The 55,274-nt window shown below is 66.8% G+C and carries 60 protein-coding genes and 1 pseudogene (2 of these 61 only partly in view); 35 read left to right on the forward strand and 26 right to left on the reverse strand.

Going from position 1 to position 55,274, the window contains the following annotated elements:
* Both CQ045_RS02415 and CQ045_RS02420 read left to right on the forward strand, forming a co-directional pair.
* Positions 1-449: the 3' portion of an NAD(P)H-dependent glycerol-3-phosphate dehydrogenase gene (locus CQ045_RS02415; RefSeq protein ID WP_374955004.1), read on the forward strand. Its footprint begins 709 nt before the window's first position; 449 of the gene's 1,158 nt are visible here — the last part of the coding sequence; its start codon lies beyond the left edge, outside the window; it ends in the stop codon at positions 447-449.
* Positions 355-1,437 (forward strand): D-alanine--D-alanine ligase family protein, encoded by a 1,083-nt coding sequence (locus CQ045_RS02420; RefSeq protein ID WP_105721082.1) that lies wholly within the window; start codon positions 355-357, stop codon positions 1,435-1,437. Before CQ045_RS02415 ends, CQ045_RS02420 begins: the two co-directional genes overlap by 95 nt.
* A gap of 20 nt (positions 1,438-1,457) precedes the next feature.
* Here the strand turns inward: CQ045_RS02420 and CQ045_RS02425 are convergent, their stop codons facing one another.
* The gene (locus CQ045_RS02425) at positions 1,458-1,940 is read right to left on the reverse strand and encodes a DUF3515 domain-containing protein (protein WP_105721083.1); all 483 of its coding nucleotides are present in this window, start codon (positions 1,938-1,940) and stop codon (positions 1,458-1,460) included.
* A gap of 23 nt (positions 1,941-1,963) precedes the next feature.
* On the opposite strand from CQ045_RS02425, the gene thiL reads away from it, so the two are divergent.
* Positions 1,964-2,959 (forward strand): thiamine-phosphate kinase, encoded by a 996-nt coding sequence (gene thiL, locus CQ045_RS02430; protein WP_105721084.1) that lies wholly within the window; start codon positions 1,964-1,966, stop codon positions 2,957-2,959.
* On the opposite strand, the gene rsmD is transcribed toward thiL, so the two are convergent.
* On the reverse strand, positions 2,929-3,546 hold the full coding sequence (gene rsmD, locus CQ045_RS02435) for a 16S rRNA (guanine(966)-N(2))-methyltransferase RsmD (protein WP_105721085.1): 618 nt from the start codon (positions 3,544-3,546) through the stop codon (positions 2,929-2,931). The genes thiL and rsmD overlap by 31 nt on opposite strands.
* Before the next feature lie 61 nt (positions 3,547-3,607).
* Between rsmD and CQ045_RS02440 the strand changes: the two genes are divergently transcribed.
* The 6 genes from CQ045_RS02440 (at position 3,608) to mutM (ending at position 8,704) form a co-directional block, all read left to right on the forward strand.
* Positions 3,608-5,782 (forward strand): ATP-dependent DNA helicase RecG, encoded by a 2,175-nt coding sequence (locus tag CQ045_RS02440; RefSeq protein ID WP_105721086.1) that lies wholly within the window; start codon positions 3,608-3,610, stop codon positions 5,780-5,782.
* Positions 5,783-5,812: 30 nt separating this feature from the next.
* Complete coding sequence (gene coaD, locus CQ045_RS02445) at positions 5,813-6,310, forward strand: pantetheine-phosphate adenylyltransferase (protein WP_105721087.1); 498 nt, start codon at positions 5,813-5,815, stop codon at positions 6,308-6,310.
* Positions 6,311-6,381: 71 nt separating this feature from the next.
* On the forward strand, positions 6,382-6,930 hold the full coding sequence (locus tag CQ045_RS02450; RefSeq protein ID WP_105721088.1) for a DUF177 domain-containing protein: 549 nt from the start codon (positions 6,382-6,384) through the stop codon (positions 6,928-6,930).
* A gap of 2 nt (positions 6,931-6,932) precedes the next feature.
* A complete protein-coding gene (gene rpmF / locus CQ045_RS02455; RefSeq protein WP_017830754.1) occupies positions 6,933-7,142 on the forward strand; it encodes a 50S ribosomal protein L32 in 210 nt (69 codons plus the stop codon).
* A 10-nt stretch (positions 7,143-7,152) separates the two neighbouring features.
* Positions 7,153-7,845, forward strand: a complete 693-nt coding sequence (rnc, locus tag CQ045_RS02460; protein WP_105721089.1) for a ribonuclease III — start codon at positions 7,153-7,155, stop codon at positions 7,843-7,845.
* Entirely contained in the window at positions 7,838-8,704 is an 867-nt protein-coding gene (gene mutM, locus CQ045_RS02465; protein WP_105721090.1) for a bifunctional DNA-formamidopyrimidine glycosylase/DNA-(apurinic or apyrimidinic site) lyase, read from the forward strand. Before rnc ends, mutM begins: the two co-directional genes overlap by 8 nt.
* A gap of 5 nt (positions 8,705-8,709) precedes the next feature.
* Here the strand turns inward: mutM and CQ045_RS02470 are convergent, their stop codons facing one another.
* From CQ045_RS02470 to CQ045_RS02495, 6 genes are all read right to left on the reverse strand, one after another.
* Positions 8,710-9,573 (reverse strand): M23 family metallopeptidase, encoded by an 864-nt coding sequence (locus CQ045_RS02470; protein WP_105721091.1) that lies wholly within the window; start codon positions 9,571-9,573, stop codon positions 8,710-8,712.
* Positions 9,570-10,094, reverse strand: a complete 525-nt coding sequence (locus CQ045_RS02475; protein WP_105721092.1) for a helix-turn-helix transcriptional regulator — start codon at positions 10,092-10,094, stop codon at positions 9,570-9,572. Before CQ045_RS02475 ends, CQ045_RS02470 begins: the two co-directional genes overlap by 4 nt.
* A 44-nt stretch (positions 10,095-10,138) precedes the next feature.
* Complete coding sequence (locus CQ045_RS02480) at positions 10,139-11,461, reverse strand: FtsX-like permease family protein (protein ID WP_105721093.1); 1,323 nt, start codon at positions 11,459-11,461, stop codon at positions 10,139-10,141.
* Complete coding sequence (locus CQ045_RS02485) at positions 11,458-12,153, reverse strand: ABC transporter ATP-binding protein (protein ID WP_105721094.1); 696 nt, start codon at positions 12,151-12,153, stop codon at positions 11,458-11,460. Before CQ045_RS02485 ends, CQ045_RS02480 begins: the two co-directional genes overlap by 4 nt.
* Positions 12,154-12,253: 100 nt before the next feature.
* Entirely contained in the window at positions 12,254-13,333 is a 1,080-nt protein-coding gene (locus CQ045_RS02490; RefSeq protein ID WP_105721095.1) for a GNAT family N-acetyltransferase, read from the reverse strand.
* A gap of 169 nt (positions 13,334-13,502) precedes the next feature.
* Positions 13,503-13,787 (reverse strand): hypothetical protein, encoded by a 285-nt coding sequence (locus CQ045_RS02495; RefSeq protein WP_105721096.1) that lies wholly within the window; start codon positions 13,785-13,787, stop codon positions 13,503-13,505.
* Positions 13,788-14,317: 530 nt separating this feature from the next.
* Here CQ045_RS02495 and smc point away from each other — a divergent pair.
* From smc to CQ045_RS02510, 3 genes are all read left to right on the forward strand, one after another.
* On the forward strand, positions 14,318-17,863 hold the full coding sequence (gene smc / locus CQ045_RS02500; protein WP_105721097.1) for a chromosome segregation protein SMC: 3,546 nt from the start codon (positions 14,318-14,320) through the stop codon (positions 17,861-17,863).
* Positions 17,864-18,140: 277 nt separating this feature from the next.
* On the forward strand, positions 18,141-19,013 hold the full coding sequence (ftsY, locus tag CQ045_RS02505) for a signal recognition particle-docking protein FtsY (protein WP_105668328.1): 873 nt from the start codon (positions 18,141-18,143) through the stop codon (positions 19,011-19,013).
* A 44-nt stretch (positions 19,014-19,057) separates the two neighbouring features.
* Positions 19,058-19,558 (forward strand): DUF2004 domain-containing protein, encoded by a 501-nt coding sequence (locus CQ045_RS02510; RefSeq protein WP_105721098.1) that lies wholly within the window; start codon positions 19,058-19,060, stop codon positions 19,556-19,558.
* A gap of 52 nt (positions 19,559-19,610) precedes the next feature.
* On the opposite strand, the gene lipA is transcribed toward CQ045_RS02510, so the two are convergent.
* Both lipA and lipB read right to left on the reverse strand, forming a co-directional pair.
* Positions 19,611-20,600: a lipoyl synthase gene (gene lipA / locus CQ045_RS02515; RefSeq protein ID WP_105721099.1), complete on the reverse strand. Its 990-nt coding sequence runs from the start codon at positions 20,598-20,600 to the stop codon at positions 19,611-19,613.
* Positions 20,597-21,250 (reverse strand): lipoyl(octanoyl) transferase LipB, encoded by a 654-nt coding sequence (gene lipB, locus CQ045_RS02520; protein WP_105721100.1) that lies wholly within the window; start codon positions 21,248-21,250, stop codon positions 20,597-20,599. Before lipB ends, lipA begins: the two co-directional genes overlap by 4 nt.
* A 99-nt stretch (positions 21,251-21,349) precedes the next feature.
* Between lipB and CQ045_RS02525 the strand changes: the two genes are divergently transcribed.
* From CQ045_RS02525 to ffh, 4 genes are all read left to right on the forward strand, one after another.
* A complete protein-coding gene (locus tag CQ045_RS02525; RefSeq protein ID WP_105721101.1) occupies positions 21,350-21,934 on the forward strand; it encodes a TetR/AcrR family transcriptional regulator in 585 nt (194 codons plus the stop codon).
* 90 nt (positions 21,935-22,024) lie between these two features.
* Complete coding sequence (locus CQ045_RS02530) at positions 22,025-22,720, forward strand: hypothetical protein (RefSeq protein ID WP_105721102.1); 696 nt, start codon at positions 22,025-22,027, stop codon at positions 22,718-22,720.
* On the forward strand, positions 22,717-23,217 hold the full coding sequence (locus CQ045_RS02535) for an RNA polymerase sigma factor (protein ID WP_105721350.1): 501 nt from the start codon (positions 22,717-22,719) through the stop codon (positions 23,215-23,217). The genes CQ045_RS02530 and CQ045_RS02535 overlap by 4 nt, the downstream gene beginning before the upstream one ends.
* A 13-nt stretch (positions 23,218-23,230) precedes the next feature.
* Positions 23,231-24,790, forward strand: a complete 1,560-nt coding sequence (gene ffh, locus CQ045_RS02540) for a signal recognition particle protein (RefSeq protein ID WP_105721103.1) — start codon at positions 23,231-23,233, stop codon at positions 24,788-24,790.
* An 8-nt stretch (positions 24,791-24,798) separates the two neighbouring features.
* On the opposite strand, the gene CQ045_RS02545 is transcribed toward ffh, so the two are convergent.
* The gene (locus CQ045_RS02545) at positions 24,799-25,716 is read right to left on the reverse strand and encodes an EamA family transporter (protein WP_105721104.1); all 918 of its coding nucleotides are present in this window, start codon (positions 25,714-25,716) and stop codon (positions 24,799-24,801) included.
* A 78-nt stretch (positions 25,717-25,794) separates the two neighbouring features.
* Between CQ045_RS02545 and CQ045_RS02550 the strand changes: the two genes are divergently transcribed.
* Positions 25,795-26,721, forward strand: coding sequence for a LysR family transcriptional regulator (locus CQ045_RS02550; protein ID WP_105721105.1), 927 nt, complete (start codon positions 25,795-25,797; stop codon positions 26,719-26,721).
* A 7-nt stretch (positions 26,722-26,728) separates the two neighbouring features.
* Here the strand turns inward: CQ045_RS02550 and glpK are convergent, their stop codons facing one another.
* From glpK to CQ045_RS02565, 3 genes are all read right to left on the reverse strand, one after another.
* Entirely contained in the window at positions 26,729-28,243 is a 1,515-nt protein-coding gene (gene glpK, locus CQ045_RS02555) for a glycerol kinase GlpK (protein WP_105721106.1), read from the reverse strand.
* A gap of 40 nt (positions 28,244-28,283) precedes the next feature.
* Positions 28,284-29,039 (reverse strand): MIP/aquaporin family protein, encoded by a 756-nt coding sequence (locus CQ045_RS02560; RefSeq protein WP_105721107.1) that lies wholly within the window; start codon positions 29,037-29,039, stop codon positions 28,284-28,286.
* A gap of 90 nt (positions 29,040-29,129) precedes the next feature.
* A complete protein-coding gene (locus CQ045_RS02565) occupies positions 29,130-30,839 on the reverse strand; it encodes a glycerol-3-phosphate dehydrogenase/oxidase (protein ID WP_105721108.1) in 1,710 nt (569 codons plus the stop codon).
* A 103-nt stretch (positions 30,840-30,942) separates the two neighbouring features.
* Here CQ045_RS02565 and CQ045_RS02570 point away from each other — a divergent pair, with 103 nt between their 5' ends.
* Positions 30,943-31,914: a sugar-binding transcriptional regulator gene (locus CQ045_RS02570; RefSeq protein WP_105721109.1), complete on the forward strand. Its 972-nt coding sequence runs from the start codon at positions 30,943-30,945 to the stop codon at positions 31,912-31,914.
* A gap of 20 nt (positions 31,915-31,934) precedes the next feature.
* Here CQ045_RS02570 and CQ045_RS02575 read toward each other — a convergent pair whose 3' ends face one another.
* Positions 31,935-33,086 (reverse strand): glutamate--cysteine ligase, encoded by a 1,152-nt coding sequence (locus tag CQ045_RS02575; RefSeq protein ID WP_105721351.1) that lies wholly within the window; start codon positions 33,084-33,086, stop codon positions 31,935-31,937.
* Positions 33,087-33,296: 210 nt separating this feature from the next.
* Between CQ045_RS02575 and rpsP the strand changes: the two genes are divergently transcribed.
* The 4 genes from rpsP to trmD are packed head-to-tail and all read left to right on the forward strand — an operon-like array spanning position 33,297 to position 35,308.
* Entirely contained in the window at positions 33,297-33,731 is a 435-nt protein-coding gene (gene rpsP / locus CQ045_RS02580) for a 30S ribosomal protein S16 (RefSeq protein ID WP_105721110.1), read from the forward strand.
* A 6-nt stretch (positions 33,732-33,737) separates the two neighbouring features.
* Positions 33,738-33,968 carry an RNA-binding protein gene (locus CQ045_RS02585; protein WP_017830729.1) on the forward strand — a complete coding sequence of 77 codons (231 nt, stop codon included), beginning with the start codon at positions 33,738-33,740 and terminating at the stop codon, positions 33,966-33,968.
* The gene (rimM, locus tag CQ045_RS02590; RefSeq protein ID WP_105721111.1) at positions 33,952-34,569 is read left to right on the forward strand and encodes a ribosome maturation factor RimM; all 618 of its coding nucleotides are present in this window, start codon (positions 33,952-33,954) and stop codon (positions 34,567-34,569) included. The genes CQ045_RS02585 and rimM overlap by 17 nt, the downstream gene beginning before the upstream one ends.
* 19 nt (positions 34,570-34,588) lie before the next feature.
* Positions 34,589-35,308, forward strand: a complete 720-nt coding sequence (trmD, locus tag CQ045_RS02595) for a tRNA (guanosine(37)-N1)-methyltransferase TrmD (RefSeq protein ID WP_105721112.1) — start codon at positions 34,589-34,591, stop codon at positions 35,306-35,308.
* A gap of 33 nt (positions 35,309-35,341) precedes the next feature.
* Here the strand turns inward: trmD and CQ045_RS02600 are convergent, their stop codons facing one another.
* Positions 35,342-35,935 (reverse strand): histidine phosphatase family protein, encoded by a 594-nt coding sequence (locus tag CQ045_RS02600; protein WP_258130929.1) that lies wholly within the window; start codon positions 35,933-35,935, stop codon positions 35,342-35,344.
* A 69-nt stretch (positions 35,936-36,004) separates the two neighbouring features.
* The gene (gene map / locus CQ045_RS02605) at positions 36,005-36,787 is read right to left on the reverse strand and encodes a type I methionyl aminopeptidase (protein ID WP_105721113.1); all 783 of its coding nucleotides are present in this window, start codon (positions 36,785-36,787) and stop codon (positions 36,005-36,007) included.
* Positions 36,788-36,897: 110 nt separating this feature from the next.
* Here map and CQ045_RS02610 point away from each other — a divergent pair, with 110 nt between their 5' ends.
* The 7 genes and pseudogenes from CQ045_RS02610 to CQ045_RS02640 all read left to right on the forward strand — a co-directional run.
* Positions 36,898-37,386, forward strand: a complete 489-nt coding sequence (locus tag CQ045_RS02610; protein WP_105721114.1) for an MFS transporter permease — start codon at positions 36,898-36,900, stop codon at positions 37,384-37,386.
* A gap of 169 nt (positions 37,387-37,555) precedes the next feature.
* The gene (rplS, locus tag CQ045_RS02615) at positions 37,556-37,903 is read left to right on the forward strand and encodes a 50S ribosomal protein L19 (protein WP_017830722.1); all 348 of its coding nucleotides are present in this window, start codon (positions 37,556-37,558) and stop codon (positions 37,901-37,903) included.
* Positions 37,904-38,020: 117 nt separating this feature from the next.
* Positions 38,021-38,746 carry a signal peptidase I gene (gene lepB / locus CQ045_RS02620; RefSeq protein WP_105721115.1) on the forward strand — a complete coding sequence of 242 codons (726 nt, stop codon included), beginning with the start codon at positions 38,021-38,023 and terminating at the stop codon, positions 38,744-38,746.
* Positions 38,743-39,402, forward strand: coding sequence for a ribonuclease HII (locus tag CQ045_RS02625; RefSeq protein WP_105721116.1), 660 nt, complete (start codon positions 38,743-38,745; stop codon positions 39,400-39,402). The genes lepB and CQ045_RS02625 overlap by 4 nt, the downstream gene beginning before the upstream one ends.
* Positions 39,403-39,474: 72 nt before the next feature.
* Positions 39,475-39,801 (forward strand): DUF2469 family protein, encoded by a 327-nt coding sequence (locus CQ045_RS02630; protein WP_017204525.1) that lies wholly within the window; start codon positions 39,475-39,477, stop codon positions 39,799-39,801.
* Positions 39,802-39,930: 129 nt separating this feature from the next.
* Positions 39,931-40,293, forward strand: coding sequence for a YraN family protein (locus CQ045_RS02635; RefSeq protein WP_105721117.1), 363 nt, complete (start codon positions 39,931-39,933; stop codon positions 40,291-40,293).
* Positions 40,290-41,330, forward strand: a pseudogene (locus CQ045_RS02640) (YifB family Mg chelatase-like AAA ATPase); the annotation flags it as partial. The gene CQ045_RS02635 and the pseudogene CQ045_RS02640, both read left to right, overlap by 4 nt.
* 207 nt (positions 41,331-41,537) lie before the next feature.
* Here CQ045_RS02640 and CQ045_RS02645 read toward each other — a convergent pair.
* The 5 genes from CQ045_RS02645 to CQ045_RS02665 all read right to left on the reverse strand — a co-directional run bounded on the left by CQ045_RS02645 (position 41,538) and on the right by CQ045_RS02665 (position 46,830).
* Positions 41,538-41,849: a hypothetical protein gene (locus CQ045_RS02645; protein WP_105721118.1), complete on the reverse strand. Its 312-nt coding sequence runs from the start codon at positions 41,847-41,849 to the stop codon at positions 41,538-41,540.
* Positions 41,850-41,909: 60 nt separating this feature from the next.
* The gene (locus tag CQ045_RS02650; RefSeq protein WP_105721353.1) at positions 41,910-42,254 is read right to left on the reverse strand and encodes a helix-turn-helix transcriptional regulator; all 345 of its coding nucleotides are present in this window, start codon (positions 42,252-42,254) and stop codon (positions 41,910-41,912) included.
* A 95-nt stretch (positions 42,255-42,349) separates the two neighbouring features.
* Positions 42,350-44,002, reverse strand: a complete 1,653-nt coding sequence (locus CQ045_RS02655; protein WP_105721119.1) for a SulP family inorganic anion transporter — start codon at positions 44,000-44,002, stop codon at positions 42,350-42,352.
* Positions 44,003-44,135: 133 nt separating this feature from the next.
* Positions 44,136-44,552 (reverse strand): cytochrome c oxidase subunit 4, encoded by a 417-nt coding sequence (locus CQ045_RS02660; RefSeq protein WP_105721354.1) that lies wholly within the window; start codon positions 44,550-44,552, stop codon positions 44,136-44,138.
* Between the two features lie 130 nt (positions 44,553-44,682).
* The gene (locus CQ045_RS02665) at positions 44,683-46,830 is read right to left on the reverse strand and encodes an NADP-dependent isocitrate dehydrogenase (protein ID WP_105721120.1); all 2,148 of its coding nucleotides are present in this window, start codon (positions 46,828-46,830) and stop codon (positions 44,683-44,685) included.
* Between the two features lie 145 nt (positions 46,831-46,975).
* On the opposite strand from CQ045_RS02665, the gene CQ045_RS18730 reads away from it, so the two are divergent.
* From CQ045_RS18730 to CQ045_RS02675, 4 genes are all read left to right on the forward strand, one after another.
* Positions 46,976-47,152: a hypothetical protein gene (locus CQ045_RS18730; protein WP_181156411.1), complete on the forward strand. Its 177-nt coding sequence runs from the start codon at positions 46,976-46,978 to the stop codon at positions 47,150-47,152.
* 11 nt (positions 47,153-47,163) lie between these two features.
* Positions 47,164-47,706 carry a hypothetical protein gene (locus CQ045_RS02670; protein ID WP_146115170.1) on the forward strand — a complete coding sequence of 181 codons (543 nt, stop codon included), beginning with the start codon at positions 47,164-47,166 and terminating at the stop codon, positions 47,704-47,706.
* A gap of 79 nt (positions 47,707-47,785) precedes the next feature.
* Positions 47,786-48,172: an SH3 domain-containing protein gene (locus CQ045_RS19130; RefSeq protein ID WP_374955005.1), complete on the forward strand. Its 387-nt coding sequence runs from the start codon at positions 47,786-47,788 to the stop codon at positions 48,170-48,172.
* Between the two features lie 107 nt (positions 48,173-48,279).
* Positions 48,280-50,121, forward strand: coding sequence for a phosphoenolpyruvate carboxykinase (GTP) (locus CQ045_RS02675; RefSeq protein WP_105721122.1), 1,842 nt, complete (start codon positions 48,280-48,282; stop codon positions 50,119-50,121).
* A 4-nt stretch (positions 50,122-50,125) separates the two neighbouring features.
* On the opposite strand, the gene CQ045_RS02680 is transcribed toward CQ045_RS02675, so the two are convergent.
* From CQ045_RS02680 to CQ045_RS02695, 4 genes are all read right to left on the reverse strand, one after another.
* On the reverse strand, positions 50,126-50,596 hold the full coding sequence (locus CQ045_RS02680) for a GNAT family N-acetyltransferase (protein ID WP_105721123.1): 471 nt from the start codon (positions 50,594-50,596) through the stop codon (positions 50,126-50,128).
* 11 nt (positions 50,597-50,607) lie between these two features.
* Positions 50,608-51,810 (reverse strand): beta-ketoacyl synthase, encoded by a 1,203-nt coding sequence (locus CQ045_RS02685; RefSeq protein WP_105721124.1) that lies wholly within the window; start codon positions 51,808-51,810, stop codon positions 50,608-50,610.
* 169 nt (positions 51,811-51,979) lie between these two features.
* Entirely contained in the window at positions 51,980-52,972 is a 993-nt protein-coding gene (locus CQ045_RS02690) for a beta-ketoacyl-ACP synthase III (RefSeq protein WP_181156412.1), read from the reverse strand.
* A gap of 62 nt (positions 52,973-53,034) precedes the next feature.
* On the reverse strand, positions 53,035-53,391 hold the full coding sequence (locus CQ045_RS02695) for a zinc ribbon domain-containing protein YjdM (protein WP_105721125.1): 357 nt from the start codon (positions 53,389-53,391) through the stop codon (positions 53,035-53,037).
* 389 nt (positions 53,392-53,780) lie between these two features.
* Here CQ045_RS02695 and CQ045_RS02700 point away from each other — a divergent pair, with 389 nt between their 5' ends.
* Entirely contained in the window at positions 53,781-54,659 is an 879-nt protein-coding gene (locus tag CQ045_RS02700) for a YitT family protein (protein ID WP_181156413.1), read from the forward strand.
* 350 nt (positions 54,660-55,009) lie between these two features.
* On the forward strand, positions 55,010-55,274 hold the 5' end (the start) of the coding sequence (locus CQ045_RS02705) for a hypothetical protein (RefSeq protein ID WP_105721127.1). The gene runs 887 nt beyond the window's last position; only the first 265 of its 1,152 coding nucleotides appear in the window; its start codon is at positions 55,010-55,012; its stop codon lies off the right edge, out of view.

A 55,274-nucleotide genomic window follows, 5' to 3' on the forward strand; every position in this document is an offset into this window, starting at 1 on the left:
TCGTCGAGATGACGGACTTCGCAGTGGCGAACGGCGCGCATCCGGAGACGCTCCAGGGGCTCGCAGGGCTCGGGGACCTCATCGCCACCTGTCAGTCGCCGCTGAGCCGCAACAACACGGCAGGGCGCCTTCTCGGCCAGGGGTACAGCTTCCAGGACGTCGTGAAGCAGATGCAGCAGACGGCGGAGGGCCTCGCCTCCGTCGCTCCGATCCTGCAGCTCGCGCGCGAGGCCGAGGTGGACATGCCCATCGTCGAGCAGGTGAAGATGGTGCTCGACGGCAAGATGGATCCGCGTGACATCGCACCCCACCTGACGACGGACGACGACACCCCGCAGGGTGAGAGGACCAACCATGGACAAGCAGACGGTGGTGGTGCTCTTCGGCGGGCGCTCCAGCGAGCATTCGATCAGTTCCGCAACGGCGGGGGGCGTCCTGGGAGCGATTGATCGCGACCGCTACGCCGTGATCCCTGTGGGGATCACCCGGGAGGGTGCTTTCGTGCTGGAGGACGACGACCCCGCGAAGTTCCCCCTGGACGCCGCGCACCTCCCCGAGGTGACCGACAACGGAACCCGCATCCTGTGGCCGGAGCCCGGAGGCGATCGCACGCTGCGGGTCGTGCAGGTCGACGGCACCATCGAGGGTCTCGGCGAGATCGACGTCGTGCTGCCGATCCTGCACGGCCCGCACGGCGAGGACGGCACGATCCAGGGCTACTTCGACACCCTCGAAGTACCCTATGCCGGCGGCGGAGTCCTCGACTCGGCCCTCTGCATGGACAAGCACTTCATGAAGATCGCGCTTCAGGCGGCGGGCATCTCGGTCGCACCGTGGGCGACCGTGCGTCGCAGGGACTGGGATCAGGATGCGGCGCAGGTGCGCGCCCGCGCTGCGGCGCTGGGGCTGCCGCTGTTCGTGAAGCCGGCGCGCGCCGGATCGAGCGTCGGCGTCTCCAAGGTGGAAGCGCTGGACGAGCTCGATGCCGCGCTGGAGGTCGCCTTCGCCGAGGACGACAAGGTGCTGATCGAGACCGGAGTGAGCGGTCGCGAGATCGAGGTGGCCGTGCTCGAGAGCGCGGACGGAATCCGTGCCTCGCTCCCCGGCGAGATCGTGCTCACATCCCGCGGCTTCTACGACTTCGAGGGCAAGTACCTCGGGGGCGACGGTGTGGACGTCGTCTGCCCTGCCGAGGTGAGCGACGCGGAATTGGCGGCGATCCAGGAAGCGGGCGTCCGCGCGTTCGAGGCGGTCGATGGTCGCGGCCTCGCACGCGTTGACATGTTCCTGACACCGTCCGGAGACCTCGTGGTGAACGAGCTGAACACGATGCCCGGATTCACACCGATCTCGATGTTCCCGAAGTGCTGGGTGGCGTCCGGCCTGAGCTACGGCGACCTGATCACCGAGCTCGTCGAAGCCGGTCTCCGTCGCTGACGGCGGTTTCCCCGCGGGTGTCAGCTCGCGGGGAACTCGACGCGATCGGTGCACTTCGCGGTCGCCGGGGCGAGACCGGACTGGATGCTCGACGAGATCGTGTCGACGATCGACTGGAAATCGATCTGCTCTCCGCGGCGGATGTTCACCTCGACGGCGGGGTCGCGCCCGTAGGTGACCAGTCGCTGTCTCTCCTCCTCCTGCTCGAGGACCAGCCAGTCCACGCCGCCCAGGGTGGTGCACACCAGGGCCGACGGAGCCGGGGGCTCGACGCCGCAGCGCAGGACGACGGTGGGGTCACCCCACGCGCCGGTCGCCTGAGCATCCGTCCACACCCGGTCGAAGCCGCCGACCGTCTCCGGCAGCAGCACCGACACGTCGGCGCACGCAGGATTGTTCGCATCGTCGGCCGGTTCGAGGTGCACGGTCGTCGAGCAGCCGGCGAGGAGTGCGGTGAGTGCCACCGCGCCCGCGAGGGCAGCGAGGCGACGGGAACGGGGCATGCTTCCAGGCTACCTTTGACAGCATGCCCTCCCGACCCGAAGCCGACGATCCGCGCCTGGGCGATGTCTCCGAAGGACGCATCCTCCAGGCGATCCTGACCCGTACTGCTCCGGCGGCGCACGCGCTCATCGGTCCTGGCGATGACGCGGCTGTCATCGCCACCCCGTCGGGATCCGTCGTGGCGACCACCGACACCCTCGTGCACGGCCCGGACTTCCGGCTCGCCTGGTCCAGTGGATACGACCTCGGGTGGAAGGCCGCGGCGGTCAATCTCGCGGACATCGCGGCGATGGGAGCTCGTCCGACCGCGCTGCTGGTCGCGCTGGCCGTGCCGCGCGACCTGAGACTCTCCTTCGTGGAGCGACTCGCCGACGGCTTCCGCGACGCGTGTGCGGCTCTCGCGCCCGGGTGCGCCGTCGTCGGCGGTGATCTCACGGTCTCCGACGTCCTCACGGTCGCCGTGACCGCCCTCGGCGATCTGGAGGGACGTGACGCGGTGACGCGAAGCGGCGCCCGTCCGGGAGACGTCATCGCGGTGGCGGGGGAGCTGGGACTCGCCGCGCACGGACTCGCTGTGCTGTTCGGCCGCTTCCGCGACGGCGATGTGCCCGTCCCGGTCGACCCGTCGAAGCTCGCGGCGGGGGAGAGCGCGGCACTCGCCGCGCAGCTGCGTCCCTCGCCGCCCATCGGTCTCGGCGCGGTGGCGGCGACGGGCGGAGCCACCGCGATGATGGACATCTCGGATGGCCTCGCGCTGGACGCACGCCGAATGGCGGCCGCGTCCGGCGTCACCATCGCCCTGCGACGTTCGGCGCTGGGAAGCGTTCCGGAGCGTGCGCTCGGCGGCGGAGAAGACCACGCTCTGCTGGCAGCGTTCCCCGAGGGCGTCCTGCCTCCGGGCTTCCGGGTGATCGGCGACGTGCGTGCGCTCGGCGGGGAGGAACTGCTCTGCGACGACCTCCCGGTCGACATCACCGGATGGGACCCCTATCGGGACTGGGACTCCGTCTCGGGCTGATCGTCCGGTACGGGGTTCGCCTCCTCCGCGGCGGGTTCGGCCCACCACAGGGTGGTGTCGCCGTAAGACTTCTCGCGGAACAGCTCCAGGCCCGCGGCGTCGAAGTCCGGCGGAGTCGATCGGCGCGCGCGCTCGACGATGACGAGGGCATCCGGGGTCAGGAGCGGAGCGAGCGCGACCAGATCGGCGGTCATCGCGGCGTCATCCAGGTCGTACGGCGGATCGGTGAAGACGAGGTCGAACGGGCCTATCGCACGCTGCAGAAACGTGTGGACGGCGCCCTCGTGCACCCGGCCGGCGGGCACACCGCCTGCCTTGGCGACGACGGCGGCGTTGCGCCGGACGATCGCCGCGGCCTGGCGTCCGCGCTCGACGAACTCGGCACTCTCCGCGCCCCGGCTGAGGGATTCGAGGCCGAGCGCTCCCGACCCGGCGTACAGGTCGAGGACTCTGGCGCCGGAGATGGCGCTGAGGGACTCGAGCGCTGCGAAGAGGGATTCCCGCACCCGGTCGCTGGTCGGTCGTGTTCCCGCACCCGGCACCTCGAGTCGGGCGCCCCTGGCGCTGCCTGCGATGATCCTCGTCACCCGTTCACGATACGACAGCGCGGGTGCCTGTCGTGTCGGTCGTGTTCCCTAGACTCGGAGCATGTCGCTCACGCTCGATTCCTCGCTGGAGGATGCGCTCGGTGCGGCGTCTGCCAAGACGCTCGGACGAGCGTTCGGCATGCTCAGCGTGGGCGATCTGCTGGCCCACTATCCGCGGCGGTACGCCGATCCGGGGGAACTCACCCCGATTCGCGACCTTCCCCTCGGAGAGACGGTGACGATCGTCGCCGAGGTCCTCTCCTCCAGCTTCCGCCGCATGCGCAATCGTCCTGGCGCCATGGTCGACGTGGTGATCGGGGACGGCGTCGGTCGGATGTCGCTGACCTTCTTCGCCAAGAACGTCGGTGCTGCCGAGTGGCGATCGAAAGACCTCGCGGTGGGGAGACGGGGTGTCTTCTCGGGCAAGGTCGGCGAGTTCAACGGCATGACCCAGTTCGCCCACCCGGAGTACGAGCTGTTCGACGACGAAGATGCCGCCCGGCGGAGCGCTGACGCCCGAGCGGCCGTTCCGATCCCGATCTATCCCGCGACCTCTGCCATCCAGACATGGCAGATAGCCAGGCTGGTCGGTCGGGTGCTGGACGACCTCTCCGAGGCGCCCGACCCGCTGACGCCGGAGATCCGCGAGAGCGAAGAACTGCTCACGGCGCGGGAGGCGCTGGAGCTCATCCACCGCCCACGCACCCGCAACGACATCGACCCCGCTGTGCGGACTCTGCGGATGCATGAGGCGCTGACGCTGCAGACGGCCCTGCTCCAGCAGCGGGATGCCGTCCGCTCCCTCTCGGCCACTTCTCGACCCGCTCGCGCCGGAGGACTGCTCGAGCGTTTCGACGCCTCGCTTCCGTATACGCTGACGCCCGATCAGGAGACGGTCGGGCAGGAGATCGCGACCGACCTGGTAGGAGCGTGGCCGATGAACCGGCTCGTGCAGGGCGAGGTGGGTTCCGGTAAGACCCTGGTCGCTCTCCGCGCGATGCTGCAGGTCGCCGAGAGCGGCGGACAGGCGGCCTTGATCGCACCGACCGAAGTCCTCGCGGGTCAGCATCTGCGGTCGATCGCGAAGATGCTCGGTCCCGATCTCGCGCCCTTGCTGATGCCGACCCTCCTCACCGGTCAGCTCCCGGCCGCGGAGCGCCGTAAGGCCGCACTGCGGGTCGCGTCAGGGCAGGCGCTCATCGTGGTCGGAACGCATGCGCTGTTGGGCGAGAAGACGACCTTCGCCGACCTCGGTCTCGTCGTCGTGGACGAGCAGCACCGATTCGGTGTGGAGCAGCGCGAGGCCCTGCGCGCGAAGGGATCGAGTCCGCACGCGCTGGTGCTGACGGCCACTCCGATCCCGCGGACGGTGGCGATGACGGTGTTCGGCGACCTCGACACATCCGTGATCCGCACGATGCCCGCCGGTCGGGCAGGGATCGAGTCGTTCGTGGCGCCCCTCTCCGAGCATCCGGGGTGGTTCAACCGTGTCTGGGAGCGCGCCGCCGAGGAGATCGCGCAGGGCCGTCAGGTCTTCGCCGTGTGCGCAGCCATCGACACGGCGAAGAAGACGGCAGAAGCGGGGGAGCCGTCGTCGCCGGCGCCGGAGGGCGGGAACGGGCCCCGCTGGGGCGTCGTGCAGCTCGACGAGGCACTCGCCTCCCATCCCACACTCGGCGGATTGCGGCGTGCCGTGCTGCACGGGCGGATGCCCTCGGAGGAGAAAGACGCGGTGATGCAGTCGTTCGCCCGCGGCGACATCGATCTCCTTCTCGCGACCACGGTGATCGAGGTCGGTGTCGACGTGCCCAATGCCTCGACGATGATCGTGCTCGACGCCGACCGCTTCGGGGTCTCGCAGCTTCACCAGCTTCGCGGTCGTGTCGGGCGAGGGGGTGTTCCCGGGCTGTGCCTGCTGGTCACCGAAGCAGAGGCGGGCTCGCTCGCGCGCGATCGCGTCGATGCGGTCGCTGCGACTCTCGACGGCTTCGCCCTCGCGGAGGTCGACCTGGAGCTGCGCGGAGAGGGCGACGTGCTCGGTGCCGCACAGGCCGGAGTCCGGTCCTCGCTCAAGCTCCTGCGTGTGGTCAAGGATGCGGGGCTCATCACGCGGGCCCGAGAAGTGGCCGAAGGCATCCTCGCCACCGACCCCGACCTGGCCGGACACCCCGGGTTGCGTGAGGCGATCGGCAGACGGGTGAGCGATGAGGATCGGGCGGCGCTCGCGAAGAACTGACGCTGCTCCGGTGTGCCCTAGGCTGGAGCCATGAGCAGCCGGATCGCCGTCGTCCCGGGTTCCTTCGATCCGCCTACCCTGGGTCACCTCGATGTGATCCGTCGTGCGGCAGCCCTGTACGACGAGTTGCACGTGCTGATCGTGCACAACCCGGGCAAGGAAGCGATGCTGCCGATCGCTCAGCGGCTGTCCCTCCTGGAGCGTTCGATCGCGGAAGACGGCATGCCGGGCAACATCGTGATCGGCTCGTGGAGCATGGGCCTTCTCGTCGACTATGCGCGCGACGTGAACGCCGGCGTGCTCGTCAAGGGCATCCGGTCGCAGATCGACGTCGCCTACGAGTCGCCGATGGCGATCGTCAACCGGCACCTGGCTGACATCGAGACCGTCTTCCTTCTTCCGGACCCCTCGCATGCGATGGTCTCGAGCTCTCTTGTGCGCCAGGTCGCTTCGCTCGGAGGCGATGTCTCGCCCTTCGTGCCCCCGGCGGTGGCGGACTTCCTCGACACCGGCTCCCGGGGTATCTGAGCCCTCGGCCGGCAGGCGCGGTCAGCGCGACCTCAGGCTGCGCCCGGTAACATGGCAGTGTGCGCTCTCGAATGAACGGTCCTTTCGTGCTCCCCGTCCGTGACATCGTCCGGCGTCCGGGGGAGATGCGGGAACACGAGTTCAACGTCGCCCTTGCGGAGGCGTGGGGTGAGGGGATCGTGTCGTACGAGGCCGGCTCCGAGATCGACCTCGATGTGCGGCTGGAGTCGGTCCACGAGGGCATTCTGGTGTCGGGAACGGCAGACGCGGAGTACGTCGGAGTGTGCGGCAGATGCCTGATCGACATCGCTCGGCCCGTCGAAGTCGAGTTCCAGGAGCTTTTCGCGTATCCTGGTGAGGAAGAAACTGACTTCGAGGTTCAAGACGACCACGTGGATCTTGAAACTCTCGTCAGGGATGCGGCCGTATTGGCGCTTCCTTTTCAGCCGGTGTGTCAGCCGGATTGCCCGGGTCTCGACCCGCAAACGGGTGAACGGCTGACCGTGAGCACCGGAACGGAGCAGGCCGCTCCCATCGATCCTCGATGGAGCGCGCTCCAGAACATCACAGACCAAGACGGCACGGAAGAATCTCGTGCCGCCGAGAAAGAAGAGAGCTAGTCATGGCTGGTAACCCCCCGAAGCGCAAGGTATCCCGTTCGAACACCCGCTCGCGCCGCGCGCAGTGGAAGGCGGCGCCCGTCGCGCTCGTCAAGACGATCGAGAACGGCCAGGTCGTCTACAGCCGCCCTCACCAGGCGAAGGTCGTCACCGACTCGCAGGGCACCGAGCTCTTCCTCGAGTACAAGGGCCGCAAGGTCGCCGACGTCTGAGTCGCGTACCGTGACGGAGGTCCCCGGGGGGACGAGACCTCTCCCAGATAAGCTCCGCGTCGATATCGACGCGGAGCTTCTGGAGTTGGCGCTCACCCACCGCTCCTACGCCTACGAGCACGGTGGTATTCCGCACAACGAGCGGCTCGAGTTCCTCGGGGACTCGGTTCTCGGACAGGCCGTCACGGTGATGCTCTTCACCACTCATCCCGACCTCGACGAGGGCGAGCTGGCGAAGCGGCGTGCGAGCGTCGTCTCCACCGTCGCGCTTGCAGAGGTGGCGAGGGGTATCGATCTCGGAAGTCACCTGCTGCTCGGTCGTGGTGAAGAGCAGACCGGCGGTCGCGATAAAGACTCGATCCTGGCCGACACGATGGAAGCCGTCATCGGTGCCACGTACCTCTCGGTCGGCCCTGAGGCCGCCACGGAGCTCGTCCTTCGTCTGACGAAGCCGTTGCTGGCGGACCCGGAGCGCTACGGCGCGGCGATGGATCCCAAGACGAGCCTTCAGGAGCTCGCTGCTCGTGTCGGTGCCACCCCTCCGCAGTATTCGGTGGAGGCGAGCGGGCCTGACCATGACCGGCGTTTCCTCGCCACCGTCACGGTGGGCGACGTGAGTATGACCGGTGCGGGCAGCAGCAAGAAGACCGCGGAGATGGCGGCGGCCCTCAGCGCCTGGCGCACCCTCAGCGAGCGTGCCTGAGCTTCCTGAGGTCGAGGTCGTTCGCGCGGGCCTCGCACCGGCCGCGGTCGGATCGCTCATCACGTCGGTGAGCGTCTTCGACGAGCGCGCGCTCACCCGGCATGTCGCCGGGGCCGCGGACTTCGTCGGCCGGCTCGAGGGCCGAACCTTCACCGCCGCTTCCCGCCGCGGCAAGTTCCTCTGGCTCCCGCTCGATGATGAGGATTCCGCGTTGATCGCGCACCTCGGTATGAGCGGTCAGATGCTGTTGCGTACTCCTAATGCCGACGCGGAACGCCACGAGCGGATCCGCATCGGCATCGAGCATCCTGTGCACGGGGAACTCGCGATCGTGTTCGCGGATCAGCGCACGTTCGGCTCGCTCGCCGTCGATGCGCTGCTCGACGACGACGGATCGCGGATACCCACCCAGGTCGCGCATATCGCCCGCGATCCCCTCGATCCCTCCTTCGATGACCGCGCCTTCCGTGTCGCGCTCGCGCGGCGGAGAAGCGCGGTCAAGCGTGTTCTCCTCGATCAGGGCGTCGTGAGCGGGATCGGCAACATCTACGCCGACGAGTCCCTCTGGGCTGCGCGCATCCACCCGGAGACCCCCTCCGATCGTCTGTCGACGCAGGCTGTACGCCGACTGCTCGCCGAGGTGCGGCTCGTGCTCGCGAAGGCCCTCGCAGAAGGGGGGACCAGCTTCGACGCGCAGTACGTCAACGTCAACGGTCAGGCCGGATACTTCGCGCACTCTCTCCATGCCTACGGCCAGCAGGGCACGCCCTGTGCCCGGTGCGGAACTCCGATCGTGCGCGAGCAGTTCATGAACCGCGGCTCGCACTTCTGCCCGCGTTGCCAGCGGCCGCGGAGATAGCGCGGCTACTCGCGGGAGACCGAGGCGGTCATGTGCTGGCCGGTCCGAGGGAGGGCCGTGACGTGGGCCGGGCCGTCATCGAGGGTGATGCCGGTGAAGGTCATCGGCAGGCCCTGGGCAGTCCATGGTGAGACGCGGTCCATGAGTTGAGCGTGGACGTGAGGTTCGCTGCTGTTGCCGGAGTTCCCGCAACGAGCGATCTGCTCACCGGCGCGCACGGTCGCACCGACCGTCACTGCGAGCGAGCCTCGCTGCAGATGCGCCACCGTCGCGTACTCACCGTTCGCGCCGCGAATGGTGACGTGGTTTCCCAGGATGAACCCCGGGCCGCCGAGCTCGCGCACCGCTCCTTCGATCACCATGTAGACGAGAGCGAGCCCGCCCGATCGGGCCCGGTGGTCTCGCCTCCAGTCCGTCGCGCGCACGACCGTGCCATCGATCATCGCGCGCACCGGCTGCCCGAAAGCGGGGTAGTCGCGCGCCCGGCGCATCACCGGGCCGTCGCCGAACGCCGGACGTCGGGTGTCGACCGGCTCATGCACGAGGTCGATGGCGAACGCCTGACCATAGAGGCGGATCCCGTGGCTGGGCACCTTCGTGGCCGGGCTGTTCATGCCGAGCCACCGGCCGGACACCGGGGAGGCCAGCGTCGCGGGGTGCCGGGTGGGGATCAGGCGGGGACCGACGAAGACCAGCAGCACACTCACGGCGAGCACCCCGAGCGCGATGACGGCGATCACGCCGCGCCCTTGACGGGCGCCGTCCCCGAGCGGGATTCCGCTGGTGACGGCCACGGCGATCAACGCGAGCGCTGCGACGGCGTATGCAGGGCCACGCACGCGATAGGCGGAGAGGAGAGCGCGCTTCATCGTTCGGCTCCGAGCATGCACACCAGCAGCGGCACGATACGTGCGGCCGGCACCTCGTAGCTTCCCCGTCCGCTCTGGCGTACCCACCCTGCCGATACGAGCTGGCGCAGGTGGTGATGCAGCTGACCGGTCGTTCCGAGTCCTTCGATGGCAGCCAGCTCCGACGTGGCGCTGGTCCCCGCAACGATGTGACGCAGCAGCTCGAGGCGGACGGGGTGTCCGAGTGCGGCGAAGACGGCCGTGCGGTCCGCCCAGGTCGTCTCGAGCTGTCCCGCGGTCCCGACGGTCTGCTGCCACGACACCGGCGCCCCCGTCGGAAGCGTCAGCGAGCCGACCAGCATGACCGCGCCCTCGACGGTGGATTCGTCGTCGGGGCGTCGGGTCACCAACCCGTTCAAGGCCCAGAAGCCTCCTTCGTCGAGGGCAGCGCTGCGGGATCCGCGGCGTGTCTCTTCCAGCGCTGCCACCCTCTCCGTCAGGGCGAGCAGCTCTTCACGGAGGTGTGAGATCTCATCGGTCATGGTCGAATAATACGGTAGTACGTATTATCGGACCACGCGACGGATCACGCTGTCTGGAAGGAGCGTTGCAGCAGCGGGCGGGTGGCCCATGTGGTGGCCCACACCACGCCGATCCCGATCGAGACGACGGATGCGATGGTCAGCAAAGACACCGGTGCCGTGATCAGGGCGATGCCGACCAGCGGGAACACCAGAATCGCCGCCACCAGCGCTGACCCGATCGCCGTCACCAAGAGCGGAGACATGATCGCACGGCGTCGGGCGCGGTCCACGGTCTCGAGGGGCACTCCCAGGTGATGCAGACTGCGGTGCAGCTCGCTCTGATCGAGCACCTCTGATGCCTGGTTGACCCCGACGGACGCCGCCACCATGAGGAATGAGCCGATGAGGGTGATGATGAGGCCGGTTCGGATGTCGTCCGCCAGTGCGATGTCCGATGCTGCGGCGTCGGGCGTGCTCATCACGTTCAGCAGCGCGACCCCGGTGCCGGCGAAGACGGCCATGAAGCTCGCCATCGCGATGCCACCCACCTGCCGCCAGGCCGCCTTGGGGGAGTCCAGAACGATGCGGGCGGCGAGCAGGCGTTCCGGTCGCTCGGCCCTGCGGAGCTGGCGCGATGCCGAGACCTTGAGCACCCAGGGTCCGACCATGTTCAACACGGCCAGCGCCGCACCGAACAGTCCGGCGAGGACGACGATCGTCAGCACGACTCCGCCGACCGAAGGGAACACCTTGATCAGCACGAAGGCGATCGCGATGGCACCTGCGGCGAGCACGGCTCGAATCCAGTGCACCTTCGGAACATCGGCGCGAGTGCGCACGCCGAGGGGGGACACCACGACGCGACGAAGACCGATGACGGCGCTGGTGGCCGCGAGCGCGAGCACAGCGGTGAAGACGACCGCAGTCTGCAGGGGAGGAAGAACGACGGCCGCGAAGCCGAGTGCTTCACCTCGGAACGGGATCAGGCCGATCAGCGGGCTGATGGCGACGTGGCCGATGACGCCGGCGATCGCGCCGACAGCGGCGACGAGGGCCGACTCCGCGACGGTGGCAGCCGTGACACCTGCCGGTGACACGCCGAGTAGACGGAGGGTGGAGAGTCGCTCATCACGTCGGCGCGCGGAGAGCCGCGCCGCCGCGCCGCCGAGGGACATCAGCGGCACGACCAGCAGCACGAGGGCGACGGCTGCGAGCGCCTGGTAGAGAGGCGCATACTCGTCGGTCCAGCCCCAGAAGGACTGCGCGCCACCGACGACCGTGAGGACCAGCGTCGTCACGACGCCGAAGGCGACGACGGGCAGCGCGAGAACGCTGTTCTGTCCGGGGGCCGGTCGCAGAAGGAGGGCCAGGACGCTGCGGTTCATGCGGCCACCGCCGAGGAGATGATGCGTCCGTCGCGCACGGCGATCGTGCGCGTGCAGCGTGCCGCGACGTCGGGGTCGTGTGTGACCACCACGAGCGTGCGTCCCTGTCCGGTCGTCGACCAGAGGAGGGCGTCCATGACCTCGGAGGAGGTGGTCGAGTCGAGGGCACCCGTCGGCTCGTCGGCGAACACCAGTTCCGCGCCGGTCGCCTGAGCGCGGGCGATCGCGACGCGCTGGGCCTGCCCACCGGAGAGTTCGCCGATCCGACGGTCTTCCATCCCGGCGAGTCCGAGCGCGGCAAGCCACGATGCCGCGTGCTGCACGGCGTCCTGGCGCCGGATGCCGTTGATCATCGAGGCGAGGGCCACGTTCTCCACGGCTGTGAGCTCGGGGATCAGCAGTCCCTGCTGGAAGACGAAGCCGAATCGCTCCCGACGCAGGCGGGAACGGGCGGATTCGCCGAGGCCGGTGATCTCGATCGGGGCGCCTTCGGCAGGGCGGAAGACGACGGTCCCGGCATCGGGCGCGGTGATTCCGGCCAGGACGTGCAGGAGGGTCGTCTTTCCTGAGCCGGATGCTCCCATGATCGCGACAGACTCCCCGCGATGGATGGCGAGGTCGACGCCGGCGAGTGCGCGCGTCGACCCGAAGTTCTTGGTGAGGGCATGGGCTTCGATCACGGGGATGTTCATGATTCCAGCCTCGTCATCCGGCCGCCCGGTGTCGTCGGCCAGGCGGATGACGGGTGCGGACCCGAGGTCATCCCCGAGAATGAGATCGGGTCCGCCTTCGTCAGATCTTCTTCTGCCACGCCCCCGCATACGACACGGGGCGGAAGCCGATCGCCTCGTTGATGTCGAGCATGGGCCGGTTCTCCTCGGCGTTGAAGGTGGAGACGACGGTCGAGCGGGGCATCAGCTCGCGCCACCGCAGGAGGTTCGCGCACTTGACGATCGTGCCGAGCCGGTGCCCGCGGTGGTGCTTCGACACGAGGGTTCCGAACTGGTGGGTGACGCCGGTGCGATCCGCCGCGATCAGCAGCTCGTTGTAGGCCACCAGCACTCCGGTCGGCACGTGCTCCACGGCGACCACCGAGACGGCCTGACCGGCGCCGAGAAGCCTCGCCTCGCGGCGCACGACGCGCTCGGCATCCCAGCTCTCCTCCGGGAAGTCCATGTCGCCGCTGGGAGCATCCGTCGAAAGGCGCGCGAGCACGGCTGCAAAGCCTTCTCGGCGTTCGGGCGGCGTGGGCATGTTCCATGCGATGATCCGATAGTCGGGGCCGGCGAACACGGTCGCCTCCTCGAGAGCGGTGCGAAGCGGGGTGGGGTCAGCACGCAGGTCGTACTCGCTGTTGCGCTCGACCTGCTCGAGGACGAAACCGTTCGCCGCGGCCAGATCGGACAGCGGGGTCGCGGGGATACGACCCCAGCCGGTGCGCGGAACGAGCATCCGGTCGCTCTCCACCGGCCGGTGCAAGCTCCAGATCTGCAGGATGCTCCGTCCGCGTGCGCGCGCCTCCACCTCGGCGCGGGCCAGAAGAGCGTCTTCGATACCGCGACCCCAGTGCGCCTCCGGCACCAGCAGGTCGATCTCGGCGGCGCGCGCATCGGTCTCCTGGGCGAGGGAGACGGTGACCATCCCCACGATGTCGTCGCCGGCACGAGCGACGAATCCGAGGTCGAGTGAGTCGGTCTGATCCTGCCAGTCCGGCAGCATCTGCACGGCATCCGGCGCGAGGTCGGGGAGCCCGACCTGCTCGTCGCAGACGCGCCGGTTGAGTTCTCCGTATGCGCGGAAGTCCGCGGCGTCGTCGTCGTCCAGGGAGACCGGCACGATAAGCGGGGTGATCGTCGGTTCGGTGGTCGTCATGTCATTTCCTTCGTGCGGGCGTGCATGTTGCGCGACTCCTTCTGCGGAGTCGCCGGGGAACGGAGGGAGAAAGATCCCGGTGTGGACAGGGTTGCCACCCCGGACCCGTCCGCGGGCGAGGCGTGCGGGTCCGGAGGGGCTGGCGGTGCCACGCATGATCGGCGGAATGTCAGCGCATCCCGCGCTGCATGTCGTACGTCAGCAGTGCGTACGACTCCGCAGCGGAGCGGTGACGCTGTTCGCCGAGCAGAAGCAGGTCTGCCGGATCGATGTACAGGCCGCGGCGGTGCCGCTGCGGACGCTGCGCCCTCTGGAACAGCCAGAGACCGAACCGGAGGGAGAGACGGTCTGCGAGCGCGAGGCGGCGCAGTTCGTCGGGGCGGGGGATCTGGAGGACCTCGCGGTCCTCGATATCGGGCGGGTGGGTGGTGCTGCGAGACAGCGTGTCGTTCACGACGGTTCCTTCGAAAGGGTGGTGGGTGTGGATCCGGACGCACCTCGCGTCGACTGCGGGAGCAGTGGAGGAGGGTGCGGAAGGATGCGGCGCATCGGCTCCGCGGAGTGCGGCGCCGAGGGCGGCGGGATATCCATGAAACTGCGAGCGCAGATCAGAGGGTGGGGCGCGGATGAGCGGAGCCGAGACGGTCCACTACCGGTCCGGATTCTCGGTGTGCGGCTCTACGAGAGCGCGCTGATGCGGACGCCGGCGGTTACCGAGAACGCAGAGCGCGGCGCGAGATGCGCGGGCGCGGCGAGGCGAGTGGCCTGTGCGGTGAGCTGAGTCATAATCATCGGTAACCTCCTTTCGTGTGGCGATCCGGAGGAAACCGTAGCGAACGGATGAGGCCGACGTCAAGCATCGCCGTCGCATACCGGCGTGTCGCTGCGCCGGCGGGTTCGACGCTCGTCCGCGCGGGATGACGGTTGTCGCCCGGGATTCCGGTAGCGTAGCCGCGTGATTCTCCCCGGACGAGCGGTGCCCGCATGCATCTGAAGAGCCTGACGCTCAAAGGGTTCAAGTCGTTCGCGCAGCCGACGAGCTTCGTGTTCGAACCCGGCGTCACCTGCATCGTCGGGCCCAACGGATCCGGCAAGTCGAATGTCGTCGACGCGCTCGCCTGGGTCATGGGTGAGCAGGGCGCGAAGACTTTGCGCGGCGGCAAGATGGAGGATGTCATCTTCGCCGGCACGTCGACGCGCGGCCCGCTCGGGCGCGCCGAGGTGCAGCTCACGATCGACAACGCCGACGGTGCACTGCCGATCGAGTACGCCGAGGTGACGATCAGCCGCACGCTCTTCCGCAACGGCTCCAGCGAGTATGCGATCAACGGCGAGGGATGCCGACTCCTGGATGTGCAGGAACTCCTCAGCGATTCGGGCCTGGGGCGCGAGATGCACGTCATCGTCGGTCAGGGGCGTCTGGATACCGTCCTGCAGGCATCACCCGAGGACCGTCGCGGATTCATCGAGGAGGCAGCCGGAATCCTCAAGCATCGGCGGCGCAAGGAGAAGACGCTCCGCAAGCTCGATGCGATGGAGACCAACCTCACGCGCCTCAGCGACCTGGCCGGGGAGATCCGACGTCAGTTGAAGCCCCTGGGACGTCAGGCCGAGATCGCGCGCGAAGCGCAGACCATCGCCGCCGTCGTCAGAGACGCCAAGGCGCGCATCTTCGCCGACGATGTCGTCGCCCTGCGGGCGGCGCTCGCTGATCACACGCGCACCGAGAACGAACGCCATACGGAGCGGCTCGTGCTCTCGGACCAAGCCGAGACGGTGCGTGCGAACATCGCTCGGCTCGAGCAGGATCAGAACTCGGTGGCCGTGGACCGCGCGCGAAGCGTCGCATTCGCACTGGAGCAGGTGCAGGAGCGGATGCGCGGTCTGTACACGCTCGCCAATCAGCGCCTCGCGCTCCTCGGCTCCGAGGACGACGACGCGGCAGTGACCTCGGTGACCGTCACGCAGAGCACCATCGATGAGGCGAAGGACGAGATCGACGTGATCTCGGCGGGCCTGGGCGATGCGCAGGATGCGGCCGCGTCGGCGAGCCGCGAGGTGGTCCACGCCCGCGCCGAACTGGACACCCTCGACGTGGACATCGCCGAGCAGAGCGCGCTGGTCTCGGAGTACGACATGCGGCTGTCGGCACTGCGCGGAACAGCGGATGCGGCCGCCTCGGCCCTCGCTGCGGTGCGGGGTGCGGTGCTCCGACAGGAGAACGCACTCGAAGCCGCGCACGCGCGCAGGCGAGAGGCCACCGAAGCGCTCGAGGCGATCGAAGACGCCGAAGCGCCCGAAGGCACCGCCGTCGAGCACGCGGCCGCGTACGACAGCGCTCAGCGAGCCGCCTCGGCAGCGGAGGCGGAGCGAGAGGCGCTGCGCGAACGTCTGCACGCCGCGGAGCGCGAGGTCGACTCGTTGACCGCGAAGGCCGCTGCGCTGAGCAGCGCCCTCGCCTTGTCCGGTGGTGCGGCCGAGATCGTGAAAACCGGCGGCCAGGGCGTGCGAGGCCTCGTCGGCGACGCCGTGCAGGTGCGCGCCGGCTATGAGGCCGCCATCGCGGCCGTCCTCGGCCCCCTCGCCGAGGGCGTGCTCATCGACACCGCGGCCGACGCGTTCAGGTTGGCAGCCGAATCCGCGGAGCAGCACAGGGGAATCGTCGACTTCGTCGTCGCCGATGCGCGACGCCCCGAACCCGTCCGCTCTCCGATCGAGGGGATCACACCCGCTGTCGAGACCGTGACCGCCCCCGATGGCGTGCTCGGCGTGCTCTCGCACGTCCTGATCGCGGACGACCTGGATGCTGCCCGGAAGGCGCGAATCGCCCTGGATGCCGCGGGGGACACCTCGACGACCATCGTCACCGTCGGAGGAGACGTGGTCACGGCGCAGACGCTACGGACCGGCTCCGGGGGAGAGCGCTCGCGTCTGGAGCTGGCGGCCGAGCGGGACGCGGCGGCCGAGCGGCTCGCCGAGATCCAGATCGTCGTCGACTCCCTCCGCGAAGCCCGCGAGGACGCGAACGAGGCAGTCGAGACCACGAGACGCCAGGCCAAAGACGCGCTGCGGGCGCTCCGTGAGCACGATGCCGCCCTCGCGACGCATGCGGAGCAGGTGAACCGCGTCACGGTGCGCCATGAGTCCGCCGTTGCCGAGTGCGAGCGGCTCGAGGCGGGGCTCGCACAGGCACAGGCCGCCGTGTCCGACGCCGAGACCAAGGCGCAGACCGCGAAGGCCGCGCTGGACGATGCGATCGCGGCTCCGCGCCCGGTGCTCGACGCCTCCGCCCGGGACGGTCTTCTCGAAGCGCTCGAGCTCGCCCGGGAGGGTGAGGTCCGCGCGAGGCTCGAGATCGAGACGCTCCGGGAGCGCGTCCGCGCGGCCCAGGCCAGGGTCGTGAGTCTCGAACGTCAGCGGGAGCACGAGCGGGATGCGGCGGCGGAGGCGGCTCGGAGAGCCGTGATCCGTCGTGCGCAGCGCGAGGCCGCATCCGGAGTCGCGGCTGAGCTTCCGCGCATCCTCGACTCGCTCGACCGGTCCGTCACCGAGGCGCGGGTTGTTCTCGGAGAAGCGGAGTCAGCACGGTCGGCTCAGAACGAGGAGCTCGTCGGCCTCCGAGCGCAGGAGACCTCCCTGCGGGAGCGCCTGGCCGGACTCACCGAGAGTGTGCACGGACTCGAACTGCAGATTCACGAGAAGAAGCTGCACCTGAACAGCCTGCTCGAGCGGGTGTCCTCCGAGTTGGCGCTGGATGAAGATATTCTCGTTGCGGAATATGGTCCCGACCAGCTGGTTCCTCGTGATCCGGGGGTGGAGCCCGATGGCGACGAGGTGCTCGAGGACACAGCCATTCCCTTTGACCGACGCATTCAACAGCGTCGGCTCGCCGAGGCGGAGCGCAAGCTGGCGCAACTGGGGCGGGTGAATCCGTTGGCGCTCGAGGAGTTCGCCGCACTCGAGCAGCGCCATGCGTTCCTCACCGAGCAGCTCGCGGATCTCACGCAGACCCGGCAGGACCTCCTGACGATCATCACCGACCTCGACGAGCGGATGCAGACGATCTTCGCCAGCGCTTTCGAAGACACGAGAGAGGCGTTCGGTCAGGTCTTCCCCCTCCTGTTCCCCGGAGGTACCGGGAGCATCTCGCTCACCGACCCCGACAACATGCTCACGACCGGCATCGAGGTCTCGGTACGGCCGGTCGGCAAGAAGATCGAGCGACTTTCGCTGCTGTCCGGCGGTGAGCGTTCGCTCGCTGCCGTGGCACTGCTCGTGGCGATCTTCAAGGCGCGTCCGAGCCCGTTCTACATCCTCGACGAGGTCGAGGCGGCGCTCGACGACGCGAACCTGGGCCGCCTTCTGACCGTGTTCGAGCAGCTACGGGAGAGCTCGCAGCTGCTGATCATCACGCACCAGAAGCGCACGATGGAGATCGCCGATGCCCTCTACGGCGTGTCGATGCGTCAGGACGGCGTCTCCGCCGTCGTCGGTCAGCGCGTCGGAGACCGGGCGGCCGCCGCGGTCTGACCTGCCCCAGCGCTCTGACGGGTTCCGAATCCGGTGGGCGACGACGCGCGGAGGAACGCCGCCGGCGATATCGAACCCCGTCACGCTGCCCGACGGCGCAGCCCCGTCGGCATGGCGGCGGCAGGGGAGCATGTCTGGTCCACCGACATCGCCCGAGGTAGCCTCTTTCGGGTCGACGGCGATCTGCATGTCAGCCCCGTGGCGAGCGGATCCGTGGGTGTACCGCCGCTCGCCGTCGGAAGCGGGTTTCTGCCCGCGCTACCCGTAGGCTGGAGTGATGGCGGAGAAGTCCTGGTCCCTCGGTCGCGCACTGCGCGGCATGTTCGTCAAGCCCACCATCGACGAGACGACCTGGGAGGACCTGGAGACCGCGCTCATCACGGCCGACTTCGGCCCCGACATCAGCGAGCGCGTCGTCGACGAGCTGCGCGCGAAGGTCGAGAAGTACCGCACGACGGATCCCAAAGATCTCCAGCGGATGCTCCGGGAGACGCTCGAAGAGCACTTCGCGAAGTTCGACACCACGCTGAAGCTCACCGAGCGGCCCGCGGTCGTGCTCGTCGTCGGCGTCAACGGGGTCGGCAAGACGACCACGATCGGCAAGTTCACCAAGTTCCTCCGCGGCTATCAGCGCAGCGTCGTGGTCGGTGCGGCCGATACGTTCCGGGCAGCGGCCGTCGATCAGCTGGCGACGTGGGCGCAACGCGGAGGCGCGGCGATCGTACGCCCGCAGCAGGAAGGGCAGGACCCGGCATCCGTGGCGTTCCAGACCGTCGAGTACGCGAAGCGCGAGGGTATCGAGATCGCGATCATCGACACCGCCGGCCGCCTGCACACGAAGGGTGGGCTCATGGACGAGCTCTCCAAGATCCGCCGTGTGGTCGAGAAGCAGGCGCCGATCAGTGAGGTGCTGCTCGTCCTGGATGCCACAACGGGCCAGAACGGCGTGATGCAGGCCGAGGCCTTCCTCGAGCACGCGGGCGTCACCGGTCTGGTCCTCACCAAGCTCGACGGCTCCGCCAAGGGCGGGTTCGTGCTGGCGGTGCAGGAGCGCACCGGCATCCCGGTGAAGCTGCTCGGCCAGGGCGAAGGGATCGACGATCTCACCGGTTTCACCCCCCATGTGTTCGTCCAGTCGTTGGTCGGTTGATGACGGGACTACCGCAGTGAGCACGAGGCTGGTTTCATAGCGTTATGGCGATCGAACACGACTACTTCGGACTCCTGTCCTCGGGTCCCGACGGATCGATCTTCTGGTCGGAGACCGTGGAGCTCGGCGACCAGAGCGTCACCATCGATCTGACCGCGCCCGACCAGGACGACGTGTCCGCCGACGCGCTCGACATCGCCGCTTCCCTCATCGCCGGACTCGAGAGCGTCGATGACACCGCCCGTCGGGGAATGCTCTCCGAGGTCGACGATCGCACGAGCGAGGTGACCGAGTACATCCTCCAGCAGCAGGAGACCTACGGCGACGATCTGCCTGACGTGCTCGTGGATGTCTCGGGTGATTCGGCCGTGGACATCATCCGTTCGCTGCGCCTCATGAGCATGACGATCCTCGCCGACGAGCATGGTGGATCGGAGCCGTTCGCAGTGCTCGAGTACGCCCTCGATGACAGCTCGACGGATGAGGTGCTGCTCGTGAACCTCGGGTCGGACGGCAGCGTGCAGTCCGTCATGAGCGCCGACTGATCCGCCGCCGCTTCCGCAGGCGGAGCATCTCCGTCTCCACTCGCTCGATCGCTCAGACGGCCTGCGCGAACCCGAGATCAGCGCTCTCGGCGATGTGCGCGAGGTGGTCGGGGATCTCTCGTCCCTTGGACACCATCGACTGGGCCCACAGCCGACCTGCTCGGTAGGACGAGCGCACGAGGGGGCCGGCGAGGACTCCGAGGAAGCCGATGCGCTCCGCCTCCTCCTTGAACTCCACGAACTCCGCAGGCTTGACCCACCGTGCGACGGGGAGGTGGCGCGGCGACGGGCGGAGGTACTGGGTGATGGTGATGATGTCGCAGCCGGCGTCATGCAGGTCCTGAAGCGCCTGCACGACCTCCTCAGGCTCCTCTCCCATCCCGAGGATGAGGTTCGACTTCGTGATGAGTCCGGCAGTCCGTGCCTGGGTCAGGACGTCGAGCGAGCGCTCGTAGCGGAACGCCGGCCTGATCCTCTTGAAGATGCGCGGTACGGTCTCCACGTTGTGGGCGAAAACCTCCGGGCGCGCGTCGAAGATCTGCCCGAGGAACGCCGGATCGGCGTTGTGCTCATTCGCGAGCAGCTCGACCCCGGTGTTCGGGTTGAGTTCGTGGATCTTCCGCACCGTCTCGGCATTGAGCCACGCGCCGGTGTCGGGCAGATCATCACGCGCGACGCTCGTCACGGTGGCGTACCGAAGATTCATCCGCACGACGCTCTCGGCGACGCGACGCGGCTCATCCGTGTCGTAGGCGTCCGGCTTGCCTGTGTCGATCTGGCAGAAGTCGCACCGCCGTGTGCACTGCGAGCCGCCGATGAGGAAGGTCGCTTCCCGATCCTCCCAGCACTCGTAGATGTTGGGGCAGCCCGCTTCCTGGCAGACCGTGTGCAGATCTTCGCTCTTCACGAGGGAATGCAGTGCCGTGTACTCCGGCCCCATCTTCGCCTTCGTCTTGATCCACTCCGGCTTGCGCTCGATGGGAGTCTCGGCGTTCCGGATCTCGAGGCGGAGGAGCTTGCGTCCTTCGGGTGCGGCGGTCATGCGTGGGCTCCTGACAGTTCTGTTCCGGCGTATTCGGCGAGGAATGCCTCCGTGACCGCGTCGACGAGGTCGAGGGGGGAGACGGCGGATCCGCTGACCTCGCTCACGGTCGTGACGCCGGCATCCGTGATCCCGCACGGGATGATGCCGCGGAACCCGGCCAGCGAGTTGTCGCAGTTCACGGCGAACCCGTGCATGGTGACGCCCTGCTGCACGCGGACACCGATCGCAGCCACCTTGTCCTCGGACAGCGGGCGGCGCACCCATACTCCGCTTCGGCCCTCCACCTGATATCCCTCCACGCCGAACGGGTGCAGCACCTCGATCAGGAGGCGTTCCAGCCTCCGGACGTGAGCGACGACATCGATGGGCTCGACGAGCCGCACGATCGGATAGCCCACGAGCTGACCGGGACCGTGCCAGGTGATCTTGCCTCCACGATCGACATCGATCACGGGCGTGCCGTCCTGGGGGCGTTCGTGCGGTTCCGTCCGCTTGCCTGCCGTGTAGACGGCTTCGTGCTCCAGCAGGATCAGGGTGTCGGGACGGACGTGCTCGACGACGTCGGCGTGGATGCGGCGCTGCAGCTGCCATCCGTCGTCGTACGCCACGGGCGTGGGTGCGAACCCGGGTGTGAGGATCTCAAGCATCACGTGGCCACCTTCGTTGCTTAAATGGACTGAGGGCAACAATACTCCTCCCCACGGGCTTCGGCGTTCGACCGCCACACCGCGCGGTAGCGTGAAGGCATGAGTTCCACCGGTCGTGCGGGGCGCCCGAAGGCGTCGTCGCGGGAGACGCTCGCCGAGGCGGCGTGCGAGCTCTTCCTGGAGCGAGGCTATGACTCGACGTCCGTCGCGGACATCACACAGCGAGCCGGGGTCAGTCGATCCAGCTTCTTCAACTACTTCTCCTCCAAGAGCGACGTGCTGTGGTCAGGACTCGACGCCAGGATCGCCGGGAGCGCCGACGCTCTGGCAGATCTCGGTGGTCGCGCGGACGGGAACGCCGTGGGTGCGGTGCTGCGCGAGGTTCTGCGAGACTTCGCGCCCGATCCGCTGGCGCTCGCCCTGCGGAACCGGACCGCCATGGGGCTGGACGAAGAGCTGATCCGCGACACCGGCGCCCGTCAGGCGCGACTTGCCGCGGCCATCGCCGGAGCAGCGGTCGCCGCCGGCATCGGCGTCATCCGGGCAGACATCCTCGGAGCGGCGCGTGCGGCGGCTCTCTTCTCGTCACTGCGGGTGTGGGCCGAGCAGGGAGCCGGGCGTGTGACGCCGGATGCCGTGCTCGACGAGGCACTGCGCGACATGGACGACCTGCGCTGGGGCTGAGTGGCACCGACGGCGGACGTTTCGCAGGATGGTGGACAGGTCCTGAGTGAACCCGCTCATTCGAGGCGGGCCGCAACGGAGGAGAAGCTCATGGACGACGACCTGTTCGAAGACCGCCTCGCTCAGTCCAGGCCTGCGACAGCGACCAGACGCCCGGATCTCGATGTCGCCTTGCGAGCGATGGTCGAGGATGCCGAGGCCACCTCTCGGGCGATTCGGCCGCGTCGACGGGCGACGGCGGGCATCACCGCCGCGGCGGTGATGGCGCTCGTCATCGGGGGTGGCGGCGTCGCTGTCGCATCGGGTCTGGTCGCCTGGCCCGTCGGCTACGAGGACCCGGACGGCGCCTACTCCTTCACCCTCCCGAGTGGCCGGGCATGCGAGGTGCGACTGATCATCGGAGGCTCCGAAGGGGGAGAGGACCCGAGCGCGGAGATGGACCGGAGCACCGACGCGGAGACGCAGCATGCTCTTCAGGAGGAGGTGGCTCAGTGGCTCCGGGATGGCGCGCTGGATCGTGACCTCGATCTTCCGACCGCCGAAGCCGAAGTCGCAGCGATCTATGACGATCAGGCGGCAGCGGGCATGACGGTCCTCATCGGAACGGAAGGCTGGCTCGAGGACGCCGCCTCTGCGCCGGGGCGGCCGGATGCCGACGACGCTCGTGCGTTCGCGGTCGATCGAGCCGTCCGCACCGCGATGACCGAGCACCTCGAAGATCGTGGCTTCCCGGAGACCTCCTGGACGTTCAGTTCGGACGGCGGTGTCAAGTGCGCCGGCGAGTGAACGACGCGGCTACGCGCCTCACCGCCGCGCTCGAAGCCTCCAGCGCCGACATCCTCTCCTACCTCGAGCGCAGGGTCGGCGCCGACGACGCACCTGACCTGCTCGGCGAGACGATGGTCGTGGCCTGGCGACGTTCGCCCGAACTCCCGGAAGACGCAGAGCGCGCCCGCATGTGGCTCTTCGGTGTCGCGCGCGGTGCGCTCCTCAACCACGCGCGCGGATCCCGTCGGAGATGGGCCTTGGCCGACCGCATCCGTCTGCAGCTCCGCGAGAACGCGGCAGCCCCACCATCGGATGCCGGTGCCGAGGTTCGCGATGCGATCGCGCGACTCGACCCCGACCTCGCGGAGATCGTGCGACTGGTGCACTGGGAGGGCTTCACGCTCGTCGAGGTGGGCGAGGTCATCGGGATCCCCGCGTCCACGGCGCGGGGTCGCTACCAGAAGGCGAAAGCCGAGCTTCGCGCGGCGCTGAGCATCGAGGCTCCGCTCGCGTAGAATCGACAGCACCATGGCTACCTTTGGCACGCTCTCCGATCGGCTCACCGAGACCTTCCGCAATCTGCGCACGAAGGGAAAGCTCACCGCGGCCGACGTCGACGGCACCGTGCGCGAGATCCGACGCGCACTGCTCGACGCCGACGTCGCGCTCGTCGTCGTCAAGGAGTTCACCGCGAAGGTGCGTGAGCGCGCACTCGGCGACGAGGTCAACAAGGCTCTGAACCCCGCGCAACAGGTCGTGCAGATCGTCAACGAGGAGCTGGTGCACATCCTCGGCGGCGAGCAGCGCCGTCTGCAGTTCGCGAAGACCGCGCCGACCGTGATCATGCTCGCGGGCCTGCAGGGGTCGGGTAAGACCACGTTCGCCGGAAAGCTCGCGAAGCAGCTCGAGAGCGAGGGCCACACGCCGTTGCTCGTCGCGGCCGACCTTCAGCGTCCGAACGCCGTCAATCAGCTGCAGGTGGTCGCTGAACAGGCCGGAGCCACGGTGTTCGCCCCGGAGCCCGGCAACGGCGTCGGCGACCCGGTGAAGGTCTCGCGTGACGGGGTCGAGCACGCGCGTCGTCAGCAGCACGACGTCGTCATCATCGACACGGCAGGCCGCCTCGGCGTCGATGCCGAGCTCATGAAGCAGGCCGCCGACATCCGTAAGGCCGTGAACCCCGACGAGGTCCTGTTCGTCATCGACGCGATGATCGGTCAGGATGCCGTCAACACGGCGAAGGCCTTCCAGGAGGGCGTCGATTTCACCGGCGTCGTCCTCTCCAAGCTCGACGGCGACGCACGCGGTGGGGCCGCTCTCTCGGTGGCATCGGTCACCGGGCGTCCGATCATCTTCGCCTCCACGGGTGAGCGGCTCGAAGACCTCGAACCCTTCTACCCGGACCGCATGGCGAGCCGCATCCTCGACCTCGGCGACATCCTGACCCTCATCGAACAGGCCCAGCAGGCCTTCGATGAGGAAGAGGCCACGAAGATGGCCGAGAAGCTCGCGAACGAGGCCTTCACGCTCGAGGACTTCCTCGACCAGCTTCAGCAGATGAAGAAGATGGGCTCGATGAAGAAGATGCTCGGGATGCTCCCGGGCATGGGGCAGATGAAGCAGCAGCTCGAAGACTTCGACGAGCGGGAGATCGATCGCACGGAGGCGATCATCCGTTCGATGACGCCGGGGGAGCGACGCAACCCCAAGGTGCTGAACGGTTCGCGGCGCCTGCGCATCGCGCGCGGTTCCGGCATGACCGTGACGGACGTGAACCAGCTGGTGCAGCGTTTCGAGCAGGCCGCGAAGATGATGAAGACCGTGGCACGCGGCGGCACCCCTAACATCCCCGGCATGGGACCGGTGCCCGGTATGGGCCGTCCTGGTGCATCCTCCAAGCGCGGCAAGAAGGGCAAGTCGTCCGGAGGCTCGCGCTCCGGGAACCCGGCGAAGCGCGCGGCCGAGAATGCAGGCGTCGCCTCGGCATCGACGCCCACGGGCTCCGGATTCGGACTCGGTGGCGGTGCTGCTCAGCAGCCGAGCGAGGCTGACCTCGCGGAGATCCAGAAGCTCTTCGGAAAGAGCTGAATCGCGTCTCAGCGTGGAGCCGCCAGCGCCGCGGAAGACGTCGGTTCCTCGGGGTCGGCAAGACGCGCCGGCGACGGGCGGGCGAATATCTGGCCGACGACGAGTGCCCCAAGGGTCAGGAGAAGCCCCGTCGCCTGGACGACGCTGAAGCGCTCGCCCGCGACCAGCACCCCGAGCGTGGTGGCGACGATGGGGGAGAGCAGCGCCAGCAGGCCCGGAGCGATCACCGGAAGCTGCTGCACGCCGCGGAACCAGAGCGTGTAGGCGACGATCCCTCCGACGGTGCCCAGCCAGAGGTACCCGAGCCCGGCTCCGAGGTCGACTTCGGACGGGACCCCCTCGACGAGCAGCGTGACCGGGAGGAGGAGGAGTCCGCCCGCGGAGAGCTGCCAACCGGCATACGCGACCGGACCCACTCCACTCGGACGTCCCCAACGCTTGGTGAGGATCATGCCGACGCCGGTCGCAGTGACGCCGCCGAGCGCCGCGAGAACGCCCCAGAGGTCGAGCTCCGCGGCCGGCCCGAGGACGACGAGAGCGACTCCGCCCGCGCCGACGACGGCCGCCGTGGCGGTGATCGGTCGGATCCGTTCCTGGAGCACGAGCGCTCCGAGTACGAGGACGATGAGTGGTTGAGCTCCAGCGACAGCCGCGGCCACTCCGCCCGGAAGCCGCTCGGCGGCGAGGAACAGGAGTGGGAAGAACGCCCCGATGTTGAGAGCTCCGAGTGCGAAGGACTTTCCCCACCACGAACCTCGCGGGTGCCGCCGGCCGATGATGACGGCGAGGAGGCCTGCCGGGAGGGAACGGAGCAGGCCGGCGAACAGCGGATGGCCGGGGGGAAGCAACTCGGTGGTGACGAGGTAAGTCGTACCCCACGCGATCGGGGCGAGAGCGGTGAGCAGCACGAGCGCGAGGCGATTCATGCTTCCAGCGTGCTCCTGTCCCGCTCATGAGTCCAACGCATGGTTGTTCTAGATGAGATGAAGCTGGATCATGGATGCATGGATCTCAAGCAGTTGCGCTACGTCGTCGAAGTGGCGGAGACGTCGAGCTTCACCCGAGCTGCGGAGCGGTGCTTCGTCACACAGTCGGCGTTGAGCCACCAGATCGCCGCGCTGGAGCGGGAGCTCGGCCGACGCCTCTTCGTCCGGACGAGCCGCAGCGTCCGTCTGAGTGAGGCCGGAGAGGCGTTCGTCGGACACGCGCGCGCCGCGCTGCGAGCGGCGGCACAGGCGAAGGAGGATGCGGCGGCGGTGGACGGAGCCGTCACCGGCACCCTCAGGATCGGAGTCATCCCGACATTGACCGCGTTCGACCTCCCTGCGGTGCTCGTCGCATACCGTGCAGCGCATCCGCTCGCGCGGGTCGAGTTGCAGGTCGGGAACAGTGACGCATTGATGGGGTCTCTTCATCGGGGCGACTTGGACATCGCCCTTCTCGGCTTGCGGGAGGGCGTGGAACCAGTCGGCGTCGCGTCGCGCGCCCTCTCCCGTGCCAACCTGGTCGCGGTGTTCCCGCGTGGTCATCACCTCGCGGCGGCGGGCGTGGTCGATCTCGAGGACCTCGCGGGGCTCATCTTCGCCGACTTCCCTTCGGGGACGTCGGGTCGCGCGCAGAGCGACGCGGCATTCGCATCCGCCGGTCTGACGCGCGATGTCGCGTTCGAGGCCGACTCCGACACGCTCATTCTCGGGCTGGTAGAAGCGGGTCTGGCGGTGACGATGCTGGCGCCTGGTACCGTCGCACGCTCGGGGGCCGATGTCGCGACCGTGGAAGTCCGCCACGGGCCGGTGCGCGTCGAGCACATCGCCTGGGACGTCGCGGAGCCGCGACGTGTGGCCCGCGCTTTCCTCGCGCTCACCGCGAGCTCCACGCCCGAGAATGCGGAAGCGGGTCCGGGGGAGACCCCCGGACCCGCCTCCTCGTGATGTCAGATCACTTCACGTCTTCGTCGACCCAGTCCATCGACTTCGTGACGGCCTTGCGCCACAGACGCAGCTGACGGTCGCGCTCGTCTCCTTCCATGGACGGCTCCCAGCGCTTGTCCTCCTGCCAGTTGGCGGACAGGTCGTCGAGACCGTTCCAGAATCCGACAGCGAGACCGGCAGCGTATGCCGCGCCGAGCGCCGTGGTCTCCGCGACGACCGGACGTACGACCGGAACCCCGAGGACGTCGGCCTGGAACTGCATGAGCGCATCGTTGGCGACCATGCCGCCATCGACCTTGAGCTCGGTCAGGTCCACCCCGGCGTCGGCGTTGACCGCATCGAGCACGTCGCGGGTCTGGAAGGCCACTGCCTCCAGCGCGGCGCGCGCGATGTGGTTCTTGTTCGCATAGCGGGTGAGCCCCACGATCGCTCCGCGGGCGTCCGAGCGCCAGTACGGTGCGAACAGCCCCGAGAATGCGGGGACGATGTACACGCCGCCGTTGTCCTCGACCTGCTCAGCCAGCTTCTCGACCTCGGGGGCGGAGGAGATGATGCCGAGCTGGTCCCGCAGCCACTGGATGAGCGATCCGGTGACGGCGATCGATCCTTCCAGCGCGTAGTGCGTGGGCCCATCGCCGAGCTTGTAGCCGACGGTCGTCAGCAGCCCGTTCTTCGAATGGACGATCTCCTCGCCCGTGTTGAAGATGAGGAAGCAGCCCGTGCCGTAGGTGTTCTTGCTCTCGCCGGTCTGGAATGCGGCCTGGCCGAAGGTCGCGGCCTGCTGGTCGCCCAGGATGCCGGCGATGGGCGTCTCGCGCAGCAGCGAGGAGCTCTCCGCGGTGCCGTAGACCTCGGACGAGGAGCGGATCTCCGGCATCATCGACTTCGGCACTCCGAAGGCCTCGAGGATGTCGTCGCGCCACTCGAGCGTCTCGAGATCCATGAACATCGTGCGGGAGGCGTTGGTGACGTCCGTCACGTGCACACCGCCGTCGGCGCCGCCCGTCAGGTTCCAGAGCACCCAGCTGTCGGTGGTGCCGAACATCAGGTCCCCGGCTTCCGCCTTCTCCCGGGCACCGTCGACGTTCTCCAGGATCCACGCGATCTTCGTGCCCGAGAAGTAGGTCGCCAGCGGGAGGCCCACGACCGGCTTGAACCGCTCGACGCCGCCGTCGGCCGCCAGGCGGTCGACGATGTCCTGCGTGCGGGTGTCCTGCCACACGATCGCGTTGTACACCGGCTTTCCGGTCTTCCTGTCCCAGACGACCGCGGTCTCTCGCTGGTTGGTGATGCCGACGGCAGCGATGTCGTGACGGGTGAGGTCGGCGCGGCCGAGTGCGAGTCCGATCACCTCCTGGACGTTGCGCCAGATCTCGGCCGCATCGTGCTCGACCCAGCCGGCCTTCGGAAGGATCTGCTCGTGCTCCTTCTGACCTGTCGCGACGATGCTTCCCTTCTTGTCGAAGATGATCGCGCGACTCGAGGTCGTTCCCTGGTCGATCGCGATGATGTAGTCAGCCACTTGTGCTCTCCTTTGAATGTCAGTGCGGATGGGTCTTGCGTCAGCCGACGAGGCCGAGCAGCACGGGGGCTGCGAGTGCGGCGATCACACCGCCGATGAGCGGACCGACGACGGGGACCCACGAGTAGGACCAGTCGCTGGCCCCCTTGCCCTTGATCGGGAGGATCGCGTGGGCGATGCGCGGACCGAGGTCGCGGGCGGGGTTGATCGCGTAGCCGGTCGGACCACCGAGGGAGGCGCCGATCGCGACCACGAGGAGTGCCACCGGCAGGGCGGTGAGCGGGCCGAGGCCTCCGGGCGTGCCGACCTCGATGTCGCCGTAGTCCGCGAACGCGAAGATGACGAACACGAGGACGAAGGTGCCGATGATCTCGGTGACGAGGTTCCAGCCGTAAGAGCGGATGGCGGGGCCGGTCGAGAAGACGCCGAGCTTGTTGGCGGCCTCCGGCTCCTCGTCGAAGTGCTGCTTGTAGGCGAGCCACACGACGATCGCTCCGAGGACGGCTCCGACCAGTTCCGCGGCGGTGGCCGTCAGGAACATCACGAAGCTGATCTTGCCGGCGACCAGGAGGCCGATGCCGACGGCGGGGTTGAGGATCGCACCGGAGTACGCGGAGACGAGCACACCGGCGAAGACCGCGAGGCCCCATCCCCAGTTGACCATCAGGAAGCCGCCGCCGAAGCCCTTGTTCTTCGCCAGGGCGACGTTCGCGACGACACCACATCCGAGCAGCACCAGCATCGCTGTGCCGACCAACTCGGAGAGGAAATAGAGACCGAGATTCACATCAGCCATGTCTTCTTTGACCTTTCTTGTGTGTCGGAGCCCCTCTGCCCCGACACTCTATGGGGTTGCACCGCGAGGAGGGCGGCAGTCCTCGTCCTGTCAGCCGCGGGCGCGGGACGGGATGTCGAGTCCGTGTCGTTCGTTCAGCAGCAGACGGGTCTGCTCGAGCTCCGCCTCGTGCCGCGAGCGGTCCCAGCCGAGCAGCGGCGCCAGGGCATCCGCGATCTCATCGAGCACCTCGGCGTCAGCGCCGCCGGTGAAGGCGATGCTGGTGCGACGGAGGACGACGTCTTCGAGACGAGCCACCATCTCGTTCTGCACCATCCACTCGAGCTCGCGGGTCGAGAGGTCGCCGCCGGCGAGAGGAGCATCCGCTCCCTGCTCGACGTATTCCCAGACCTGGGCGGCCCTGGTGCCGTAGCGGGTGAGGAGACGCTGCGCTCGCGCTCCTGCGCCGGGCAGATTCTCCTGGATCCAGATGCGCTTCGCCTTCTCGGTACGGGGGAAGTCGCGGCCACCGCCGATCGCGCGCCCTGCAGTCGAAACGGTGCGGGTGCGGTCGATAAGCCCGAGGACGATGTCCGAGAGCGATTCCCCGAGTGCGCGGAACGTGGTCCACTTGCCGCCGACGAGGCTCACGAGGGGGACGGTGCCCTCGTCGTCGACCTCGATGCGGTAGTCGCGGGACACGAACCCCGGCGCCGTGTCCTCGTGCCGCGGCAGCGGCCGGATGCCCGAGAACTTGTAGACGATCTGGTCGCGTGTCACGGGAATGGTCGGGAACACGTGGTGGATCAACTCGAAGAAGTAGTCGACCTCCTCCTCGGTGCACACCGGCACCTCGCGCGGGTCTGCGTCGATGTCGGTGGTGCCGACCAGGACGCGGCCCTTGAGCGGGTAGATCAGCACGATGCGGCCGTCGGAGTGCTCGAAGAAGATCTCGCGACCCTGCGTCGCCTCGAGCAGTTCAGGGTGGTCGAGGACGATATGCGAGCCCTTGGTGCCGCCCATGAAGCGACTGTCCGTGCCCAGCGCGTCGTTGGTCAGATCGGTCCAGGGACCGGAGGCGTTCACGACCACGTCGGCGCGCACCGCGAACTCCGTTCCGCTCTCACGGTCGCGGAGCAGCACCTGATCGCCGTCACGACCGATGGCCTCGACGTAGTTGAGCGCCTGGGCGCCCGGGTGTGCGACGCGCCCGTCCTGGAGCACGTCGAGAGCGAGACGCTCGGGGTCGTGCATCGAGGCGTCGTAGTAGGTCGCGGTGTACTTGATCTTCGGGTCGAGCGAGGGCAGCTCGGCGAGAGACTTCTTGCGGCCGAGGAAACGGTGCCGCGGAACCGAACCGCCGTCACGGGAGAACGTGTCGTAGATCGTCAGGCCGACCTTGATGAGGAACGCGCCGCGCTCCTGCGGCTTGCCGCTCTTGTGCGTCAGGAACCGCAGTGGAGCGGAGAGGATGCCCGAGAACGTCGAATAGATCGGGATCGTCGTCTGCAGCGGCTTGACGAAGTGCGGGGCGATCTTGAGGAGCCCGTTGCGCTCCTCGACGGACTCGCGCACAAGACGGAACTCGCCGTTCTCCAGGTAGCGGATGCCGCCGTGGATCATGTGGCTCGATGCGGAGGATGCGCCGGAGGCGAAGTCTCCTCGCTCGACGAGCAGCACATCGACTCCCTGGAGTGCCAGGTCGCGGAACGTGGAGATCCCGTTGATCCCGCCGCCGATGACGAGGACGCTCGTGCGTCCGGATTCACGGACGGCACGAACCTCTGCGCGCTCCGCTGACGAGTGTGTGGAATCGATCATCGTCGACCCTCTCTTCCTTACTTGCCAACCAGCATCGACCTGTGTGGCATCCCGCGCAAGCCCACTGCACATATGTGCAAGGATCGAGGAGGAGGAGGTCGTCATGGCCGGGACAAGTGCGGAATCGCGCGACAGCAAGCTGATCGCCGCGCTCACGGCTGCGCAGCTCTACTACATGCAGGACAAGACGATGGAAGTCATCGCGCATGAGCTCGGGACCTCCCGCTCATCCGTCTCGCGCCTTCTGAGCTTCGCGAGGGAAAGCGGTCTGGTCGACATCCGCATCAACTCGCCCCTGGAACGACTCGGAATGCTCGAGCAGCGCATCCGCGATCGCCACCGCGTGGCGGCACATGTGGTCCCGATGCCCGAGATCCTCAGCGAGGTGGAGCGGCTGGAGAGGGTGGCGCTCACCGCAGGGCGCTTGCTGTCGCAGTTCGTCGACTCGAACATGGTCATCGGAGTGGCGTGGGGTTCGACCATCAGCGCGGTCAGTCGTGGACTCACGCAGAAGGAGACGCACAACACGACCTTCGTGCAGCTCAACGGCGCGGGGAACACCCAGACGACCGGAGTCGAGTACTCCAGCGACATCCTGCAGCGGTTCGGCAGCGCGTTCGGCGCGCAGGTTCAGCAGTTCCCCGTTCCGGCCTTCTTCGACGACCCCGCGACGCGCGAGGCGATGTGGCGAGAGCGCAGCACGCGGCGCGTGCTCGACCTCCAGGCGAAGATGGACGTCGCGGTCTTCAGCCTGGGATCTCCTGCCGCCGAAGTGCCCAGTCGCGTGTACGTCGGCGGGTACCTCGGACGGGACGACTACCGCAGCCTTCGGGAAGACCACGCGATCGGCGACGTCGCGACGGTCTTCTTCCGTTCGGACGGCTCCTGGCGGGACATCCGCGTGAATGCGAGGGCGACAGGACCGGGACTCGACCGTCTCCGACGCGTTCCGCGACGGGTGTGCGTCGTGTCCGGCATCCCCAAGCTGGTCAGCCTTCGGGCGGCTCTGGCGGCGGGACTCATCACCGACGTCGTCCTGGACGAGGGCCTGGCCCGACGCCTCATCGAGGACTGAGAGAGCCCGGCCTTCGAATGCTAGGGCTCCTCGGTGGATGACTCCGGTCCGGATCGGAACTCGCGGATCAGGTGATGCACCACTGCGGTGAGGTCGCCGCCCGCGGCGTCGGCGACCGCGAGCTGACGCGCATAGCTCGCGCCGCCCTCCAGGATCGTGGCGATGCCACCGAACTCTCGACCGCATCCGAGCTCGACGGCGACCGGCGTGAGGGCTTCGAGCGTTTCCGCCAGGTGCTCTCGGACCGGACGCTGGGTGCCGGCGGCGTCGACGATCACACGGGCCTCCAGCCCGTAGCGTGCCGCGCGCCACTTGTTCTCGCGATGGAACCAGGCGGGAAGCTCCGGAAGAGTTCTGCCCTCGTCGAGTTGTCGCGAGAAGTCCTCGACCAGGACTTGCACGAGTGCCGCGACCGAGGCCAGTTCCGGCAGGGTCGACAGCCCGTCGCAGGCGCGCACCTCGATGGTTCCCCAGCGCGGCGCGGGTCTGATGTCCCAGCGCACCTCCGTCGCATCGGCCATCACGCCGGTGCGCACCATGTCGTCGAGGTACGACTCGTACTGAGACCAGTCGTGCAGAGGCCAGGGGAGTCCGGCGGTCGGAAGCTGCTGGAACACGAGTGCGCGGTTGGAGGCGTAGCCGGTGCGCTCTCCCGCCCAGTAGGGGCTCGAGGCGGCGAGCGACTGCAGATGGGGGAGGAACCCGGAGAGAGCGTTGATGATCGGGAAGACCTTGCGGTGGTCCTCGACGCCGATGTGGACGTGGATGCCCCAGATCATCATGTTGCGTCCCCACCACTGCGTGCGCTCTATCAGCGTGTGATAGCGGGACTTGTCGGTCACCTGCTGGTCGTACCACTGGGCGAACGGGTGGCTTCCGGCCGACAGCAGCTCGATACCGGCAGGGTCGGTCGCCGAGCGGACCGCGGTGATGGCGTTGGCGATGTCGTCCACGGCGTGCGCGACCGAGTCGCCGACTCCGCTCGTGACCTCGATCGTGTTGGTCAGCAGCTCGCCCGTGACCGTGTGGCGTTCATCGGCACTCTCGTCCTCGAGCGCGGCGAGCAGTTCCGGGGCGCGGCCGACGAGGTCACCGCTCACGGGGTCCGCGAGCATGATCTCCCATTCGAGGCCGACGGTGGAGCGGGCGGAAGAGGCGAACTCGAGCTTCACCCGCACAGTCTGGCACGCGGGCGGCGCGACACGGCAACCGTCGTTTCACCACGTTTCGCGCCTGGCGCGTGCATCTGGCAGAATAGAGGGTCGGACGACCTGCTCGACCCTCTATCCAGCAGGTGTCCACACTCATTTGAGCTTCCGCCGGGTGTGCACCCCACTCTCCAGGCGACCGGTTCGTTTCCTTCCACACAATTCAGGAGAATCGTGGCTGTCAAGATTCGTCTCAAGCGCCTGGGCAAGATCCGTGCGCCGTACTACCGCATCGTCGTCGCCGACTCGAAGACCAAGCGCGATGGTCGCGTGATCGAGGAGATCGGCAAGTACCACCCCACCGAGGAGCCTTCGTTCATCGAGGTCAACTCCGAGCGTGCGCAGTACTGGCTGTCCGTCGGCGCTCAGCCGACCGAGCAGGTCGCCGCCATCCTCAAGATCACGGGCGACTGGGGCAAGTTCAAGGGCGACGCTGACGCGAAGTCCACGCTCAAGGTGAAGGAGCCCAAGGCTCCCTTCGAGATCGACGGTTCCAAGAAGTCCGTCGTCAAGCCCAAGGTCGAGAAGAAGGCGGAGACTCCTGCTGAGGAGGCTCCCGCCGCCGCCGACGCGGAGGCCGCTGAGGCCCCCGCCGCCGCCGCAGAGTAATCCGCCGTGCTCGCCGCCGCGCTCGAACACATCGTCAAGGGGATCGTCGATCACCCGGAAGATGTCCGCATCAACGAATCCACCTCGCCGCGAGGCGACCTCCTCGAGGTGCGCGTGCACCCCGATGACCGTGGACGCGTGATCGGGCGCGGCGGCCGCACTGCGAAGGCCCTTCGCACTCTCGTCAGCGCCCTTGCTGACGGGCGTCGGGTCCGCGTCGATGTCGCGGACGACTGACGTGGTGTCGAAGGACCGCAACCAGGGCAAGAATCAGCTGCGCGTCGGACGTCTCGTCAAGGCGCACGGCCTCAAGGGCGGGCTCAAGCTCGAGCTCTACACCGACAACCCGGCGGGACGATTCGTCCCCGGGGCCGCGTTCACGTTGCAGGTGCCTGAGGCATCTCCATGGCACGGCAAGGACATCACCGTTCGCGAGTACCGCGTGATGAACGGCAACCCTGTCGTCTTCTTCGACGACGTCGAGGACCGCGATGCCGCTGAGGGTCTCGTCAAGGCGATTCTCTGGATCGACCACGATGCTGACGAGGTCGAGGACGACGCATGGTTCGACCACCAGCTCGTCGGCCTCGATGTCGTGCGTGACGACGCGGTCATCGGCCGTGTCGCCCGCATCGAGCACTTCCCGGCCCAGGACCTCCTCATCGTCAAGGCGGGCGACCGCGAGATCATGGTCCCGTTCGTCGCGGCCATCGTTCCGACGGTCGACGTCGCGGCGGGTCGCCTGATCGTGACGCCCCCTCCCGGACTCTTCGAGGAGCTTCCGGACGCCACGGACACCGAGCCGCAGTCGGGCTCGGACGACGACGCGCCTGAGTGAGCGCTGATACGGTTCCTCCGTGCGCATCGACGTCCTCTCCATCTTCCCGTCCTACTTCGACGGTCTGACGCTGTCCCTGCTCGGGAAGGCGCGGGATGCCGGCATCCTCGACCTCCGCGTGCGGGACCTGCGGGACTGGACGTCCGACCGTCATCGCACGGTGGATGACACGCCGTACGGCGGCGGGGCGGGCATGGTCATGAAACCCGAGCCGTGGGGGCTCGCGCTCGATGAGATCGCGCGGCCTTCGGAGACTCCTGCCGCCGAACGCCCGACCATCATCTTCCCGTCTCCGGCCGGAGAGGTCTTCACGCAGAAGACCGCTCGCGAGTTGGCCACGCGGGAGCATCTCGTCTTCGGCTGCGGACGATACGAGGGTATCGACGAGCGGGTGTTCGACTACGCCGCCGACCTCGGCGAGGTACGCCTGATCAGCCTCGGCGACTACGTCCTCAACGGGGGAGAGGTCGCCACCATGGCGATGGTCGAGGCCATCGGCCGACTCATTCCCGGCGTCGTCGGCAACCCGGAGAGCCTCGTCGAGGAATCCCACGAGGACGGGCTCCTCGAGTACCCCTCCTACACGAAGCCCGCATCCTGGCGCGACCATTCAGTACCCGACGTCCTCCTGAGCGGCAACCACGCTGCGATCGACGCGTGGCGCCGCGAGCAACAGCTCGAGCGAACCCGTCGCCGACGTCCCGATCTCCTGCCGACGGACCAATCCTCCGCATCCTGACCCCAGCCGGACGACTCCTTCGCCGCCGCTGGGTCAGAGCATCCGCTCAGAGGTCCCGTCGATCTCGAAGACGACTCCGGGCGGATGCCGCAACCCGAGTGCGCTCGAAGCGTCCAGGCCGCGCAGTTCTGCGCGCAGCATCCGCCCGATCATCTCGTGGCTCACGAGCAGCGGCACGCCCGTCGACGCCCACCCGCAGCTGCTGAGCGCCTTCCGTGCGCGCGCCCTGGACTGGGCATAGCTCTCGCCGCCGGGAAACGCCCATCCGTAGCGGTTGGCGGCGCGCTCCTCTCTGGCCGTCGGGTGCGTCTCGTCGATCTCGTCCCAGGTCATCCCCGCGAGCTCACCATGGTCGAGCTCTGCGAGTTCCGGGACTTCGATCACATCCGCTCCGAGACGATCCGCGATGATGACCGCGGTCTGCAGCGCTCTGCCGAGTGGGCTGGAGCAGACGGTGAGGACTCCTGCGTCGGCGAGCCGCCGGGCGATCGCATGAGCTTGGACGATGCCTTCGTCGGTGAGGGGGGAGTCGAGCTGTCCCTGCAGGCGATGTTCGACGTTCCAGGACGTCTGCCCATGCCGAGCCAGGAACAGTCGCTCTGGCACATGGCGGTCCTGCGGGATCATGGACTCAGGATGGCATAGCCGGAACGGTGCCGTCGCGTGTTGGATCGGCGGCGCTCTCGGCGGTCGCTTTCAGTCCACGCCGAGGAAGGACCGGTCCGTGAGGATGATCGGGCCGTCGTCCGTGATCGCGATGGTGTGCTCGGAATGCGCGCCGCGCGAGCCGTCAGCACTGCGAAGCGTCCAGCCGTCCGGATCGGTGACCAGTTCGTCGGTCGTCGCGAGGAACCAGGGTTCGAGAGCGAGAACCAGGCCCGCGCGCAGCGGGAAGCCGCGCCCGGCACGGCCGTCGTTCGCGACGTGGGGGTCGCCGTGCATGGTGCGGCCGACTCCGTGTCCGCCGAAGTCGGTGTTGATCGAGTAGCCCTCGCCGTGCGCGACGGCGGCGACGGCAGCGGAGATGTCGCCGATCCGGTTGCCCACCGTGGAGGTCTCGATCGCGGCGACCAGGGCGCGCTCGGTCGTGTCGATGAGTCGAAGGTCTTCCTCGCGCGCCGTGCCGACGACGAACGAGACCGCGGAGTCGGCGACCCAGCCGTCGACGGAGACCGCGAAGTCGAGCGTGACGAGGTCGCCGTCGCGCAATGTGTAGTCGTGTGGCAGCCCATGCAGGACGGCGTCGTTGACCGACGTGCAGATCACCTTTCCGAAGGGGCTCGCACCGAAGGAGGGGTGGTAGTCGATGTAGCAGGACTCGGCTCCGGCTCTGCGGATCATGTCGTGTGCGCGGCGGTCGATCGAGAGCAGATTGGTCCCGACCTTCGTCTCGTCGCGCAGCGTCGCCAGGGTCTCCGCGACGAAGCGTCCGGCGGCGCGCATCTCTTCGATCTCGGCGGGGGTGCGCAGTTCGATCATCGGGTTTCCTCTCGTCCCTCCCATTGTCGCTGATCGAGCGGGCCCGGTTCTTCCGCGCGCTCTCAGCGAACACCGGGCGTCGGGGGTGAGGGGCGTCGTACGATCTGACCATGTGGTTGCGACAGGCCTTCTTCCGCTGGCTTCTCCCGGCGGCCTTCGTGCTGCCGCTGTGGCTGCTGATCGGCTGGGGTGTCTTCCAGGGCGGCTGGTCGATCCTCTGGGTGCTGCTGATCGCGATGCCCTCCGTCTTCGTCGGCCAGCTCCTGCTCACGCTCCTCACCCGCTCCCGCCCGTCGGTGCGCATCGAGCGGGCGGTCTCCTGGTGGGACGTCGGAGGATTCACCCTCTGGCACGGACTCACGATCGCCGTCGGGTGCTTCATCGACGGGGCGTTCCCGTGGCTGCTGACCGGAGCGATCCTCGCCGGCATCGGTCTCGTCTGGCTCCAGCTGTGGCAGTTGTGGAATGAGGCAAAGGGCAGCGGCGCGCGGCTGCGGGAGACCATCGCATGGTCGACGATCCCGACGGTCGACGGACAGGTGCCGCCCACGCGTGCTCATGAAGTGATCGTCGTGCGGGAGACCGACATCCGCGACTGACGTCGCCGTTTTGGCGGGGCACGGCATCCATGGCAGAATGGTTCTTTGTGCCGTGACCGGCTCTGCCTCAGGGGAGCCCGCGGACGCATCAGCGCCGTACGACACACTCCGTTCTTGTTCCTTCCAAAATCATGCATCCGACCTGTGGCGAGTGCAGAGAGAGACGATCATGCAGATCCTCGACGCCGTGGACGCGGCTTCCCTCCGTTCGGACATTCCGGACTTCTTCCCCGGTGACACCGTCAAGGTGCACGTCAACATCACCGAGGGCAGCCGCTCTCGTATCCAGGTCTTCCAGGGCGTCGTCATCGGTCGTCAGGGTGACAGTGTTCGCGAGACCTTCACCGTCCGCAAGATCAGCTTCCAGGTGGGCGTCGAGCGCACCTTCCCGGTGCACTCCCCGGTGATCGACCACATCGAGGTCGTCACCCGCGGTGACGTGCGTCGCGCGAAGCTCTACTACCTCCGCCAGCTCCGTGGCAAGAAGGCGAAGATCAAGGAGAAGCGCGACCGCTGAGTCGCAGCAACTCCACAGCACCCCGGGACACGATGTCCCGGGGTGCTTTGTTCTCTCCCCGGTGTGCGAACCTTGATACCGTCGCCGCACGACGGTGCATGATCGCGAAGGAACCTGATGACTGACTCTCCGTCCGTGCCCACGTCCAGACGTCGCCGCGGGTTCCTGGTCTTCCTTCGCGACGTTCTGGTGATCGTCGTGATCGCAGCGCTGGTCTCCTTCGTGGTGAAGAGCTTCGTCGTGCGTTCCTTCTACATCCCGTCGGCCTCCATGGAACGCACCCTGATCGTCGACGACCGCATCCTGGTGGATGAGCTCACGCCCCGTTGGACCGATTACGAGCGCGGCGACGTCGTCGTCTTCAAGGATCCGGGCGGATGGCTCGAGGGTCAGCCGCAGACCCCGGCACGGCCCCCGCTGGTGGAGGCGGTCGACTGGGTCCTGAACTTCGTCGGCATCTCGGCGACGGACTCCCAGGATCACCTCGTCAAGCGCGTGATCGGCCTCCCTGGTGACCATGTGGTGTGCTGCAACGCGCTCGGGCAGATCACGATCAACGGGGCCCCCATCGACGAGCTCAGTTACCTCAATCTGCCGGAAGGGGATACCGCCGCGTCGAACGAACCGTTCGACGTCGTGGTCCCCGAGGGATCGGTCTGGTTGCTCGGCGATAACCGCGACCGCTCGCGCGACTCCCGCGCACATCAGGAACTTCCCAGCGGCGGTTTCGTGCCGATGGAGAACATCGTGGGCAAGGCGTTCCTCACGACCTGGCCGCTGGATCGCATGGGCGCCATCGACGGTCATCACGAGCTCTTCAACGGCGTGCCGGCGGCGGAATGACCGTCATCACGCCGAAGCTGACCCTGGAGCGCCGGCTCCTCGGCGAGTGCGAGCTGATCATCTCCTTGGACGAGGTCGGTCGCGGGGCTCTCGCCGGCCCGGTCGCCGTGGGCGCCGCCATGATGGATGCCGCCGGAGCTCGTCGTCGCGTGCCCGAAGGACTCCGCGACTCCAAGCTCGTGACCGAGAGACGTCGGCCCGAGGTGGCTGCGCGCGCGGCGGCGTGGGTACAGGCCTCAGCAGTCGGCTGGGCCAGTGCGGCGGAGGTAGACCAGATCGGCATCATGCGCGCGCTCGGACTCGCTGCGTCCCGCGCCGTGCAGGCCATCGCCGATCAGGGGATCGCCGTCGGCGAGGCACTCATCATCCTCGACGGCAATCACGACTACGTGTCGAACGTGCATCCGGAGCCGCTGCGGGTGCGCCCGGTGATCAAGGCGGACCGGGATTGCGCATCGGTCTCCGCCGCATCCGTGATCGCGAAGGTGGCGAGGGATGGCCACATGGCCGAACTTCACGGCACTCACCCGGCGTATCAGTGGAACCGCAACAAGGGCTATGCCAGCCTCGAGCATCGTGATGCCATCCGGACCTTCGGGCTGTCCCCGTTCCATCGATCGTCCTGGGCCATCGCAGACGTCCCCACACTCTTCTGACCGCTTGGGCCGATGCGTTCGGGGGACGGGGATGCCGCACCCCGGCGCGCGCGACTCTAGGATGGACTCATCATGGATGAGGAAGCCTTCGACGACTACGACCGCGAGCTCGAGCTGGCTCTGTTCCGCGAGTACCGGGATGTGGTCTCGCAGTTCCAGTACGTCGTCGAGACCGAGCGCCGGTTCTACCTGGCGAACGAGGTCAACGTCGTCCGTCGGGACACCGAACACGACTTCTACTTCGAGATCTCCATGAGTGATGTGTGGGTGTGGGACATCTACCGCGCTGACCGCTTCGTGAAGGCGGTGCGCGTGCTCACGTTCAAGGACGTCAACGTCGAGGAACTCCAGCGCCGCGAGTTCGAACTGCCGCAGGAGCTGTCGCTCGACGGCGAATGACGATCGCGTCCCGTTGATGGGTTCGGTGTGGTTCTCCACGCGCTCGTCGACTTCTGACTTCTCCCCAACGCCCGTGCGCAGGTCGCCATGCGACGCATTCGCCGCTGAAGCGCGCGTGATGCTGGGCACATGGCAGCGAAGGATGAACTCGGCAGAGCAGGCGAAGAGCGCGCCGCACGGCACTTGACGGGCAGCGGGTACACCGTTCTCGCCAGGAACTGGCGGTGTGTCCAAGGAGAGATCGACATCGTCGCCATGCAGGGCGACTACCTTGCGGTCGTCGAGGTGAAGACACGGCGGACAGCAGCGTACGGGCACCCGTTCGAGGCCATCGATCGACGCAAACGCCGTCGACTCTGGCAACTCGCGCAAGCGTGGATCACAGAGAACCCCGACGCGGCCCGTGGTCGCACCGTGCGGCTCGAGGCCATCGGGATCATCGGGACCGATCCGTTCGTCGGTTCTCTCGAGCACCTCGTGGACCTCGCGTGAGCACGGCGCGGACCTGGGCGGTCGCGCTCACCGGGGTGGACGGGCACCTCGTCGAGGTCGAGGCCGACATGTCGAATCAGACACCCGAGTTCCGGATCATCGGGCTCCCGGACAAGTCACTGGGGGAGGCGGTGCAGCGAGTGCACAACGCGTGCAAGAACGCGGGTCTCGATCTGCCACGGCGACGTCTCACGGTGAACCTGTCCCCGGCGAGTCTTCCCAAGCACGGGGCCGGCTTCGATCTCGGGATCGCCGTGTCCTCTCTGGCCGCAGGAGGATTACTCGATGCGCGATCGATCACTGCCGCCGTGCACGTCGGTGAGCTCGGACTCGACGGACGGATCCGTCCTGTCCCCGGCGTGCTGCCCGCGGTGTTCGCGGCTGCGCGCGCTGGATTCGAGACGGTGATCGTCCCCCGCGGCAATGAGGCGGAGGCACGGCTCGTCCCCGGCATCGAGGTACGAGCGGCCGCATCTCTGGCGGAGGTCGCCGTCTGGCACGGTGCCGATATCGAGGTGCCCGATGTGGATGCCGTCGAGGCCGTGTCAACGTCTCCCGCCGTTCGGGACGGGCTCGACCTCGCCGATGTCGTCGGACAGGAAGAGGCGGTCGAAGCACTCATCGTTGCGGCGGCAGGAGGGCATCACATGCTTCTGAGCGGACCTCCGGGAGCAGGCAAGACGATGCTCGCGCGCAGGTTGCCGGGGATCATGCCTCCCCTCGGGGACCAGGAAGCGCTCGAAGTAGCGTCCATCCGCTCCCTCGGCGGCGAGCCGGTCGCAGCACTCGACCCGCTGCCGCCGCTGGAAGCGCCGCATCACAGCGCATCCGTCGCAGCACTCGTCGGTGGCGGGTCGCGGGCGGCGAGACCCGGAGCGATCGTGCGGGCCCACCGAGGTGTGCTGTTCCTCGACGAGGCCGCGGAGTTCTCACGGGTCGCCCTCGACGCATTGCGGCAACCTCTGGAATCCGGAGTGATCGAAGTTCATCGTGCGGGCTTCACGGCGAGGTTCCCTGCCAGATTCCAACTGATGGTGCTTTGTGTACGACTGAACAGTGTCCAGACAACGGGAGTGCTCCGAGCGCGGTTGTCGGACCCTGCGATGACATGACACATGTCGTAAATGTGCTGGGGTGACACAAACGCGCTTTCGATGACACAGACTGAATTGTGGTGACACGAAGTGTCACAGCAGGGTGAAGAGGGGGCCTCGGGGAGGTTTGGTCTGATCGCCAGTTCGGGCTCAGCCGTCCGTCGGGAGAATCTCGTCGACGAGATGGATGCCGCCGGAGGAGTTGGCGGAGTTCATCAGCTGTTGGATCCACTCGATGTTGAGAGGGATCGGTTGAGGTTCGTTGAACACAAACCGTAGTGGGATCGACGGATGGATCCAGATGGCGGAGAGCCCTGGAGTTTCCCCTTCGGGGTGGTTCCACGTTAAGGTGAAGCTTTCGTTGCGACGAAGTTTTGTGGCCATGACGACTTTGAGGTGCGTCAGCGCGCGATCGTTGATCGTGATTGGTTCGGGTGCACCGCCGTAGTAGAGATTTCCCACGTCTAAACAGTACTCGTGCGGTGGTGAGACTGCGGGGCTGTGCCCGGGCGCCCGTGTGGGTCACACAGTGGCGGTATGGAGTTGCGCGAGGGTGTGTTCGAGGGATTCGACGAGGAGGGCGCGGGAGACCTGGAGTAGCTCGGTGACGTGGGAGGTGGTGGCGCGGTAGAAGACCTGGCTCCCGCGGCGTTCCGAGGTGACGAGGTTGTGCCGGCGGAGCACGGCGAGGTGTTGAGAGAGGTGGGACGCTTCGATGTCGACGTCGTCGATGAGGGCGCTGACTGAGACCTCGGGGGTGGTGCTGACGATCTCGAGGATACGGACGCGGACCGGGTGGGCGAGCGCCTTAAAGAGGTTGGCTTTGGCCTCGTAGAGGGGGCGTTCGGCACCGAGTGGGTTCGGCATGATTGTCCTCATTCGCTTGTCAGTTCGCGAGCGACATCGTCGTCTCGGGTGCGAGTCGTGTGTGTTCGACTCGAGTTGATGATGTCATCTTCTCATCATTCCAGTGAGTTAGCGCTGGCGTGGCTGCGTCGCACGTGGCTGCGGGCGTGCTCGACGGCCTCGGAGAGGTGGGTGAAGAGGTGGTTCTGGTGTCGGAGTGCGGCGATCACGCCGACTCGTGTTGCGACGCGCAGATGCCGGTCTTGGACTCCCTTGATGAGGACTGTGATGCCGCGGCGTTCGAGTGAGTGGACGAGTTCTGTGACCACGCGTGCTCCTGTCGCGTCGAGGACTTGGAGTTGCGAGAGGCGGAGGATCACTACCGAAACACTGTGGATCTTGTTGATCTCGTCCATCATCCGGTCAGCTGCGCCGAAGAACAGCGCGCCGTCGAGTCGGAACAAGGCGATTTCCGTGTCCTCCGGTGCCGAGGGTGCTGGCATCTCCTCGCGGTGGACGCCGCCCGAGGCAGCCAGGGCTCGAAGTGCGAAGAAGGCGGCAGCGATAATCCCGATGCCAACAGCGATGATGAGGTCGAATGACACGGTGACGATTGCTGTGGCGATGAACACGGCGGCGTCTGACTTGCTCGCGGTGATGACGCTGCGAACGGTGGAGAGTGAGATCATTCGGGTCGCGGTGACCATCAGCACGCCGGCGAGTGCGGCGAGAGGTATCTGCGCGACGGCCATGGTGGCCAGGTAGACGACTGCCAGCAGCACCAGGGCGTGGATGATCGCGGCGACGCGTGTTCGGGCGCCGGATCGGACATTGACGGCGGTCCGGGCGATCGCTCCGGTCGCGGGCATGCCACCGAAGAATCCGGAGGCGACGGAGGCAAGTCCCTGGCCGACGAGTTCGCGATCCGCGTCGTAGGGGCCGGTGTCGGAGATCGACGCGGCAACACGCGCGGATAGCAGCGACTCGATTGCAGCGAGAGCGGCGATCGTGAATGCCGGACCGACAAAGGTCATCAAGTTGGCCGCATCGACCTGGGGCAGTGCCGGTGCGGGGAGGGAGGACGGTAGCGCCCCGATTCTGTCGAGTGGCAGGTGGGCGATGACGGCTATCACCGTCACGAGGATGATCGCGATGATGGAGGCGGGCAGCTGCCGGTGGAGCTTGGGGAGATAGATCATGCCGACCGCGATGAAGGCCACCACGCCGAGCGCCCAGGCGGCCTCTGCTCCGCTGGCAGTTCCGATTGCTTGGATCGCGGATACGAACGCATTGCTGCTGGGGCCCGGGGCGGCGCCGATCGCGGAGGGCACCTGCTGCAGGAAGATGATGATGGCGATGCCGAAGGTGAATCCTTCGATGACGGGCCAGGGGATGTAGGACACCATCCGCCCGAGTCGCAGGATGCCCGCGATGAGAACGAGGACCCCGCCCAGAATGCTGACGATCGCGACGGCGGAGGGCCCATGCACGGCGATCACTGGGCCGAGGACAACGACCATGGCACCTGTGGGCCCGGACACCTGCACGTTCGAACCACCGAACACGGCCGCGACGATGCCCGCCACGATGGCCGTGATCAGACCGGCTTCAGCCCCCGCGCCTGAACTCACCCCGAACGCCAGCGCCAGCGGGAGGGCGACGATGCCGACCGTGATACCCGCGATCAGGTCACCTCGCCAGGACCTCCGCAGCAGGCGATAGTCCGACGGGCGGGGGAGCAGGAGCCCTATCGATCGCGAAAAGTTCATGGAGGTTCCCGTCAGTGTTCGCGTGTGTGGGGGTGATCGGCCTGCGCATCCTCTGAGGCGAACGCTCGCCAGCGAACTGAGTAGGCGAGTACGCAGGCGGGCACGAGCTCGCTCAGACGAGGTTCCAGTCTCATCATCGCGCGAAGTTCCCTCGGTAGTCCTCGAAGGCCCAGCCAATAAGGCACACCACAACAAAGGGAACGATGATGACCGCAAGCCACGTGCCGACGGCCATTCCCACAACGAACATCCCGATCGCGCCGGCGAGAAGGATCGGCCACCAGCTCCACGGGCTGAAGTGTCCCACTTCGGGATCCCCGTCGTCGATATCGGCGTCGAGCCGATCCTCAGGCAGGCTGCCGGCCGGACTCTCACGCTGGGTGATGGTGAAGTAGAACGCGATCAGCGCACACATGATGCCTGACAGCCCCATCGTGATCGTACCGATTACCTCGAACTCGCCCTGCAGAAGACTCCAGACGACATACGCGGCGTCCGAGGCGAGAAAACCGATCGCCATGATCCACAGAACAACCTTGCTCGAATTCACCATTCACCCTTCATCGCGAAAGTATGGGTTGATAAAATCATCATATCACTGGCATTGATTGCACCCTGCCCAGCGGCTGCGTGACCCTAGCGTTCGAGGCCCTAGTGGCCCTCGGCCGCCCGCTTCGGATCTAGACAGACAGTGGGACGTCGTTCCAGAGCGGAGTTCCGGCCCAGGGCGTTCCACGGTCCTCGAGCGTGGTGTGACTGACTTGTCGTAGCGTCGAGAGCACGGCGGTGGGGGTGATCTGTGCGGCGCGTGCGGCGATGGGTGTGTGTCGGAGGGCGAGATACCAGAGGCTGGCGAGATGGAGGTGGCTTTCGCGGGTGTCGATGACCGCGTTGCCGCTCGCGGGGGTGAGGCCCAGGTCCAGCAGTTGTTCAATCGCTTCGGAGAGAGTCTCGCTCAGGATCGCGGCGTTGGGGTTTTTGGTGCGGTCAGCAACGAACTGGAGGCTTTCAGCGAGGGCGAGGAGTTCGCCGGTGCTGTCCCACCCGAAGTGTCCGGTTTCTTCGAAGGCGCGGGCCAGTGCGGGAGCAGTCCCGCCGGCGCCGGTTTCGAAGACTCGTCCCCCGCCGAGGAGGGGGACGACGGAGAGCATCCGCGAGGAGGTGCCGAGTTCCATGATCGGGAACAAGTCGGTGAGGTAGTCGCGGAGGAGATTGCCGGTGACGGAAATCGTGTCCTCGCCGCGCCGGATCCGCTCGAGCGAGTACTCCATCGCCTCCTCCGGCGCCAACACCTGAATATCGAGGCCCTCGGTGTTCTCGGTCTTCAGATATCTGCGGACAACGTCGGTGAGGGCGCGGTCGTGCGCGCGCGTGGGATCGAGCCAGAACATCGCTGGTGTTCCACTTGCGCGGGCGCGGGAGACAGCAAGGGTCACCCAGTCGCGGAGCGCGATGTCGGTGGTGTGGCATGCACGCCAGATATCTCCGGCGGCGACCTGGTGGTGGAGGATGACGTCGCCTGCCGCGTTGGTCACCTGCACGATGCCGGCGTCGTCCAGTTCGAAAGTCTTGTCGTGCGAGCCGTACTCTTCCGCCTTCTGCGCCATGAGTCCGACGTTCGATACGGAGCCGAGTGTGGCCGGGTTGAACGCACCATGGGTGCGACAGTCGTCGATGACCTTCTGGTAAATGCCGGCGTAGCTGGAATCGGGGATGACGGCGAGGGTGTCACGCTCGCGCCCGTCTGGCCCCCACATGTGTCCAGAGGTGCGGATCATCGCGGGCATTGACGCGTCGATGATCACATCGTTCGGGGCGTGCAGGTTGGTGATCCCCCGCGCCACGTCGACCATTGCGAGGGCGGGACCGTCATCGATCCCGTCCTGGAAGGCCTGGGATATCTCTGCCCCGTGGGGCAGGCGATCAAGACCGCTCAGGAGTGAGGCGAGCCCGTGGTCCGGCGTGTAGCCTGCCGCGGCGAGCTCAGCACCGTACCGTTCGAACACGGCGGGGAAGAACGCTTGGATTGTATGTCCGAAGATGATCGGGTCCGAGACCTTCATCATCGTCGCCTTCAGGTGCACGGAGAACAACAGGCCCTCCGTCTTTGCCCGCTGGATCTGGGCGTCAAGGAAAGTACGCAACGGCCCGACGCGGAGTACGCTCGCGTCGACGACGTCCCCCGCCGACACAGGAACTGCGTCTCGCAAGACACGAGCAACACCGGACTCGTCAATGAACTTGATGGCGAGCGTGTCCGCGGCCGGTGCGACCCAGGTGGTCTCGTTCGCACGGAAGTCGTCGCCGCTCATCGTGGCGACATTCGTTCTTGAGTCCCGACTCCATCGGCCCATGTGGTGGGGGTGCTTGCGGGCGTAAGACTTCACGGACGACGGCGCGCGACGATCCGAGTTCCCCTCGCGGAGCACCGGATTCACCGCGCTGCCTTTCGTCTTCCCATACCGCCGTCGAATGTCCCGGTCCTCGTCCGTGACGACCGCACCCGGATAATCGGGGACGTTGACTCCCTGCGCCTGCAGCTCGGTGATCGCCGCTTTGATCTGAGGGACCGACGCCGACATGTTCGGCAGCTTGATGATGTTCGCGCTCGGCGACGAGGTGAGCCGAGCCAGCTCGATCATCCCGTCCGCCTGACGCTGTGACGGTGTGAGCCGTTCGGGGAACTGGGCGCGGATCCGCGCTGGCAGCGAGATGTCCCGAGCTTCGACCTTCACGTCGGCGAGGGCTGCAAAAGCCTGCACCAAGGGGAGCAGCGTGAGCGATGCGAGACGGGGGGACTCGTCCGTCAGCGTCCAGATGATCTTCATGACTTCCCATCACGACCCGCCCACGCGCTGCACCAGGCATGTCCAGGTCGCCGTCGTTGGTTTATGATTTGACAAACTCATCATTTCATACTGCGGACGCCTCACACTCCATCCGAGGAGACCGCACCCGAGCTTTGGAGCACCGATGGCCGTGATCGCTCAGTTTCTCCTCACCCTGATACTGCTCGTGGGAGGGATCTTCCTCGTCGGCATCGCGCAGGATGCCCCGTCTTTCAATGCGTTGATCTTCATCGGCGGCATCCTGTCGATCTGCCTCGCGTTCTTCATCCCGATGACGGTCGCGCGGCGCGGCATGAGGTGATGTGGTCTCCGGTGGGCGCGAAAGAACAGACCATGATTCCTCGGGCAATCCCGCACCTCTATCTGTGGCGGATCGTTGTCTTCACCATGGGCGACCGCACCGAGTGGGTACCGACCCTCGTCCTGGAGCCCAAGGAATGGATGATGCTCCAGACCTCCGACGGCGAAGCCCGAAACACGTGGGTGGCATCTCTTCTCGGCGCCGGGTTCGGTCTGGTCATCGACCCGGATCTGGCACGCATCGCCCACGATGCGCCTGTGGTAGCCCCAACGGCAGCGATGGCGGATGTGGGTCGAGATGGCGCCGCGCGGATCGGCGGCAGCCTTGCCGAATCGGTGTGGACAATCGATATTGAGGCGCCGATCGACACTCATGATCCGGAAACCGCTGCTATTCGCCGTCTCATTGCCTCCCGGCGCACCATCTTGATGATCACCGGCTCCGGCCTCCAGATCAACGAATCGACCTGGGCGCTGGATGGTCTCTCCTCAGCCGTGGAAGCGGGAACTGTCGTTGCGGGATGGATTCCCGTATCCGAGGGATCCCTGCGCTGAGCCTCGCCGGACCCGCCGTGAGCCCGTCCACCAACACCGTTTCACCACCGCCCGACAGAGCCGGAGGCACGACCCGTCCATGCGCCGATCACGCATCTTGCACGACCACCCGGCACCGGAGCCCGCACCGTTCATTGCTCGAGCGGGCGACCGCGTCCACGTCCACGTCTGCGGGGACGCAGGCGATGATCCCTTCGAGCTGGTGACGGCGCTGGCGGGAAAGGCTCGGATCCCGACCCGGTATCTCAGTGCCGAACGACCTGACGCGACGGTTCTCTTCAGTTACGACACCGCCCAGCTCCCTGTGAAGGCTGGAGACATCGTCACGGTGATCGTCGATGACCCAGCGAATGGGCAGAGTTGGTGCCGGGACCGGCGGGGCGGCGCGGGCTGGGTGCCCCACGCAGCGTTCGGGACAACTGCAGAAGGACCGGATACGGAGCAACGCAGCAAGAACACTAAATGAGTTCATCAATTCATCAATTCATAAATTTCGTCCGTTCTTTCCTCCAGGGCTACCGGCACCCACCTGCGTGGAGCCGGTAGTCCTGGAGGAAAGCGAAAGGTTGTCCGATGCGTTTCACACTCCCTCCCGCCCCTGGTTTCGGTAGCGATTGCGCCCTCTGGGTTGCCGAGGTCGCCGCCCTAACGCAACCGGACCGGGTCGTCTGGTACTACGACACGCCCGACGAGCGTGCGGCTCTGCTCGCGCAGAGCGTCACGGAGGGGAAGTTGACCAAGCTCGACTCGGATCTCCGACCGGGCAGCTACCTGGCGCGCTCCGACGCGGCCGATGTCGCACGCGTGGAGAGCCGCACCTTCATCTGTTCGGAGTCGGAATCCGATGCCGGGCCGACGAACAACTGGCGCGACCCGATTAGCATGCGGGCGGAGCTCGCGGCACGGTTCGCCGGAGCGATGCGGGGACGAACGATGTTCGTCGTCCCGTTCTCGATGGGCGTCGCCCACAGCCCCCTCGCCCGCTTCGGGCTCCAGATCACCGACTCTGCCTACGCGGCGCTGTCGATGGGTGTGATGACGCGGGTGAGTCGCGAGGTGCGCACGCGTATTGATGACGGCGCGAACTGGGTGCCGACCGTGCACAGCGTGGGCGCACCACTCACCGCTGATACTGCTGACACGAACTGGCCGAGCAACACGGACAAGTACATCGCCCATTTTCCAGAGACACGCGAAGTCTGGTCATATGGTTCCGGGTACGGTGGCAACGCGCTGTTGGCGAAGAAGTGCTTCGCGTTGCGGATCGCGAGCGTCCTGGGCCGGGACGAAGGGTGGCTCGCCGAGCACATGCTCCTCGTCCGTCTGACCTCTCCCGAAGGACGCCCCTTTCACATCGCAGCCGCTTTCCCGTCCGCGTGCGGGAAGACGAACCTGTCTATGCTGCAGCCGACTCTACCCGGGTGGACGGTCGAGACGCTCGGAGACGATATCGTCTGGATGAAGCCTGGTGGCGACGGACGGATGTGGGCGATCAACCCGGAAGCGGGGTTTTTCGGTGTCGCTCCCGGAACGGGCCCCGGCACCAATCCGGTCGCGACGTCGATGATCGAACGCGACACGATCTTCACCAACGTCGCCCTCACCCCGGAGAGTGATGTCTGGTGGGAAGGGCTCTCCCCGGCCCCTGCAGCGCTCACCGACTGGCAGGGCCAGCCGTGGCAGCCCGGCACCGATCGTCCAGCAGCACACCCGAACTCCCGGTTCACGGTCTCGGCTGGTGCCTGCCCACTGATCGCGGAAGAGTACTTCTCCGGCCGTGCCGTACCCCTGGACGCGATCCTCTTCGGGGGACGGCGCGCGTCCACGACCCCTCTGGCCTTCGAGGCCTACAACTGGGATCACGGCGTGTTCATGGGCGCCACGATGGCGTCCGAGCAGACCGCAGCCGCGGAAGGCACCGTTGGCAGGGTACGCCGGGACCCATTCGCGATGCTCCCTTTCTGCGGGTACAACATGACCGACTACTGGGAGCACTGGCTGAAGATCAGCGAACAGCTCGACCCGGACCGAGCGCCCCGCATCTTCCAGGTCAACTGGTTCCGCCGCGGCGAAAATGGTGACTTCCTCTGGCCAGGATTCGGGGACAACGCCCGTGTCCTCGCCTGGATCTGCCGACGCGTGGCCGGATACGTCCCAGCGAGCCCGACACCGATCGGGATGCTACCGACCCTTGATGATCTCCACGTGCACGGTCTCAATCTGACCGACGAAGCCCAAGACCAGCTCCTCGCTGTCAACGACGCAGAATGGGCGGCGGAGACTGCATCAATACGTGAGTGGTTTGACGGATTCGACGGACATGTTCCGCCTCGGGTGCTCGAGCAACTCGAACAGCTCGAGCACCGCCTCGCCGCCGTTCACGAACCCGGCGCAACGGCCCGGGCGCGTCACTGACTGCTCAGGTGAGTTCCTTCCGCATCTTCGCGCTGACGATTTCGTAACCCATCGACTCGTAGAGGATTCGCGCACGGAGATTGGTACCGAACACGTTGAGGCCCAGGGTGTGTGCACCCTGGGCCTGCGCGTATGCCTCGCCGAGAAGCATCGTGTGGAGCCCGAAACCGCGACCATACTTGTCCGCGTGGATCTCGATATCCCACACCCACCATGCGCCAGGATCATCGCTCGGGTCCTGTCCGAGCCACAGATAGCCGACGGGCGTACCGTCGATCTCCACGACGTCAAACACCACGTGCCCGGGGCTCGGGACACCCGCGGGAAAAGCACGCTCCATGCTCGCCGTAGCCAGTCGATCGGCCTCTTCTCGAGACTGCCCCGCCGCAACAAGATCTTTTACGTACGTGTCCCGGCTACGGGCCAACCACGCAGGCAGCAGGGTCGCATCCAGCGGGCGGAGGGTGACAGGCATCGTGCGATCCTTTAGCTTCGGGTGAGGACGAGTGCGGTGTTGTGTCCACCGAAACCGAACGAGTTCACCACAGCTGTATTCGCTCGCGTCTGTCGCTTCTCGTTCCGAACAACCTCGACGTGGATCTCGGGATCGACCTGTTCCACGTTCGTCGTCGGCGGGATGACTCCCTCACGCAGTGCGAGGACGGTGACCATTGCACTCAAGGCGCCGGACGCGCCCAGGAGATGTCCCGTCATCGACTTGGTGGAGGTGACGGGTGCCTCGATCCCCGACGCGACGATCGCTGCGCTTTCATGTACGTCGCCTGCCGGGGTGGAGGTTGCATGGGCGTGGACAAAACCCACCTCTCCAGGATCGATACCTGCAGCTCGCAGCGCGAGGAGGATCGTGCGCGCCTGGTTACTCGGGTCCGCGCCGACGATGTCGTCAGCGTCGGCGGTCGTCGCCGCGCCCGCCACGTAACCGTAGACCGCTGCCCCTCGGGCCTGGGCGAAGGCCTCTCGTTCCAGGACGAGCATCGCCGCCCCCTCGCCAAGCACGAATCCGTCCCGTGAGGTATCGAACGGACGAGAGGCGCGTGTCGGGTCTTCGTTGCGCTTGGAGAGCGCCCGCATCTGCGAAAACGACGCCATAGTGAGGCCCGTCACCGCGGCCTCCGCCCCTCCCACCAGCACAACATCCGCCGTCCCGGAGAGGATCATCTCGCGACCGGTCGCGATGGCTTCCGACCCGGACGCGCAGGCGCTGACCACCGTGCGGGCTCCCGCCTTCGCCCCGATATCAATCGACAGCCAGGCCGCAGGGCCGTTCGACATCAGCATCGTGATCGTGTGCGGCGATACCCGACGCGCTCCGGTCGTCGACAAGACGTGCTCCTGATCCAAGGTGGCGGTGATCCCACCGACACCGGTTCCGACCACGACACCGAGACGGTGCCCGTCCACAGCCGGGCGGCCGGCGTGTTCCCAGGCTTCACGCCCAGCAACCAGCGCGACCTGCTCCACGCGGCTCATCCGCCGCGACTCACGGACAGATAGTCGCTCCGCGAAACGGTCGTCGACGAGGCCTGCAATGCGCGTGGGAAGCTCCTGCGCCCACGGGAATTCCAGGGCTTTCACTCCAGACGTGCCACCGAGTACTGATGACCAGCTCGAGGGCGCGTCGAGCCCGACCGGGGTCACGGCTCCAAAACCGGTGATTGCGATACGCATCAGCGTTGTTCTCCTTCGTGGGGTAACGGGGTCAGTCGGCGGGAGCGGCCGGATCCCAGGATCGGAACGATGCGCCGATCGAGCGGGCAGCCCCGCACCGAGCGAGCAGGGTCTGACCTTTCGGGAATGAGGGAGACCGCGAGTGGAACGCGGAGAGGTCACTAGCTGGTCACCGCTGAGGGCCTGCCTGCGGCTCCAAGCCCCGGATGGGTGTGCGGATGAGCTGGCCGGCATACGCGAAGCCGCCACCGAAGCCGAACAGAAGCGCGAGCGCATCCTCAGGGATCCGTCCCGCATGCCACCACTTCGACAGTCCCAGCGGGATGCTCGCGGCGGAGGTGTTCCCGGACTCCGTGACGTCCGTGAGGACGATTTTGTCTTCGAGTCCCAGCTTCTTCGCGAGGGGTTCGATGATGCGCAGGTTCGCCTGATGAGCGGCGAGGACATCGATGTCATCGGGCGTATAACCCGCACGTTCGATGACCGCCCTCGCATGGCGAGCAGCATCGGAGATCGCCCACCGGAACACGCTTTGACCGTCTTGCTCGAACCGATCGGTGGGGGCTTGGATTCGAACAGTATCGACCATGCGTGACGCAGATCCCCAGGAGACGGCACTGATCCGGGGCGAGTCGCTCGCCGTGACGACCATCGCCCCGGCCCCGTCAGCGGTGAGAATGCAGGTGCTGCGATCCGTCCAATCCGTCACTGCCGAGAGCTTCTCCGAGGCGATGACGAGAGCAACGGTCGCCGTGCCCGTGCGGATGGCACTGTCCGCTATCGCGAGTGCATGACAGAATCCGGAGCAGGCCGTGTTGATGTCGATGATCACCGGCGAGCCCGCGCCGAGGGCATGGGCGACTCTCCCCGCCGTATTGGGTGTGCGGTCGGTGGCCGTCGTGGTCGCGACGACGATCAGATCGACCTGGTCGATCTGGACCGCCGCGTCAGCGAGCGCGTAACGGCCGGCCTCGATAGCCATGTCGGCCACCGTTTCAGTTTCCGCGGCGAGGTGACGAGTGACGATTCCGGTCCGAGCGCGAATCCATTCGTCGTTCGTGTCAACCAAGCGGGACAAGTCGTCATTCGTCACTACGTCCCTGGGCTGGAAGTGGCCGAACCCCACCACCTGTGATCCCGCGGAACCCATCGGAAGCTGCATCGCGACTCCAAACAAAGGTTGTGCGTACGCGTCTGGCTTCACCACCGGGACGCGGTAAATGATCAGACCTTCTTCACTACGCTGGACTTCAACAGCATCGCCCCGAAGCCGTCGACCTTGCAGTCGATGTCATGACCATTGATGGGATCGATCAGACGGATACCCCGCACTTTCGTCCCCGCTTTGATCCCCGAGGGGGAGCCCTTCACCTTGATCGACGTCGTCACAACAACCGAATCGCCGTCCACCAGCAGGTTTCCCACCGCGTCCTTCACGACGCGTGACACATCCCCATCTGAATCGGTGAGGGCGTCCTCGGGGGACCATTCATGGCCACACATAGGGCAGACCAGCAGCGCACCCATTTCGTAGGCGTGCTCACTGGAGCACTCTGGGCAGAGAGGAGCAACGTCTGGCATGCGTCGATCTTACCGTGACATGATGATTCCATCACATCGTTACATGGCGGTTGCGTCGCCGTACAACTTTCGTGATCGCTCGCGACCGGGGAGAGTTGGACTCCGGGAAGCGGGCACGCGATGATTCTCGCTTCCTGTCGCGTGGCCGCTGTGCTCACAGAGCACCACTGACCTCTGTGGCGCTGGGTTTGGGTGGACATGCCCTTGGCGCTCAACCACCCATGGGCGGGTTCTTACCTTCCGCATCGATGCACGAGCCCGCGTCATCGTTCGGAGCGTGCCGGGCTGTCGAGGACCCTCAACCGTGCACGGCCAGATACCTGCCATCGTGCACAAATACGGTCTTCGTCGACCTGTACCCAACACTGCGACCTGAGAGGACAAACCTGATGCCCTTCGCCAAGCAAGTAGTCAGAGCAAAACGCCAATTCGCGGCGCTGCACCCTGTCTATGCCGAGACCTTCCATCTTCTGGCAATCGTGGCCGGGGCCGCGTGCGTCGCGATCGGACTGGAGTTCTTCTTGGTGCCAAACGAACTTCTTGACGGTGGCATCACTGGAGTCGCTATCCTGTTCTCAAACGCGCTCGGCTGGCCTTTGGGAGCATTGCTCGCCGCCCTCAACATTCCCTTCATCGCACTCGCGTGGAGATACAGCGGATGGAAAAACGCCGCCCGCACGACCATGGGGATCGCAGCCCTGAGCGGACTCGCGTTCGTCTTCCACCACAGTCAACCTGTAACCCGGGAGTTGATCCTTGCACTGGGATACGGCGGTGTGCTCCTAGGGATCGGCGTAGGGATCGCACTGCGGTATGGCGGGGCGCTGGACGGCATCGAGAGTCTCGCTCACGTCCTCTCCGAACACGCCTCCATCGACATCGACAAGGTCATACTGGTGTTCAACTTCGGACTCTTCGTAGTTGCCGCGTTCATAGTGTCTCCCGACCGCGCTATGGCCTCGTTCCTGCTCTTCTACGTCGTGGTCGCTCCGATCATCTCGAAGATGACAGGATCGACGAACTACAAGACGGTACAGATCATCACCGTCGAAGGGACGATTCTCGCGCAGGCACTCAAAAGCGAGTTCAAGCAGCGCGTGCTCATCGGCACCAAAGCTAAGGCTGACGGCAGCACGGTGTTCATGGTCACTACCTACATCCCGAAGCTCGAAGAGCGCCTCCTCCTCGAACGTGTCGAAGCAATCGATCCAGACGCCTTCGTTGTTGTCAACGACGCCACCACAGTGATCGGATTCACCGGTGAATAGTGTGGAAGCGGTTTGCTCCGCTTGCCTTCATTTCCTCGCCACCTAGCTGCACCGACTCGAATGACCATGCCCGTCACGTGAAGCCGATCAGGAAAGTGTCACGACAAGAAGCTCTCAGAGTCAGCAAACATGCTCATCGACGTGACACTTAGTGTCATCCCGAGACGATTTCGACAACACAGACGAAAGTTGGGCGGCATACTTGTCTCGTCCGCGCAGCGGAGTTGAGGACGCTCAGCGCCACGGGTTCGTCTTGGGCCGAGAGATTTGGTCGCGAGCGCCGGATACGGCGATGGCGTCGTGTGCGCAACGGAGGCTACGGGGTGGTGTGGGTCGCTTAGGGTGATCCCATGACAGCACCGGTGCTCCCCTGGCTTCCTGATCGCCATCTGGGCGCCGTGTCGACGCTCGCACACGCCGACGAGCTCATCTCGCAGGTCGGAGACCTCCTGTTTGCCTACCTGCGCTCCGGCGAAGTCATCGCCGTCCGCGAGGTGCCGAACGGCGCCGTGAGCGACGCGGTCGTTGAGGCGATTGCGCCGATCCCTAGGAGGGTTCCTTTGCTGGTCGCGGACGCCCTCGTGACGCTACGCGCGGCGATCGAGCACACCCTAT

The sequence above is a fragment of the Microbacterium sp. MYb66 genome (genome assembly GCF_002979435.1).
Taxonomy (GTDB): domain Bacteria; phylum Actinomycetota; class Actinomycetes; order Actinomycetales; family Microbacteriaceae; genus Microbacterium.

Excerpts from the sequence above, each read along its gene's own strand:
- CQ045_RS02420 (WP_105721082.1), top strand. The coding sequence starts at position 355 with ATGGACAAGCAGACGGTGGTGGTGCTCTTCGGCGGGCGCTCCAGCGAG.
- CQ045_RS02425 (WP_105721083.1), bottom strand. The coding sequence starts at position 1,940 with ATGCCCCGTTCCCGTCGCCTCGCTGCCCTCGCGGGCGCGGTGGCACTC.
- thiL (WP_105721084.1), top strand. The coding sequence starts at position 1,964 with ATGCCCTCCCGACCCGAAGCCGACGATCCGCGCCTGGGCGATGTCTCC.
- CQ045_RS02440 (WP_105721086.1), top strand. The coding sequence starts at position 3,608 with ATGTCGCTCACGCTCGATTCCTCGCTGGAGGATGCGCTCGGTGCGGCG.
- coaD (WP_105721087.1), top strand. The coding sequence starts at position 5,813 with ATGAGCAGCCGGATCGCCGTCGTCCCGGGTTCCTTCGATCCGCCTACC.
- CQ045_RS02450 (WP_105721088.1), top strand. The coding sequence starts at position 6,382 with ATGAACGGTCCTTTCGTGCTCCCCGTCCGTGACATCGTCCGGCGTCCG.
- rpmF (WP_017830754.1), top strand. The coding sequence starts at position 6,933 with ATGGCTGGTAACCCCCCGAAGCGCAAGGTATCCCGTTCGAACACCCGC.
- CQ045_RS02470 (WP_105721091.1), bottom strand. The coding sequence starts at position 9,573 with ATGAAGCGCGCTCTCCTCTCCGCCTATCGCGTGCGTGGCCCTGCATAC.
- CQ045_RS02475 (WP_105721092.1), bottom strand. The coding sequence starts at position 10,094 with ATGACCGATGAGATCTCACACCTCCGTGAAGAGCTGCTCGCCCTGACG.
- CQ045_RS02480 (WP_105721093.1), bottom strand. The coding sequence starts at position 11,461 with ATGAACCGCAGCGTCCTGGCCCTCCTTCTGCGACCGGCCCCCGGACAG.
- CQ045_RS02485 (WP_105721094.1), bottom strand. The coding sequence starts at position 12,153 with ATGAACATCCCCGTGATCGAAGCCCATGCCCTCACCAAGAACTTCGGG.
- CQ045_RS02490 (WP_105721095.1), bottom strand. The coding sequence starts at position 13,333 with ATGACGACCACCGAACCGACGATCACCCCGCTTATCGTGCCGGTCTCC.
- smc (WP_105721097.1), top strand. The coding sequence starts at position 14,318 with ATGCATCTGAAGAGCCTGACGCTCAAAGGGTTCAAGTCGTTCGCGCAG.
- ftsY (WP_105668328.1), top strand. The coding sequence starts at position 18,141 with ATGGCGGAGAAGTCCTGGTCCCTCGGTCGCGCACTGCGCGGCATGTTC.
- CQ045_RS02510 (WP_105721098.1), top strand. The coding sequence starts at position 19,058 with ATGGCGATCGAACACGACTACTTCGGACTCCTGTCCTCGGGTCCCGAC.
- lipA (WP_105721099.1), bottom strand. The coding sequence starts at position 20,600 with ATGACCGCCGCACCCGAAGGACGCAAGCTCCTCCGCCTCGAGATCCGG.
- lipB (WP_105721100.1), bottom strand. The coding sequence starts at position 21,250 with ATGCTTGAGATCCTCACACCCGGGTTCGCACCCACGCCCGTGGCGTAC.
- CQ045_RS02525 (WP_105721101.1), top strand. The coding sequence starts at position 21,350 with ATGAGTTCCACCGGTCGTGCGGGGCGCCCGAAGGCGTCGTCGCGGGAG.
- CQ045_RS02530 (WP_105721102.1), top strand. The coding sequence starts at position 22,025 with ATGGACGACGACCTGTTCGAAGACCGCCTCGCTCAGTCCAGGCCTGCG.
- ffh (WP_105721103.1), top strand. The coding sequence starts at position 23,231 with ATGGCTACCTTTGGCACGCTCTCCGATCGGCTCACCGAGACCTTCCGC.
- CQ045_RS02545 (WP_105721104.1), bottom strand. The coding sequence starts at position 25,716 with ATGAATCGCCTCGCGCTCGTGCTGCTCACCGCTCTCGCCCCGATCGCG.
- CQ045_RS02550 (WP_105721105.1), top strand. The coding sequence starts at position 25,795 with ATGGATCTCAAGCAGTTGCGCTACGTCGTCGAAGTGGCGGAGACGTCG.
- CQ045_RS02560 (WP_105721107.1), bottom strand. The coding sequence starts at position 29,039 with ATGGCTGATGTGAATCTCGGTCTCTATTTCCTCTCCGAGTTGGTCGGC.
- CQ045_RS02565 (WP_105721108.1), bottom strand. The coding sequence starts at position 30,839 with ATGATCGATTCCACACACTCGTCAGCGGAGCGCGCAGAGGTTCGTGCC.
- CQ045_RS02570 (WP_105721109.1), top strand. The coding sequence starts at position 30,943 with ATGGCCGGGACAAGTGCGGAATCGCGCGACAGCAAGCTGATCGCCGCG.
- rimM (WP_105721111.1), top strand. The coding sequence starts at position 33,952 with ATGTCGCGGACGACTGACGTGGTGTCGAAGGACCGCAACCAGGGCAAG.
- CQ045_RS02600 (WP_258130929.1), bottom strand. The coding sequence starts at position 35,935 with ATGATCCCGCAGGACCGCCATGTGCCAGAGCGACTGTTCCTGGCTCGG.
- map (WP_105721113.1), bottom strand. The coding sequence starts at position 36,787 with ATGATCGAACTGCGCACCCCCGCCGAGATCGAAGAGATGCGCGCCGCC.
- CQ045_RS02610 (WP_105721114.1), top strand. The coding sequence starts at position 36,898 with ATGTGGTTGCGACAGGCCTTCTTCCGCTGGCTTCTCCCGGCGGCCTTC.
- rplS (WP_017830722.1), top strand. The coding sequence starts at position 37,556 with ATGCAGATCCTCGACGCCGTGGACGCGGCTTCCCTCCGTTCGGACATT.
- lepB (WP_105721115.1), top strand. The coding sequence starts at position 38,021 with ATGACTGACTCTCCGTCCGTGCCCACGTCCAGACGTCGCCGCGGGTTC.
- CQ045_RS02625 (WP_105721116.1), top strand. The coding sequence starts at position 38,743 with ATGACCGTCATCACGCCGAAGCTGACCCTGGAGCGCCGGCTCCTCGGC.
- CQ045_RS02630 (WP_017204525.1), top strand. The coding sequence starts at position 39,475 with ATGGATGAGGAAGCCTTCGACGACTACGACCGCGAGCTCGAGCTGGCT.
- CQ045_RS02635 (WP_105721117.1), top strand. The coding sequence starts at position 39,931 with ATGGCAGCGAAGGATGAACTCGGCAGAGCAGGCGAAGAGCGCGCCGCA.
- CQ045_RS02650 (WP_105721353.1), bottom strand. The coding sequence starts at position 42,254 with ATGCCGAACCCACTCGGTGCCGAACGCCCCCTCTACGAGGCCAAAGCC.
- CQ045_RS02655 (WP_105721119.1), bottom strand. The coding sequence starts at position 44,002 with ATGAACTTTTCGCGATCGATAGGGCTCCTGCTCCCCCGCCCGTCGGAC.
- CQ045_RS02665 (WP_105721120.1), bottom strand. The coding sequence starts at position 46,830 with ATGAAGATCATCTGGACGCTGACGGACGAGTCCCCCCGTCTCGCATCG.
- CQ045_RS18730 (WP_181156411.1), top strand. The coding sequence starts at position 46,976 with ATGGCCGTGATCGCTCAGTTTCTCCTCACCCTGATACTGCTCGTGGGA.
- CQ045_RS19130 (WP_374955005.1), top strand. The coding sequence starts at position 47,786 with ATGCGCCGATCACGCATCTTGCACGACCACCCGGCACCGGAGCCCGCA.
- CQ045_RS02675 (WP_105721122.1), top strand. The coding sequence starts at position 48,280 with ATGCGTTTCACACTCCCTCCCGCCCCTGGTTTCGGTAGCGATTGCGCC.
- CQ045_RS02680 (WP_105721123.1), bottom strand. The coding sequence starts at position 50,596 with ATGCCTGTCACCCTCCGCCCGCTGGATGCGACCCTGCTGCCTGCGTGG.
- CQ045_RS02685 (WP_105721124.1), bottom strand. The coding sequence starts at position 51,810 with ATGCGTATCGCAATCACCGGTTTTGGAGCCGTGACCCCGGTCGGGCTC.
- CQ045_RS02690 (WP_181156412.1), bottom strand. The coding sequence starts at position 52,972 with ATGCAGCTTCCGATGGGTTCCGCGGGATCACAGGTGGTGGGGTTCGGC.
- CQ045_RS02695 (WP_105721125.1), bottom strand. The coding sequence starts at position 53,391 with ATGCCAGACGTTGCTCCTCTCTGCCCAGAGTGCTCCAGTGAGCACGCC.
- CQ045_RS02700 (WP_181156413.1), top strand. The coding sequence starts at position 53,781 with ATGCCCTTCGCCAAGCAAGTAGTCAGAGCAAAACGCCAATTCGCGGCG.